Below are 57,671 nucleotides of genomic sequence, written 5' to 3'. Positions count from 1 at the left end.
CGCAACTTGGTATCACATCTTGCATCTACCCGATAACCCGCCCTGAAATAAATTTCGGGCTAATAGCTTAAGTCCATTAAAATGGACTGAAAGTATTGTTTAGTAAGCATTTAGTCTTCTTATAGAAGACATCTCCGCAAAAGATGTAGAGACGTAGCACTTGGTAGTCTCTTGGGGGTTCTGGGTAACGCATAATTAATTTCCACATCCGTTGTCTAAAGTAATAACTAAGAAAAACTAATTACTAATGAGGTAACAAGTATGTTTCAAGCTACTCGTCGCCGTCTCGCCATTTGGTACACTGCTGTAACAGCGGTACTGCTACTAGTGTTTGCTAGTGGGGTGTATTTATATGTCCGCAGCACGTTGATTGAGCGGATTGATGATACTTTGAATCATGTGGTGGAAGTAGTAGAGCGATGTCTAACCACAAGTCGTTGCGCGTCTACGCTTGTCATTTCATCGATAAATGCTAATTTAAGCGAGTTCCGGCTTAATGTGGAAGCTAGTTTTGCCAACAATGCGGATACGGTAGAAGATGACCACATAGATTTAGAGTGGTTTAGTCCTACTGGTGAATTAATTTGGTCAACTTTATCTGAACCGCTGAATATTCCTATTCATTTTAACCGCATGGGTGAGACTGTGCGGGTGGTTAGGGGGAGTGGGGGACGAGGGGGACAAGGGGGAGTGGGGGAGTGGGGGACGAGGGGGAGTGGGGGACAAGGGGGACAAGGAGGACAAGGAAAAATTTCTCCCTTGTCTCCCCCCTCTCCCTTGTCTCCCCATCCCCCCCTCTCCCCCACTCCTCCTCCGATGTTGCTACGGCAAGTTACGCAACGGGTGGAAGTCGGACGGCAGGTGTTAGGATATCTGCGTGTTAGTCATCCTTGGTTTGAAGTGACTAAACCGAGTCGTCAGCTGATTTTTGATTTGGCATGGGGTACTGGGTTGATGGTGCTTTCGGTGGGTGCTAGTGGTTGGTTTCTTTCTGGTAAGGCAATGGAACCAGTGGGTGAGTCTTATCAACGTCTGAAACAATTTACGGCTGATGCTTCTCACGAACTAAGAAGTCCGATCGCTTTAATTCAAACTAATGTCCAAGTTGCTCTCAATGATTTGGAAGTCCCAGATGCAAATCCTACTTCTTTACACTATCGGCAACAATTAAAAGTAGTAGAACGCTTAACCCAGCGTTTGGGGAAATTAGTCAACGATCTACTATTTCTGGCAAGGCAAGATAGTGGCATTAGCAAAGATATTTTTTCACCTTGTCCACTTGATGCTTTGCTGATGGAAGTGATTGAAGAACAATATCTGCTAGCTGCGGAAAAACACGTCACTTTAACTTTAAACTTGATTGACCCTCCAGCTACGGAAATTAACCTTGAATTGCTCGACAATTGGTTTACACTTGTTGGACAGTGGGATCAACTAATGCGGTTGTTCACAAATTTGATTGGCAATGCTTTAAGATATACGCCATCTGGTGGACAGGTAAATGTGGAATTGACGCGGATTGAGGCAATAAATCCGGTTTCTCGGCTACGTCATAGCACCGCTTTGCAAATTAAAGTGATTGATACGGGGATTGGTATTCCTAGCGAAGCTTTACCTTACTTGTTCGATCGCTTTTATCGAGTAGATCCAGCACGTACCCACAGCACAGAAAATAAAAACTGCGAAACTGTCACCGGTTCGGGTTTGGGACTAGCGATCGCTCAAGCTATTGTCCAAACCCATCAAGGTCAAATTCACGTTGAAAGCACTCTTGGCAAAGGCACCACCTTCACTGTCATTTTACCAATCATTCTTGAGTCTTAATTTTTCAACAAACAACTGTTTCCTCTGACAGATGTAAATATATATATTTAATTTGTAATTTATATTGCGTAACCATGAAATTTCAGTCATCAATTTGCTTTCTAGCGGCTTGAGATTCCTACTAGTAAAATTATTTTTAGTAGTTGTTTCAAGTCATAGTTTGCTATTGGTAAAAATCGCTGAAGCTAAAACGCATATATGCATTGATGGAGGGTTAGATGCCAATTTCTATAATCAGACATGAACTCTACGATTTACTCAAAAAAATTGCTGAAACTGGGCAGGGATTGCATGAAGTCGATTTTGGGCGAAACCAATTATCAGAAGCCGATTTATTAGCTCATTTAGATTACCTAAATCAAAATCAGTACATTAATGCTGAGTTTACAGACAATGGTCGCTTTCAGAAGGCTGAAATAACTGACAAAGGGCGTAATATGATAGACAACTTTGAGGACAAGTTGTCGAAAAACCCAGAGTCAAAATCATCAGCACCAATCGCTGATAAAGATTTGCCCTTTTTGGAAAAGGTGATGGTAAAAGGGGGTTTAGCAGATATCTTCGATGCTAGAGATATCACAGAAGTTGCATTCCGGGTGATGCGTGATTTGATGACTACTGAAGCTGCCGATCGGGTTGAAGGTGAGTTGCACAAACCAGCCGAAAAAAGTGATGATAAATCGCTACAAATGGAAATTGCAGATTTGTGGCACGATACAAATCCGATTGTCGGGTTTTTAAGTCGGGTACGTCCACCTTGGCAAGGTCCTGGCATTTTTAAGATTGATAGCGATCGCTTTTTATTTCGAGTCGCGAATGAAGGTGGAATGCCACCAAATGCTGACCGCGAAAAGGTAGTAATGGCAATATTTTCTGCCACTAAAGACGAATTATCAGAAGAACGAATTCAGGAAATTGCTAGCTGGTTGCCTGATGTAGTTCGCAAAATGTGGGAAGAAGCATAAATCAAAATAAAGTTAGGAGGTGAGATTTTTCAGCAATTCTTACCTCTTAATTTTTCGTTTAACTATAACTAATGATAGATTTACTTTTTCCTAAAGGCAGAAATAAAAATCGGAAAAATTTCCTGTTTTCCGCTAAGAGCTAGAGGTAAGGTTTATTATTCATTAGCTACAATTAGAATATTAATATATTTGATGATATCGAAGTCAAAATAATTGATAACGGAGAATAAAATGAACAAACATCAAAACAACTTCGGCAAGTCGGCTAAATTGCTAGGTACAATTTTTGGCGGACTGCTTATTAGTTTGCCAGCAATTCCATATGCGGCGATCGCACAACAATCTACTCCCAAAATTAACCCTTGTCCTCGGATTTTCTACGAAGAACCGCACAACAATCGAGTTATGGTTCCTCAAGGATGCCCACCTAATGCTTTTACTCAAAGAATGGGAGTGCAAGGGCAAACTCAAGAACGCAACAACACCTCTGTTAACCCGACATCGGAACAAACAATGATGGGTATAGGCGGTGAAACGCCAGATGAAACAAGCACTTCGCAGAATTACAATTATAATAGTCAGTCGTCGATGATGCGATCGCAACAAGGCATGAACAATTCATCTGGTGCTGTTAACAACTCCACCACACAACAAAGCCAAACTTCTGTAATCCAAACACCATCACCACAACCCGCTATAGCAATGGTAATGCCCATGAGTGGCAAAGTTGGTGTCCGTTTGGTAAATCAGACAGCCGCACCTATTAGCTACCAAGTAATTGGTGATACAGGAACGCGAACCCTGCAAGGTAAATCTGAGGTAATGCTGCAAGGTTTAAACACTCCTGTAACGGTTACTTTTTATCGTCAGGATAAGGGACTGTTGATGGTGACACCACAAGGATCTTCTCAAGAAGGTATGTTGCAACTTTCATTCAAAGAAACAACCGACGTGAATATGGATAAAAGTGCAATGAGAATTGACAAAAATGGGGCTGTGTTCTTGAATTAGAATACATTATCTGCCATTAAATCACGTCCTGAAATTAACACTAATAAAAACCTATCTACCGTCGTAGAGACGTAGCAGTGCTACGTCTCTACAGCATGTGTGATTTGCCATAATATCATTTACAAAATAAAATATTTGGGTGCGAGCGTTAACAAAAAGCTACTTGTAGGTGGTGCAATTATTCTAATTGGGTTTCCTTCGTTTAGCCGCGAGTTTACTCGTCGGGTTATTAAGCGCAGCCTCATAAAGAATTGGTATAACCTGTAAAAGCATAATTTTGTTTGGCTTGTAATGATATAGGAGTGCGATCTATGACTCTTCATCAAACAATGCATCTAAATCCTGATATACACTAACAACTCGTGCAATTTCAATTCCATCTGCAATGGGACGATAAAAAATCAAATAATTATCTACAGGAAAACTTCGCAGCAAGGGAGAAAGTTCATCACGTCTGCGTCCTATATTTGGGAAATTGGCTAAATTGCTACATTTTTGATTAATTTTCTTCAGCAAGCGCTCTGCTGCATCAAAGCTACTCTTGTCAGCGATATAATCAATTATGTTCTCAATATCCCGACTTGCAGCAGCAGTAAATCTACAAATATTACTCATTTACCTGCTTGCTGACGACGCTGTTGTAATTTCTGCTCTAATTGACGAAAAACTATCTCCCCATCAATTACTTCCCCACGTTCGAGTTGCTCTACTCCGATGGCAATTTCCCGTTTTAATTCCTCAAATCTACCTTTATAAATCCTTTCCCTTTCCTCCAGGAGTTTAATACCCGCAATAATCACGTCCTCAGTCGAAGCATATTTACCGCTGGCAATTTGACTTTGGATAAATTGCTCTAATTCAGGAGTCAAAGAAATACTCATATATAGGAATCCTACTTGATTGAGTCAAAAGAGGTGTTAGGGATATTGCGATCGCTGTCATAATTACCTAATTAATAATCTATAACATTGGAGATGGTATTTTTTCTAAAGAAACCAAACCATTGTCTTCAAAATCTATCTCAAGATGATATGCTTCCATCATTGCAGTTCCCAGTAAAGGCTTCTAACCAGAAGCTAAAATAGGGACTATCTTTTCTACATCATCCCAAACAACAGTTGCTAAATGTATAGCTAATAAAGCTTCACTACCATCAGCAAATCTTGCAGGTATGCTTGAATATAAAGGAAGATTCATCGCATTGACTGCTTGAACTGGTAAGGTAAGATAGTCGTTGAATCCAGTATCGATGACAAAATCCAGAGAAAAATCTGGTTGTTGTGGTAAACGAAAAATCACCGGAACTATTGCTTTGTGGTCAATCAATCTTCCGTAAATCATTCAACTGTACGCTCCATAGAAGCACCACCAAAGGTGACAGCAACATCATAACCAATTCGCATAGTAAATAATCTAGCGTTGGGATTCTTCTGCTTTAACCTTAATGCTGATTCAACACCACTTTTATCAATTCCATATTCGCCTGTTTCAGCATCAATCACAATCATCTTGCCAATACAGCACTTCCCGGTGTCATGAGGTACAAGAACCCCACCCCCAACCCCCTCCCCGCAAGCGATGAGGGGGCTATTATCTACCTCATAACAAAGGAATCTGCTGTATTATCACCATGCTCAACCTCTGAGCGAATCCCCTTAAAGTAAAATTGTTTGGCTCTTTGGGCAACTTCTTCTACACTCCAAAAAATAGCCTGCATAATTACGCCTGTTTTTAGTCTACTGTTTTTCTATATTCTCATTATAAGTAAGTGGGTCTTCAAAGGCTTTAACATGATATTGACAGCCTCTACAGCATCATAGGGAGACCAAACGGGGTACTCTGCACCAGATTTTAGACGGCAATTACTATTTCGGCGATCGCAAAATCTATTTCCGGAGTCGCCGAAATAGATATTGACAGAGCAATTACTATTTCGGCGATCGCAAAATCTATTTCCGGAGCCGCCGAAATAGATATTGACAGAGCAATTACTATTTCGGCGATCGCAAAATCTATTTCCGGAGTCGCTGAAATAGATAGTCAATGCGATCGCACTAAGTCAATAAATCAAGGTGCGTTACGCTACGAAAGCTGAGACCAAAGCCTATTGGGAGTACCTTCTTGTTGGTAACTCAACAGGGGCAGAAACAGTTATGGATTGCACCGCCTTTTCAATAGGGCTGACTTCTGTAATTGCTGCTACAGTAGGAACTGTGGTTCTACTAAGTGTACCTGGTGAAACAACCGTCAACAAACCATAGGCGGCAGGACCGTGAGAGCCATCAGAGTTTGTCAGGAGGATAGAACGATTACCTAATGGGGCATCAGAGGCAGCGGTGATGGTAAGGATAAAAATTTGTGCGCCTTGTATGTCCTGAAACCCAGTTTTTTCAACGGTAATTCCTGTTCCACCAGTAACCTCAATAGAAGTATTGCTCCCGCTATCAAATGCCTCAAGTCCCACATTCTGAACCGTAGTTCCTTGTTCGATCTGCATATTCAGACCAGAACGTTGTGCTACAGCCAACATCTCCGATTCTCTCAATATAAACGGTCGGGGTAACGGCTTGGTTGCATTACCAGCACAAAGAAATGATTCTGAAGCGGTCACTTGAGGTAAACCCCAACCCGCAAGAACAACGTTGAAGGTTTGGGTAATCTGTGATCCGAATTCAATATTTGCTGTCCCGATTCTAATATCGCCAACCGTAAAACCAAGCTCTTCAGGCACTTCGTACACTGCATGGATAATGTAATCCATCCGTTCACCACCTTGACGCTGACGACCCCGAATCACCTTCCAATAGTCTGATGGTCGAGCATTTGAGGGCGCATTTGAGGGCAGTCGATACGTACCAAAATTAGGCGTTTGAATGTAAAGACCAACTGGATTTTCGAGAGAAATCCGTAAGCCAGATTTAGGTTCTCCAGTTCCAAGTACTAATTCATTAACCGTTGCTCCAATTGTCGGATCGCTGTTACGGTTTGCGGCACCATAAAGACTGCAATTAATCAGCGCGTTTTGGTCTGTAATCGGATTACCATTTGTATCTTTACGAAGGACAGTTGCTTGTCCGGCGAGAAATATCTGGGCACTGAGCGTGTTGGGGTTGCTAATCAGGTGAACAGCCCCGTTAGTTGTGGTGCTATTCCAAGGATTGCGATCGTCATAAGCTGGTCGTCCTGTTGCCGGATCAACGACCAAATTGCCCTGGCTATCTCGCAGGTAAAGATCCTCAAGCTTGACCTGTGAACCAACTAATTGTTGATAAAGACGCAACACAACATTCGGATCAATATCCCACAATGTATACCAATACTCTCGATTCTCACAGGTAAACATTACTTTGGTGATCTTGCCTTCTGCATTACGGCTAACGCTCCATTCGCAATACTCATCTTGCCAACCCCGTGGACCACGCGGGGTATAGTTATCAGCAGCTGGCGGACCCTCATCAGCATATTTCCATTGAGTACGCTGTCCAACATTGGGATACTGAATTAAGATTCGATTAGGAAATGCTATCCATGGGATGGGTAAGCCTTCTATTCCAGCAGGAATATCAGTATTAAGCGGGTTGTAATACTGGGTCAGTGGTGGTTGATTCTCTGAACTCCACGGATCGTTTTGTAGGGTCTGTTCCGTAAAACGATTTATGTTGTCATTCCAGCGAGTACGGAGTGCTTTTTCCTTTTCTTCTTCGCCTGGATGAAAATCGTTTTGGTTGGCTGGTGGGTCAAATTGAGGTAGTTTAGGCATCTTTTTTTCCTTATATTTGGGGAAGTTTTTCTTTGAATATTTCTCTAGGGGGATATGTCTGTCTGGGGTATTAATAGACTAAATTCGTTCAAATTACGAATTTTGGGCGAGGATTGAAACTGCTCCCGACGCTTCACACTTAATCTCATCAGTCGATCTAACTTACCCTGATCAGTCATCGTCTGAAATTCATTTAAATAAGACTGAATTTGCATTTGGACAACGGTTTTCCACTGGTCGTCGGGAAGATCCCACGTTTTGAGAAACTGTTGTTCAGCGGTACATTGGTCGAAGTTATTTTCATCGCAGATCGGCTGACCACCAGCGGCGTTTCTGACTTTAGCAGCAAAGTCGGTCGGGACACTACTAAGTCCACTCGTAATCGTACCAGTGGAAATCTGATCAGCATATTTTTGTAGGCTAGATCGCTTTTCAGAGAAGACCGGATTTTCAAAGTCCACCATCAGTACAGCAGCGATAAATTTATCGGTCATAATATTTTTAGACCGCATCTCTGCCAGCATAAAAAGGTCTTCTGCCGCTGGAACTGGTATGAAGAACGAAAAGTGGGTTGAGCCTTTTTGTTCATAAAGCGGAGAACCATCCGGCTTAGTAAAGTCAGACTGAACTAATTTGAAGTTGTGTGTATTGAGGTAATTGTCATAATCTTGTCGCTTGAAAGCGATCGCTGGAATATTATATGTGAGACCCAATGCTTTTCTAAGTGCTGAATCCCACAGGAAAAAATCAGAAGGAATACCAGAAATATCCCTGTTCAGTGGGCTGGTATTGGCTCCATTGCTTTGAATCTGAGTTGAAGTCAGATTAACAGTCGTGTTGGTGATAATGTGGCGCAACATCTGGTTGACATCGCTAAGTTGAGTGATGTCTCCCTCAGTTTTCAAGCGATCTCTCAACCAATTTTCATAATACATGTGGAAGCCATCATTAACAGCCTTCTCCAAATTCTCAGCACCATTTCTATTCACAAAGAATGTTTCTTGGGCTACAGCTAATGGCACAACCAGTGGTGAAATTCTTGCCAATTGAGAGTGCCAATTGTTCCAGGGGAAGGCTAGTTCTTTCATAATCACCACACCGTTGTGGTGACAGTCAAAACATCCATGCCCCATACTTGGTTCTGTTTGTGCCATTGCAGAATCCCCCGCCCAACTCCAAACTTTAGTAGGGGCTGAGGCACTGCTGGTTTCTCCAACTTGTTGTCCAAATTGGTACTTGCTGGTTCCTCCTACTTGTTCTCGAAATTCGTAAAAGTTGTATTTTTTAGCCTTGCCGTTCCATGCGATCAGTTGCAGAAAGCTAGAGTTTCCACCGGGTGCTGCACTCAGGAAAATTTGATCCTCGGTTATGTTTGGTGTCCAGCTGATAACATAGCGAAGATTACGGGGTTCCTCACGAGAAGCAATCGTAGTTAGAATTTGGCTGCCTTCTCCAACTACGAAACTCCTTTGTTGTAGTTGTAGTCCACTACCTAAAATCGCAGTAGAAATGGCATCGACACTATCTGGAAAAGCTCCTTTGCGGAGAATCTCAGTCGCAAATGGATCGTTAAGATTTGTGGTAATATCGTCATCCGTCATGGGTTTGACACATTGATCTATCCCAGCAATGTGACGATAAATTTTGCCATCAACCACTGGCTCACAGCTTGGATCTGACATGCTAGAGGAGCGCATTCCTTCAGGACTACCCAAAAACCTGCGAGTTACTCTTAAATAACTCCGCAATCGGAAATCTCCTGTCGGAAATTGTGCGTGTTCAGCAGCAATCGCGTGATTCTGGAATATGTCAGATAGCAGGCATGAGCCGCCTAACAAAAAGATGAGTAAAACTAAAAGAGTACCAAATTTTGCTAAACCAAGCCTGGGCATTATTCTTGTTCCTATGAGTAAGAGTAACCTCTTTGCAACAGAATGATTCCAGTTGTAAGACGATTCCAGTAGTCAATTTCTGAATTTTGCGATCGCATATGCAAGCTTTTGTTGCCTAACTCAATGCTTCCCATCAAACCAGCATCAAACACGAAAACCCTTTCCCTGCCTCGTTTACCTCTTCCCTGGATTTTTCCAGTTGTCTCAACTCTGCTGTCCAATTAAGGGATGATTTTGGTGATCAGGAAGGATCGAATTTGTGGGCAATAACTAGGTCGGACATATCTCGATCGCAACCCATGATAAAAGACGATCATGGCTCAATCATTCCAGCCTGTCGCAAAAGCTGACGTTCCTCAACTCTCTCACGACGATTTAACTGCAATAACCCAATCGTCACCCGACCAATGGGGGTTAAAGGCACAAACTCAGCCCCACTCAGGCGAAAATGCTCATGCCATAGGTCTTGGCGAGGATGGTACAAGGGTACGATTTTTTCCGTTTCTGGATCGACAGAGGCAAGATCGCAGCCTTTGTGCTTGTTGCACATAGTACAGGATAGGGCTAAATTTTCCGATTCAGTCCGTCCACCATGCTTTTTGGCAATGATGTGGTCAATCTCGTAAGGCGCAAAAGTAGCCACATCAGGAATCAGGCAATATTCACAGCAACCTTTTGCCCGCTCATAAAAAGTTCGCCGAACGGCGTGGAAACTACTTGGCTTTAGACAGTAGAGGAAACGCCAACGGTAGTTTTAACTACCGTCAAGATTAACCCACTAGAACGTCTAATTAGTTGGACTTTGTTTTTACTGAACTGACCTAACCGCTTCCAGTTAGCATCAGAGACAGAAATCTGTTTTTCAGTGTCGCCGCTAACCCAGCCTCGATAAGTTTTATTGCCTTGGGTAGCTTCAACGTAATCGCCTTTTCTGAATCCGTGACGGGTTACAGTGCCTCCATATTTGCGACGCACCCCACCTTTCGCCGGAACCATTAGGTGAAGCTGTCTGCGCGACATTGGGGGGCGACGAATAACCGCAAAGGGCGCGGGAGTTATAGTAACCTCACCCTTCCAGCCTCTCGAATGGCGATCAATAATGCCATATTGAATAAATTCACTACACGCTAGGGCTACACCGTCTATCGCATGGGTCGCAGGTATCGCGTCACCTTTTGAGTGTTTTTGTTTTTCCAACCCTAGTTGAGTGCGGATCTGCGCTGTCTCCCAACCTTGTAGTTGTTTGACCTCGCCGAACGCGGTTAACTGTTCTAATTGCCATTTCTGACCAACCATAACCGGACTAAACCCTTTATCACCCCTCGCTTTGATAATTTCGTAGACGACAGTTTCAATTGGAAATATCACGGTTAGTTCGTCCAGAACTCGCCACTCTAACTCGCGGTTAGCTCTGATACTAGGAGGTATCTTGCAACCCCTACGATTGTCAAATCGCTTTTGCCGATGAGCGCGTTTATTGAATGCGACTTTCCGATTAATACGGCGACCTCTGCGAGTGCGGCGCATCATGGCGCGTTGCTCCATGCGGTCTTTGACTGTTTTGAAGGGCAGTTGGAGATGAGCTAACCACAAAGTAAATTTAGCTGACTGCACACCTATACCTGTATATAGTTTGCCGGGATCTACCCCAACCGCGACTGGTTGAGTCTCTTCTCCTGTTAATTTGATTAGTTGGATTTGAAATATTCCTAAGTCGTTGTGAACAATTCGCGCTTTTCCAGATTTCAGCCAACGTCGCGCCCTACTGGGCTTGGTTGGCATCAGGGGCAGACCCCACTTTGACAAAACTGGTACTCGTAACATGGAGATAATCCTTTCGAGTTTAGTTATTAGTCCCCTCGCCCACTTAATCTAGAATGGCTTGCCTTTACGCAACACCGCTGATAAGACGGTTTAGAGTTAATCCGATCTAGGGAAGCAATCGGAAGTCTGTATCAAGATTAAGCTCAATGGGCTAGTCAGACACGTAGAACCTATCTTCTACAAGCGCTGCCTAAGGACAGTCCGTCACCGAACTGCCTCGGCTACAAAACCGTGCGTGAGACTTTCACCTCACACGGCTCCTCAATGATTTGGCTATTGTCATTAGTACCTCTAACAGCTTTATCATCATTTGCTGTTTTTGTATCGTGGCAATGTCGATGAAGTAATTGGAGATTATCTTGTGTGTTTTTTCCACCCTTTGAGCGCGGTTTTTTGTGGTCTATCTCCAATAAATCTCCATTTTTAAAGAACAATTCGCAGTGAGCGCATTTCCCTTTTTGCTTTTTCAAGAGTTTTGATACCCTTGCTGCCACTTCTGGGTGCATTCCCATTCTAGTACTCCAATATATCCAATCTCCGTCGTAAGGGCTGCAATCTCCTCGCACTTTTATGTGTCTAACAATTGGTGTTTCTGAGTGCTTAACAAGACGCATCTTTTTGTTACCCTCTTTCCTGCTAGCAAAGACCCATCCTTCACCCTGGTCAATAAGCCAGTAGCGCTTGGCTATCCAATGGGAGTCTTTTTGTGGATGACGGAAACTTGACCAAGCTTTTAATTGTTGATAGATAAGTTTGTCCATTCCTGAGAGAATTTCCTTACTTACCACCGTGCTGTAGTAGTTAGCCCATCCCCGAATAATTGGGTTTAATCGGCTTATTAGTGCCTCTTGAGGTGCAGCCTTATGGGTTTTGATGACACTACGTAATGACCTAGCATAGAGTTTTATCTTTTTCTTGCTTGGTTTAATGAGGGTTTTAAAACCAAGTAGAGTTCCGTTGTTTTTCCCAGACTGGTATTTTCCAACTGGGTATTGTCTAACGTTGAACCCCAAAAAATCAAATCCCGGTTTTTGTCCTTCATGCTCATTGAGAGTATGAGCTAAACGGGTTTTGCTTGGTTTCAATTCCAATCCCATGCTTTTTAACCATTCGGCAATAATTTCTTGGCATCTTTCGACTACCGATAAATTTTCGTGTAAAATTAGGAAATCATCGGCGTATCGAATCAGGAAGGCATTTTTAGACACCTGCTTTATCCGATTTTCCATGCCATGTAGGGCGATGTTAGCTAATAATGGTGAAATCACACCGCCCTGTGGTGTCCCTTCGGATGTATCAGAAAATATGCCTTTATCTATCACTCCCGCTTTTAACCATGCACGAATTTGTCGGCGTATGGTGGGGAATGTATTCAGTTTGTCCAAGAGTGCCTCGTGGTTGATGCAATCGAAGCATTTCGAGATATCGGCATCCAGTACATACCTGGATTTTTGCGCGATTATTGTAAAAATTGCTTCTATGGCATCGTGGCATGAGCGCCCAGGTCTAAAACCGTAGGAGTTTGGCTCAAAACGAGCCTCCCATTCTGGTTCTATTGTTTGTTTAACAAGCGCTTGTAGCGCCCTGTCGTACATTGTGGGTATTCCTAAGGGGCGTTTTTCCTCACTTCCAGGTTTGGGTATCCAAACCCTTCTGGTCGGTTTGACCTTTCGGTTTAAACTCAGTTTGGATGCAAGTTCTAGTCGTTGTAATGGTGTTAGTGATTTAACCCCGTCTACTCCGGCTGTCTTCTTGCCCTGATTATCCTGAGTTACCTTTCGTACTGCTAAACACTTTGCAGACCAAGACCTCATCAATGTTTTCTGGAGTTTGCGAACTGCCTTGACATCTCCACGCTGAGTGGCTCGATAAATTCGTTTTTGCAACTTGAATACAACACGCTCTAGCTTCCGCCAGTTTGTATCCTTCCATTCCACCATCGGTTTTTGTCTTAGCAAGGGCTTTGACTGAAGCCGTGTATTAGACATATATATTGCTACTTACAACTTTATTTTCCAAATCATCGTGAGTCCGTCAGCATATCTCTGCCATTACAGCAGAGCGTTGGCTTCTGACTCAATCCTTTCCCCTTAATGCATACGGTTAGCACCTACTCAGTATCGACCGACTGAGAGCGTTAAGGGGGTTACTTCGTTCCTGACAACCATTGGTTGAACCTTTAGAGTGATGCTGTCCACCGGGTTTGTGGGAAGTGCTTATTGGTCGGAGACGGAACCGCCAATTCCCTATCCTTTGCCTTTTGGCTCCAGCCTCAACAGTGTTCAGGCATTGCCTTAAATCCTGTTTTCCCGGAAGGGTTAGCCTTTAAGCTGGTTCATGATCACGATGGTTCAAGCGCATCTTCAAGCCGAGGCTTTGCTCATGGGTTCTTGCTAGGCGGGTTTCCAAATTAGGCTTTCAGATACCGCCATGATTCCCCGTTACAATGGTCACTTAGGGTTGCTAACCTCAAGTGTGGGGGACTTGCTGTCACCGCTGCACCTGCGGGAAGGGACTTCTCAAAATATAATTTGAGTCACCCTTATGGTTGTCAAGTTGTCAAGGTTTAGTTGGGATTATTCCCTTCTTTTTCTTGCGGTCATCCCTGAATATTTCTATTCATTTCGACCAACGAATCACAGCCTGTCTCTTCAGAGCAGGGTTACTGACCAGGTAAGTCAAATGTAACTTGCATAGGTGCTGGCTTTTACTACAAGGATACACTCTCTGAATTTTAACTGACAGAATATTGCACAATCAAGGGATGATTTTGGTTATCACGGAACATCCTGTTTTACCCAATTGATGACCGTGTTGTGGCTAACCCCAGTTTCCCGCGCGATCGCTCGATATCCCATCCCATCGGCATACAGCTTGAGGCAACGCTCCCGAACCTCCGACGGATAGCGCTTGGAAGAATAGGAATTGATAAACTGGCGATCGCATTTTTTGCAGAGGTAATTTTGCTTCCCTTTTCTGTTACCATTTTTACATATGTGCGTAGACAGACAATAGAGACACTGCATCTCTCGATTGTGCAAAGCTTCGCCACTAGCCTCCGCTTGAGTTAACCAAGCTGCCGCCAACTTTTGTTGTATCTTTTTGTTTAAATTCGCCTTTGTTGGTTTCTTCTTTTTTATTGATGGGAGGGGAATTTCTAAGAACGCAGAATCATCCTCTTGTAAAAGATACTTGTTCATCTGCTGTTTGAGAATTGATCGTGCCTGTGAAATCCTTTTATAGACGTTATCTATGGAAATACCGAGTTTTTGGGCAATATCTAGGTAAGACATATCTTGCTCAAAACGCATAATAAAAGGCGATCGCAGTCGGGAAGGCAGTGCCTTAATAGCACAGCGGATGGTTATTTCTATCTCACTGTCGAGAATGGCTGATTCAGATGACTCAACTGGAAACGTTACAACTTCTACTTGCCCAGCTATTTCTTCAAAATTATCTATCCCTATTGTCCTTCTGCCATGCTCTCGGTGTATGTCCATACAAACATTATGAGTAAAGCGTGTCAGCCAAGCTTTAAGATTAGTGATTTTGTCAGCATGGTGGGGTAATTTATCCCAGGCTTTGAGAGTCGCTTGAGAGAGGGCATCTTGGGCATCTGTAACATTTCCATCCATCCAAGTTAAACAGCAATGATAAAGATAATCTTGGTATGGCATCCATATTTGCCAAAAAGCAGTGTAATCTCTTTGAGATAAGCTTTTTAACAGAAACTTTTGATCTGATGGTGATGCTTGCATGGCGGTTCTGTTGCAAGCAACGCTTTATGTGATTAGCACTTACTTGCCTCCTTTTTTTATATGGGTGCCAGCAAAATTAATTTATGCACTTCTAACTAGACTTTTGCATAAATTGACCCATAAATTAAGCTCCTGGGCTCTAATATGGAGAATATCAAATCTAAAAATAATATTTTTTCTAACTGTGTCTGCAAAAGATATTTTTCATGAATCAGTTAAAAAAGCTTTGCAAAAAGAACAATGGATAATTACCAACGATCCATTAAAGTTTAAATTTGGGGAAGTCAATTTCCAAATTGATTTAGGTGCAGAAAAAATAATTGCCGCAGAAAAAGGAAATGAAAAAATAGCAATTGAAATCAAAAGCTTTTTAAACCCCTCTGCCATTACAGATTTTTACTCCGCTTTGGGACAATTCCTTAGTTACCGTCTAGCATTAGCAGGATATGAACCGGAGCGAGTATTATACTTAGCAGTTCCATTGGATACGTACAAAACATTTTTTCAACTGGAGTTTACTAAAACTGCGATAAAACAATATCAGGTGCTATTAATTGTTTACAATCCAGTCGATGAGGTGATTGTACAGTGGATAAACTAGCAAAATATCAAGAGTATGTTAAAACACTGTTGACAAACTATGCCAGTGATGATGTCTCAGATAACGATGTCGAAGTCCAACTGATTTTAGACACAGAACGCAATCATTATCAATGGATGAATGTCGGTTGGCAAGGATTTAATCGTATTTATCGATGCGTGATACATTTTGATATTAAAGATGGCAAAATCTGGCTGCAACAGAATTTAACCGATCGCAATCCAGCAGAGGAATTAGTGATGATGGGAGTACCACCAGAGGATATTGTCTTGGGTTTACAAGCTCCATACAAGCGTCAGTATACAGATTATGGCGTAGCGTAATCCGATCCACCGTAGGCTTGTGAACACGCTCGTCCGCTTCTGCGGACGAGCGTTTGTTTAGCCGCGACTTTAGTCGTCGGGCAATAAGTGCTATCGATGTTTTGCTTGTTTTAGCATTTGCGTCAGTCTATCAAGCAATAGAACTTCCCGCTTGCTATCTTCTAGTGTCCGCGCTAGTATGATTGCTCTTTCATAAAAATTGCGAGCGGTGGGATAATTACCTAGTTGCTCGTACAATAAAGCATAAGACTCAAAAGATTTTAATTTCTCGCCTAAATTTTCTGATTCTGTAGCCAGTGTTAAACGCTGTTCTAGTAAGTCGAAAGCGCGTTCATATCTTCCTACAGAACGGTGAGCTGTAACCAAACCGTCAATTGCGCGTAATTCGTTGGTGCGATCGCGTGTAACTTTGGCAATTCGCAATGCTGACCCATATGTACCAATGGTATCTTGATAATTGCCGGCGGCTAGGTAAGCATCGCCTAAATTATTCAAGCTATTCGCTTCGGCGATCGCATCTGGTGTTCGACGGCGGAAAATCAAAGCTGTTTCCAAAAGCTTTATTGCTTTGTTATAATCTCCTAGCCTCACTGTCGCTAAACCCAAGTTACTTAAAGATAGTCCTTGTCCTTCAATATTTTTGACATCACTGGCTATTGTTGCTGCTTCTGTAAAGGTTTCAGCCGCTGCTGTGAATTCTCCTTTTTGCAGTAGTAATGTGCCAATGTTATTTAGCCCAAAAATCTGTCCTTGAAAATCTTGAGTATCACGAGCGATCGCTAACCTCCGACGCATTGGATCTTCAGCTTCTTTTAATCGACCCAGATTTACATAACCTTTACCAATTAAATCGTAAACTAAACCTTGCGCCTTTAAGTCGCCAATCAAATGATAAATATCCAGTGCTTGTAACCAAGACTCAATTGCTTTATCCGATTTTCCTTTTTGTTCTTGTTGTTCACCTTGACGCACCAACATATCAGCCTCGTCTCTTGATTCTCGCACTGCTGAATGGTTTAAAGGGCGGTGGAGTTGTTGGGTAATATCTACCGCACCTGCTGCCATTGGATTTAGCAAAGCTGCAAACAGTAAATACGAGACAGCATAAAATTGAACTTTTGGCAATAACTTTCCAGAAAATTTACTTACAAATAAATGCTTTTGCTTCATAAAAATAACCGTAATTTTACGGTTTAGAAGAAAATAATTCTTAGCGAGATTGGTGTTAGTTTCAAAACAGACATTATAAGAGTTAATACTTAAGTTATGATTGCGGTAAATCTTCACCTAAGTAGATAGCGCGGACATCCCCAGGCAATTTGTCCTCTAACATAAGATAGCCTTCCTGGAGAAAATTGGCTACATCTAATGGAGCGATCGCTTCACCTTCAGCTTGCAGATAAGCAGCAATGCGAGTTTCGCTCCAGTGAAAGGTTTGAGCCATTAAAACCATCAATCGCAAAACTGGAGGCATTTGTTCCAAAGCTTGTTCGATATAACACCAAAGTGGTGGTGAAGTTGCTTGCAGAGAATAATGAATTGCTTCTGTGGGTGGTAATTCGAGATCGTTGATACAGAAAGCCGTCATATTGATCAGCCAATTTTGCAAAGTTAAAGTTTCTTTACTAGATTCATCGTTGCTTAAATCAAGTCCACCGAGTTCGTAATATATGTGTCGCCAAGTGAGAGCAAACAGATAATCTGCTTGCACAGGCGATCGCGCTGAATGGCGGATTAACGTGTATACTATCGGGCTATAACGGCAAAACATCGCCGTAAAATATTTTCCAGCTTCCGGATGAGACTGAAATAAATCCAAAAGTTCCTGATCGCCGTAATGAAACAGCGATTTAACTAGAGGGTGATTAGCTTCGGGAAAATGTGGTATTTGCACAATCGAAATAAATGTATGTTGTTAGAATGGATGAATGTTATTAGAAATGAATATTTCCTGGTCTACACTTAAATTGTTCATCAAGTATCCTATGAGCTAATGGCGATCGGGTCTTGATTTTGGTCTGGTGCGTGAGTAACATCTAGACTACTTTGTTATTGATACACTATAAATACGGACTTTATTTTAGTCTGTACCCTTGAATAATAAAAGCGATTCCTCTATAAAATCCTAGATGCGTTCATGGTTATAGCAGTTAGTGTGACACCGTTGTTGATTCAACCTTTTACTTTAGGCTCTTTCTTGCCTTCGTTGCCGTTAGATAGCTTATTGTCTACCCAAGGCATTATGGTGATGCTGCTAGCAGCCTACGCCGGTGCTATGTGGATGTTCCTTACCAGTGCGCCAAAAGTACACACCGTTATGGTGTCAGATTTGGAGATTGCCCGCCAGTTGTATCAAGGGCTGCTAGATTTGCCAGCAGCAGAAGTACCTTTGCACTACTACTACAACTACGAGCAAAGTATAGGCGCAGCCGGAATTGATCCGCTTTACATGTCAGCTAGCCCGACGTTTTCCGGCAGCAAAATGATGAATAATGCTAGCGAAGGGCTTTGGTATCAATTAAAGAAAAACACCCAGCTACACGTCATTACTGGAGCTAGTTTAGGCGTTAAAAGTCAGCAACGCCACGTTTGCTTTGATCGTGATTGCCTGGATATGATTTTAATGCGTGTGGAAACGCGAGGCTTGAAATTCAAGATTCGCAATCGCAAGCCTTTGAATTTTTTGATTAAGGATTATGAAGGGCGCGTAATCGAGTTGGCTGAGGTAGCGAATTAGTTATTGGTCAAGAGTCAATAGTTGTAGAGACGCGATATATCGCGTCTGTTAAAAGTTATTGGTTAATTAAATTCTTGATTGGGTTTCGTCGTGGTAAACCCAATCAGATTTTTTTTGATATGCGCGGGCAAAAAACTTGCCTTATCAACGATGTACAAATCTCAGCTATATAAAACAGATTTCTATGGTTGGACTCAAGAGCAGGTAAGCTTGCTGACAACTCAACAGTGGGATCAATTAGACACGATCAACCTGATTGAAGAAATTGAAACTTTGGGCAGAAAAGAACGGCAAGAACTCAGAAATCGGCTGGGAATCTTGCTAGGACACCTAATAAAATGGCAGTTTCAAGCTGATAAACGTAGCAATAGTTGGTTGGGTACAATTCGAGAGCAACGTATTCAAATTAAGCTGCTTTTGTCAGATAGCCCTAGTTTGAAAGCTTACTTAGAGGAAGTTTTTCTCACTGCTTATGAATTAGGGTTAGCTTTGGCAATTCGAGAAACTCAATTAGGTGAGCAAGTTTTTCCAGAAATATGCCCTTACAATTGGGAGCAAGCGCTCAATTCTGAGTTTTTGCCGGAATCGAATCAAGTTGATGAGTAAGCGAGTAATTACCCCAATACTGTTTTATCACCGTAAACCGTGGCAAATAAAAGCAGCCCAGTAATGAGGTTCTGAAAATGGAAATTGCTGAGTAGAGTTTTCGATTTCTTTAATTCGTCTGTTTAATTTTGTATACATATTATATTCACGCTTCCATTGTTCATGTTTGATAGAACCTGAAGGGTATTTTTTTCTATTTCCTATCAGTTCTTTTTCCTTTGATTCTAGTTCCTGGAATATTTTATTTAGGTCTACTTTTGTGAATTCCCGTAGCTGAATTTGGGATTGCTGCAATGCTTCAGGACGGTTTTTACCTTCTTGTCGCTGTTGGTAGTAGAAAATGGAAAATAATGCTGTAGCTAAATCATTTACTGACCACAGGGTACTAACTACACTTCTAGCACCAGCACACAAAAAGCCTGTTGAAAGAGTAAGAATATCGTCAGTTAGGGAAGGAGTACCTAAATTAGTTTCGCAGCAAGACAGAAACACTTCTACAAGTTGAGGCAAACGCCAACTTGGTGTCATCAATTGCCCCAAGGTGATACTACCATCAGCTAATTTTAACTGTGATTCTAAAGGATTATCGAGGCGAGATTGGGCATGGTGGCAGGAATGAAGTACTTGAACTTGTTGTGCTAACTGTCGATAGTTATTAGAGGTGGCTTGACTGCTACCAATTAATCTGTTTTCTGGTGGAATGTTGTACATTTTGGCGAGTTGTTCGCCTTCAAATCTTGCACAGGGAAGGTTATCTTCGGCATCTTCCACAGTTCCATATTGCAGAGATATTTCATTAAATGTCCCTACAATATCGCGTTGTTGACAAAATTCTAAAATTTGGCAGCTTGGGGTGTAACGAATCAGAAATTTATCTCCTAAATATTCCTGATATTCTCCTGTAGGCAAAGCAGCGAAGGGAATCTGATGCAGTAACAGGTGAGGTACTAAGATTAATTCTTCTATTCCTTGAAGATGTTGAGATATGAGTTCAGGTATTTGTAGGCGTTCAGCTAGTTCACAGAGAATACTGTTAATTTGAGTTTCCCATTTTTGGGAATCATTCATATAAGGCAATAACCAATTTTGGTTAATCCAGCCTTGCAACGTATTTAAGCCTTGTCCTGTGCAGGTGTGGAGAGTAATTTGGTTTTTCTGCACGACAAAAATATGGGTGTCGCTGTTGGTAGTGTACAAACTGAGGATAGCTGTATTGGGTTGGTCAATTAGCTTTTGAATTTCTGACAAGCTGAGGGGGTTAACTTGAATTTCGCCAGCTAGTACGGGATCTTCGCGTCTGAGATTTTCCCAAACTTGTTGTTTTTGGGTTTCTAAAGATGCGATCGCTTCATTATAAGCTTGGAATGCAGCGCGTGTTTCACTGCGATTATTTTCAGATTTATGGCTTTGGCGTTCTTGGTCAATTTGTCGTTGCAGTTCTTCATACTGCTGCAATAATTCTTGAACTTTTGGGGGGATTTCTTCGCCTTGAGAGAGGTTGTAGCTTGCCATTAAGTCTACCAGGCGTTTGGAACGCGATCGCTCGGAGTATTCAAAAGCTTTTTCTATTTGTCCAGCATTGATGCAAGCTTGCACCATGCTTTCGTAAATGCCGATGGATTCTTCTAGGATTTCCTGACGACGTGATTCAGAAGTTGCCCAAGTACGGATTTGTTCAACAGCATCAATAGCGTTATTGTAGCCTTTTATAGCTTCATTCCATAATGTAATAGCAAAAGCTATGTTTCCCAATTTTCTTGAACATCTCAAACATTCTTGAGGAAGAGAAGTAGGGGTATAAATTTCTAAAGCTAATTGTAAACACTCAATAGCTTCATCTATTTTTCCTTGTAGAATATAAGTAGTACCCAAACTAGATTGGGTCATTGCCCAATCTGCTGGAAATGCTTCCCTTGTAAATATTTGCAAAGCTAAATTATAAGCCTGAATTGCTGCTCTCAAATCTTGTGTATGATTCTTTTGATTTGAGTCACTGTAGAGATTACCCAAGTTATATTGGAGTGTAGCCCAATCGGCTGGAAACGCTTCCCGTGTAAAGACTTGCAAGGCTGACTTGTAACTATTCATAGCCGCTTGCAAATTATTTGTCCGGTTTCCATGCACCCTTTGACGATAGGCAATAGCGAGACTTTTTTGAGTTTTAGCCCAAAATTCTGGTGAATTTTGCTGTGTATATACTTGTAAAGCTACTTCACAAGCCTTAATAGCTGCTTCTAGATTCTCGGCTCGGTCTCCTTTAATACGAGCAACATATGTACTACTTAAATTAAAGTGAGTTTTAGCCCATTCTTGGGGTAATTCTTCCAAGGTGCGAACTTGTAAAGCCAATTTATAAGCTTCGATAGCTGCTTCTAGATTCTCGGCTCGGTCTCGCTTAATGCGTTGATCGTAGGCACTACCCAAATTATCTTGAGTACTAGCCCATTTTTCAGGAAATGCCTCTCTAGTCCGGACTTTTAATGCCAATGTATAGGAATTGATCGCTACTTCCAAATTTTCTGCTCTATTACCCAGTATCCGCTCATTGTAAGCAGTACCAAGATTATTTATTATTGTTGCCCACTCTTCTGGAAATGATTCCTGTGTAAAGACTTTTAAGGCTAATTGGTAAGCCTCGATAGCAGCCTCTAAATTTTCCGCTCGGTTTCCTTTAATTCTATCGCAGTAAACATTAGCAAGGTTAGTTTGCAACACAGCCCATTGTTCTATATGCCACTGCTGTGAGGAAGCTTCTCTTGTGAAAATAGTTAGTGCCATCTTGTTGCCTGTGAGGGCAATCTCTAAATTGCTTGCTCTGCTGCCAAATGGAAAAGACTGGATTAGTATGCTGAACTCGGAGATCACTAATGCAATCTCTTTTGCCCTTGATGGTTCGACTTTAGACAGTTCATCTGTCGCCCAAATTTGTAGTACTTGAGTAAAATTATCATCTAGTTTTTCTAAGTTATTTAGGAGCAGCAAGTATAATTCTTGCGAGTTGCCCCAATTGACCGAGATTGTATTTAATATTTTAACTAAGAAGCTGAAATAGGCTTTTATTTGCTGTTTATCCATTCCTGAATTACTCACTCTAAATTTTCTAAATTTTGGCATAGCAAGCCAGTAGTACTACGCTGTAGGTCAAGCAAGCTAGTTAGTTGTGCTGAGGATTGGACTCATAGCATCTTTTCAGAGATTTTTCAGACCTTAAAGTAGATTACCTACCACTAACACACACTGCTTGAGAGCATTTTGCTCAATATCAAATTAATCGACTTAGCTTTTATTGTCATCCTAAATATGTGCCAACTTTTCTAGCAATTCCTCAGCTAAATCCAACAACTCAATTTCATCAACTTCATCACTACTTCCGCGATTACTTTCTCCACACGCCACATTAGCAGCCAAAACATTTTTCACAGCAAAAATCCTGTCTTCTTCTTCAGATAAACTCAAACATTTTTCCAACTCTACAGCAATTTCTTGGATTGTCCTTGTACCCAAACGCTCTCTCACTTTCACCGCTACCGAATCGTCACTTTCCAGCAGTTTTACCAAAGCTGTTTTCAGTCCATCATTCTCGCCAGAAAACTTCTCAACGGCAACACGCACATATTCCCGGACGCTCATGTTTGCCGCCAATGCTTTTTGGAAAACTACATCTGGTACATCTACCAGCAACACACCTTCGTTATCACTAGCTTGATATAAGTCGTCCCCTTGTTTGACGGCTACCAGCAAATTTGCACCCAAGGCGTGTAAATAGTGCAACACCGATTCCAATTCATGTTCTTTTAACGCCGACTCCAACTTGGACACCGCCGCTTGCTGCACTCCGAGTTTTTCCGCTAGCTGTGCCTGAGTTAATCCTGCTTTATTACGTATTTCCCGCATGGCATCAGTAAGATATAGGCGCAGGTATTCTAACTTTCCCGCCAGAATCACCTCAGAATCGTCGCTTACCTTTTGCTGTAACCAAGCTTGAAAATTAGGCTTTTTCATTATTGTTCCCTCTCCTGCAATTCACGCAATCTAACTCTTGCAGGCTCTTTGTCTCTATCTTTGATAGCGTTGTCGTATTTCTTCATAAAGGCGTGCAGCACCACAAACCGTTGAGGAGTAGCAGCCGTTAAGATAAACCGTGGATTATGTTCGCTCTTGGTCATGCGTAACTCATACAAATCATCTTCCAACTTCTCAAAGATCCCACTGGTAAGTGATGCGAGTCCTTTGTTGCACAGGTAGCCAAGATTAACTTGCAAACGCCTGGTTTCGGAAGCACTCAGTAATGGCTTTGGTGGATTTTCTGGTTGCTCCTCTTCAGGAATCATCCTGATGAAAAAAGCAAGCAAATCTTTGGGGATTTCCCCATTGACATCTTGATAAAGTTCCCAAGTCCAGGTCACTTCCTACCTCACAGTCTAGTATTCTTTATAAGGAATGTCAATTATATTATTCTTTGTAAGGAATATTGTATCGGATGCGTAGGTGAAATTAGCGCCACAAAAGATTTCATACTGAAATTGGTGCGTTACGGCTGACACCTAACGCACCCTACAATTAAGTTGGTGATTCAGATTCTGATTTTTCTGGCTTGAGTAAGGGGAAAGCGATCGCATCCCGAATACTGGCACAATCAGTTAACACCATTACCAATCTGTCAATCCCAATACCTAAACCACCCGTCGGCGGCATTCCGTATTCCAACGCGGTTATAAAGTCCTCATCTACACCTTGGGCTTCTAAGTCACCGGCGGCTTTGCGTGCAGCTTGTTGTTCTAAGCGATCGCGTTGTTCAATCGGATCGGTTAATTCTGAGAAGCTATTAGCTGTCTCTCTCCCGACGATAAATAACTCAAATCGCTCTACCAAACCAACTTTAGAACGATGCGGCTTGGCTAATGGCGAAATTTCTACCGGGTAATCTATCACAAACGTAGGCTGAATTAACTTTTCCTCAACCTTTTGCTCAAAAGCTTCATTTAAAAGTTTGCCAATTGTTGGGCAATCATCTATACCTTCAAGCCCAGCGTTTTTACTTGCGGTTTTCGCTTCTTCTATAGTTTGGAAAGCGTTAAAATCCAAACCTGTATATTCCTTAACTAAATCGTGCATTGTTACCCGACGCCAAGGAGGAGTCAAATTAATTGCCGTATCTTGATAAGTAATTTGCAGCGTACCCAGAACCTCTTGAGCAACGTTGGTAATAATTCCCTCCGTTAGCGCCATCATGTCGTTGTAGTCGGCGTAAGCTTGGTAAAGTTCAATAGTGGTAAATTCGGGATTGTGGCGGGTAGAAATGCCCTCATTACGGAAAATCCGCCCTAATTCAAACACCTTTTCAAATCCACCGACAATCAACCGCTTGAGATGCAATTCTGTGGCAATTCGCAGATACAATTCCATTTCCAGCGTGTTGTGGTAAGTGACGAAGGGACGCGCATCGGCACCGCCGGCTTCACTTAACAACACCGGCGTTTCAATTTCCAGAAAATCCCGCTGTTCTAAGTAACGACGAATACCAGCAGTAATTTGAGCACGACGGCGGAAAGTTTGCCGCACTTCCGGGTTCACAATCAAGTCAAGATACCGCTGACGGTAGCGTTTGGCAACATCCGTTAACCCATGCTGTTTATCGGGCAAAGGTAACAGAGATTTGGTCAAAATAGTGTATTGTTTGACGTAAACAGATAACTCGCCCTTTTCAGTCCGTTTGATCGTGCCTTTAACGCCGATGATATCGCCGATATCTGTGAGTTTATCGAGTTGTTTGAAAGCATTCTCAAGAATATCTGCCATGCCTTCTTCAATGCGTTTTTTCTCTAGATAAAGCTGAATTGTGCCAGTTTCATCTTGCAAAGTGACGAAGGCAAGTTTACCCATAAAACGACGTAGCTTGATGCGTCCGGCGATCGCTACTTCTAAATCGACTTCTTCACCATTGGCTAAATCCGCAAAATTTTCTTGCAATTCAGCCGCGTGATCGGTAGATTCCCAACGATAGGCGTAAGGATTCATACCTAGCTGCTTTAGCTGTTCTACTTTTTCTAGTCGCGTGGCACGAATATCTTCTTCCGACATGGTTAACGAACTTTCATAGGGCAAGATTAATTATAGATGCTGTTCCAAAGTCTTGACTCATCTACATTTTAAGCCATAAGACTTGCAGCATTTATGGTAGTGAACCCGTAGCGGATAATTCTGAAGAATATTTCGGGAATTTACATAAGTATTTTTGTAGCTTTATATAGTCATGCTTTCACAAGTAAAAGTTAACTCTTAACTAAAACTGTCTAGTGCTTTAGGTTTCAAGGGAAAGACAGTAATTAACCAGATGTATTAAACATAGCCCAGGTTGTTAAAAATTAGTTGAATTACTGGCTTTATGAAATTCAATATTCATAATTATTCTTAGGACAAAACTATTGGTCTTGCATATTGCTAGAAGAGAGAAACTATGAGGAAGCGTCTGATTGAACGAATCATTTTTCTATCAATCTCGTTATTTGTTGCATTTTTCATCACAGTTGCTTCTGTAATTGCTGAAGATATACCGTTTTATTGGGATTCTATCAACGTCAAGATTGACGTTCAGACAAACGGAGACATGTTAGTCACCGAAAGCCAAACATATGTGTTCGAGGGAGACTATACCAATGAACGGTATCGCTATATTCTTTTGGATAAAATCGATGAGATTAGGGAAGTGACGGTTCAAGAAAATGATCGGATAATTCCCAGTGAAACTGGGATTGAAAATAATCAATTTTGGATTCGTTGGCAACATGAATTGAAACCACCATCAAAGCATACTTTTGTCCTCAAGTATCGTGTGGTGGGTGGATTGCAGACGGATGAGCAGAACACTCAGGTTTATTGGAAAGCGATTTTTGCCGATCGCAAAGCAGCAATTCAAAACAGTAAGATTCAGGTACAACTACCAAAGGCACTATCTGGGAAAGTTACCTCTTTCACAAGTTTTGGTGCAACTGCGAAAGCGAATAAAGTGAATCCCACAACTTTCGATTTTGTTGCTACTCAGCCGATTTCATCTGAAGAAGAATTAAAAATCAAAATCACATTTCCTAGCGAAATTCTGAACCTGCCTAAACCTAAATGGCAGCAAACTTTAATCGGAGAAAATCTATGGAATTTTTTCTTAAATTTTATTGTTTTTATTCCCTTTGTTGGTATTCCCATTTGGAGAATTATTAATGCTATAAAAAACTCTCGTTGTCCTGAATGCAAAACATTCAAACTTAAGCGGACTTTTCAAACTTTAGTAGATGCAACCACAACGCGTAGCGGAAGAATACGAGTAATTTGCCAGTGTCAAAACTGCTCCTACCACAATGTGTATGAAGAAGTAATTCCCATTATCTCGTATGGTGTTCGTGTTGGTGGTGACGGTGGTGGCGGTGGTGACGGTGGTGGCGGTGGTGACGGTGGTGACGGTGGTGGCGGTGGTGGCGGTGGATAGCCAGGGGCAGCAAGTCGCTGCTACGTTGTTTTTCACGATTGAGAATGGAAATGCTCTTAAGTGCGTTGCTAATCAGTTTCAAACATCAACAAAACTGCGTAAAATCCCTAAGATTTTCCCAATATCTTGAATAAAATACTCATCTAAATCAACTTCAATTCTTTGTTCAATTAATCTCATAAATTTCCAAATGCTGCCTGTGGTAACAACGCCATAGATAATTTCAATTTTATTTTCTTTCCGTTCATTAAATAATTTAGCGGCAATCATTTCGGCGATACATTGCCCTAATCCAGATTGAATATTATCGTTTTTGGCTTCAACGATTGTAACTACAGGCGCTTGAATAAATAGCTGTTCTGGGGAGAGACTGATTAAAAAATCACAAAACCCACTTAAACCCTGTTCTGGTGCAACGTTAAATTCTTTCCCAGAAAATAGGCTAATCCGATTTACTAGTTGTTTTTTGAGTTCAAAAAGAATCGGAGCGATAATAAATTCCGAACGTGCTTTTTCTGTACCAATCGCAACTGCCAAAGGAATATATTCTTTAAGCATTTGCGCTAAAAGTGTGCTATAATCCACTTTTCGTACATCAGTAAAGATGCCAATTCTCTCGGAAATACTAAATCCAAACGTTTCCGATATCACATCAATAGTAAATTGGCTGTACGGCATGACAAAAATTAGTTATTTAATTGTGCAGAAAGCGTCCTGAAATAGCTTTCATTTTCAAATTACTAATTTTGACGATCGCTTTCAACATCTCTTGCTGATCTGCTTGCAAGTCAAGTGATTCTAAAGCTTGATTGAGGCTATTACCTGCGTGTAGATTTTTGGCAAGTTTGACACGTTGCGATGAGTCTAACATTGCCTGAATATCTCTATTTCTACGTTGACGCACAGCTTGAAGTTGCTGACGCTGTTGAGGAGTTAGATTAATTTGAAATGATGAATTGGGGACTTGGGAAACAATTGCACTCTTACTAAAATCAACTTTAGCAGGTGCTGCCGAAGCAATGAAGGGCAACAAGAAGACAGCAGCAAGAATACTAATTAATGCGGTGTGCAACTTTCTCTCAAACCTAACCCCCAACCCCTTCCCTACGTTCGCGTTGGCGTTCGCGGAGCGTGTCGCAGACAAGCCTCTCGTACAGCGCTTCGCGCATGAAAACCGCGCAGCGTCTCCGACAGGAGAAGAGAAGCGTCTCGTACAGCGCTTCGCGCATGAAAACCGCGCAGCGTCTCCGACAGGAGAAGAGAGGGAAGGGGAGCAAGACTTAAAGCCTCTCTCCGCTTCGGGGAGAGGTTTGGAGAGGGGTTTTAAGAATAAGTTGCACATCGCGTTAATTAACACAAAGACCCTTTTTATACAATTAATAGCCATACTGAACAATACGTAAATTCTCACACCTACAAGGAAATGATAAACTGTAAGGCTAGGGACTGGGGACTATGGACTAGTCCCCAGTCCCCAGTCCCCAGTCCCCAGTCCCCAGTCCCCAGTCCCCAGTCCCTAGTCCCCAGTCCCTTTTTTCATTTTGTTAATTTCTCGTTGCAATTCTTCAATTTTCTGGCGTAAATTTTCTGCTTCTTGATTTTGGGGTGTTTGTACTCCAACATTGACGGTGCCTTCAGCAGGCGATCGCATATAATTTCCTTTTTTGATTTGCTGATATTCTTCTGATACTGCCCACTCACGTAGATAATGTAAGCGCTCAACGGGGAAAGGATGACTGAGCATTTCGCCTTGTGCGCCGTTATACATTAAGAATTTATACACCTGATTAAGGACATCTTCATCAGCCTGATAATTTTCTGACTGACGGATAAACTCTTGTAAACTGCATTCGTGGGCATATTTGCTGCTACCGCCAGCTATTTTCATCATCGAAGACATGACCGTATTTAAATCATCCGTCACCAAAAGCGCGGCGCGATCGGCGGATAACTCGGCTTTGCGTCGCCATTCAAAAAAGGCATACATCAAAGCTGGTGTAACAAAATTACTAGCACCAAAAGTCCACCTACCTAAGGCATTAGCGGCACTCATCGCCCACATCGCCATTTGAATTAAAATAGTATGACCACATTTAATATGCCCCAGTTCATGGGCTAGCACTGCCCGAATCTCGGCTTCGTTTAGTAAGTCTAAAATCCCTGTGTTTATGACTATGTAAGGATGCTCTTGCCCCAAAGCATAACTATTTGCTTCGGGATTTTGTGAGACAAACAGTGCAGGTTCAGAGATTATATCTAAATCTCGCACGGATTCCCGAAACATCTGGTAAATAGTGGAATATTGACGCGGACCGACTTGGATGGTGTTGCCCATTAAATAGACTAACTGAGGGCGTTCATAGACAAATTCCACAAATTTACGAGCAATCAAATCAAATCCGGGTAAATTTCTTAAAGCTTCCTCGGCTTGGCGATCTAGTGGATGCCTGAAGGCTTCGCTGGAAATTCCTTTGTATGTAGGCATAATGAACGGGAAATTGGTAATTGGTTGGTGGATAGTAGATAGTGGGTAGTGGATAGTGGATAGTGGGTAAAAAGCGCCCGTACTAAGAGCGTGGTTAAGATCCAACTAGTAACCACGCTCCTACTAACTACTAAACTAATAACTACTAATTAATAACAACTAACTAATAACAAGATGATAAAAGTGGGGCTTTGTAGGTAAAAATTACTTTGTATGGGGATAAAAGCGTGTGATTGAGGCAGAAGTTCATTTGTCACTACATAACTTTTTGCGATCGCAGGCGGGTTTCCCTTCCTGGCCCCATCATTTGACGATGGCAAGGTTGGTAGCACGCACCTTGCGTACCGGACGTAGCGCATTAATGCAAGTCGGGGCGGTTTGTGGTTATCAAGGGCGATATCGCACTAGTTTTGTAGCTTCCGCATTAATGTGGCATGGTCCTGTAATTATTGTTGCCCCGGAAGGTGTACAACAACGCCTTGCAAAAGTGGAAATTCCCCGACTACAGCAGTGGTTGCAAATCGGCAAACCGATTAGAACTGGCGACGCTTTCCCCAAAGATGGGTTCCAAGGACTGTTTCTCACTTCCCCTGAGGCTTGGTTAAAAGCGCAACTAGCTTTTACAGATGACTTTCCCGTAGGTATTCCCACAATTATTGATGGTGTGGACGATCTTGAAGATTGGGTTCGTCATCAACTCAAAAGAGAAATTCAACCCCATGACTGGGATCAGCTGATGTTAGCCTGCCCATATCAAGTTGATCTGATTCGCGAGGTAAGGGTACAGCTGACACGGGAACTGTTCCAGCATCCGACTAATCCTTATGAATGTTATCTGATTTCTCAGCCGGAAGCAGAAATTCTTAGCCGTCTTTATTCAGCTTTAGATCCAGCTACGCTTCCAGATGTGTGGAAACACTTCTGGCAGCAATTTCAAAACATTGATGAACGTCTTTCTTCCTCGACTCCCCCTGCCCTCCTCTGGGGGACTATTGCCCGTCGCCAAGGTTTATTTTCTTTACATTACGCCCCAATTGAATTAGGGAAAATTCTCATGCCGATATGGAGTCGGCAACCTGTGGTGTTGATTGGTAGCGCTTTAGAACCGGAAACTGAGGCTCCTATTTTTAAAGCGCGTTTGGGGTTGGATAATTTAACTTGCTTGAAGTTCTCTTCTGATAGCCAAACAGAAGCGATTCAATTATATTTGCCGCATAAATTACCTTTACCGAATACGCCGGAATTTCAATCAGCTTTTATTCACAAAGTCCGGACGCTGCTTTGTTTAAGTGCGACTGCACCAGGGTTGATAGTCATACTGGTGGGGGATGTACCATTAAAGGCTCAAGCCGGGGCAATTTTGGCATCTGAGTTTGGTTCGCGGGTGCAGGTTGAAAAAACTTGTTTGGATGAAAATGGTATTTTGGTCAGTGGTTGGGAATTTTGGCGAGAACATCAAGGTGTGTTGCCTTCACCGAGGCTTTTAATTATTGCGACTTTGCCTTTGCCATCTTTAGAAAATCCGTTGGTGGCTGGTAGGGTTGATTATTATAAGCGATCGCATCAAGATTGGTTTCGCTTATATTTATTGCCGACTGCTTTAAATGAATTACAACGGGCGATCGCTCCAGTGCGAGAAAGTCAAGGTATTGTTGCTTTACTTGACACTCGTGTGGTAAATCGTAGTTACGGGACTCAAGTTTTAGCTGCCCTTAGTCCTCTAGCACGTATTAACTATCTTGATCCCAGTCTATTTTCTACTGAAGTAGAGGAAAATTCTACATAATCTTCTTGGCTATTTACCTTTTTTGACGTCGGTTTGAAATTAAAGAAAAAGGCATCCGACTAAAAGCACGAAGCTTGAAGGAAAGTTAATTTTGGTCAAGCACAGGCGATCGCCATATTCGCCAAAAGTTATCATCGGCATTGGGAACTAAAAATTTTGAAAATTTTCTAACTTTGAATTACTGATTATGGGTGAAGCAAAACGTCGTGTGCGATTCGTTGTTTAGTGAATCACGGTAATCAGTCCGTACATAACTAAACCAGTCCGACAGCAGATTACTGTCATTAAGGGCTGAACTCTCGGTCAGATGCAAGTGCAAGTCTTGCCATTCAGACTCAGAATTGACTCCTTATCTGCCCACACCGAACAAGCTCGGTTCTTGTAGAGTGAAGCTGGGAACAGGGCGCAATCAGACGACCGTTGCGGGTTGACACTGGCGCTAATAGGGAGTTCCTACGATGAAACCGAGCCTAAAAAAACGACTTATTTGCAGGCAGGGCGCAACGCAAAATCCCTGACCCCACTGGAGTTCATTCCCGCCGAATTAACGTCGATTAACGGCAAGAGTCCAGGGAATCCAGTAGTCGAATTGGCTACATCTAACGGAACAACGCCACATGCTACAACGGGGGGAACCCCCCTTCGGGTTCGCCACTTCGACGGGACGGTACAGGCAACCGCCGAGTGGAATCACCGCAACGCAGTGGCTCATCAATCTCTCCGAGGGAACGAAGAAAAACGAATTGTGGGTCTTGAGACAGTCGAATCTCAGGTAGACCAGACGAGCGGAGGAATCCCCACAGTTCGGGTAGGACAGTCCGTAATTGGACTGAGGTGTTCAGAAAATACAAACTAGAGAAGAGAAAATGATTAGACACAGTTACAAAACTAGTGAATCTTGGAAAGCATTACCGTGGAAGAAATTCCGCCGAAACCTTTTCCGCCTTCAAAAGCGCGTATTTAAAGCTGTTCAAGTTGGAGACAAGCGGAAAGCGCGGTCACTCCAAAAGCTCATTCTAAAATCCACCTCGGCTCGATTTCTTGCAATAAGACAAGTATCTCAGCTAAATGCTGGTAAAAAGACGGCTGGTATTGATGGGAAAAAATCCCTCTCATTTGAAGAACGCTTCAACCTTGAAGAATTACTAAGAGTGAACAGCGGAAACTGGAAACATCAAAGACTAAGAGAAATCCCCATCCCCAAAAAGGACGGGACTATCAGAATGCTTAAGATACCCACCATCGCGGATAGAGCTTGGCAATGCCTCGCAAAATATGCACTCGAACCAGCACACGAAGCCACTTTCCACGCCAGGAGTTATGGGTTCAGAACTGGGCGCTCCGCCCATGATGCACAAAAATACATTTTCTTAAACCTTAGCTCCAGTTCCAATGGAATAGAAAAACGAGTAATCGAACTCGACATTGAAAAGTGCTTCGATAGGATTAATCACTCAGCAATAATGGACGAACTTATTGCCCCTAAAGGCTTAAAACTCGGAATATTCCGATGTCTCAAGGCAGGAGTCAACCCAGAATTCCCCGAACAGGGAACACCTCAAGGCGGAGTGGTCAGCCCACTATTAGCAAACATCGCACTCAACGGCATTGAAAGTATACACAGATACCACGAGAATCAAGGGCAGAGAATCACTAATAAAACCTCAGCCAGTGATATCACCGAGCCATCAGTCCGATACGCGGATGACATGGTTATTATACTCCGACCCGAAGATGATGCGACAGAGATACTTGAAAGAATCAGCGAGTTCCTCCGCAAACGCGGAATGAATGTAAGCCAAAAGAAAACCAAAATTACCGCTGCGACAGATGGGTTTGATTTCCTCGGCTGGCACTTCAAAGTCCAGAAAAACGGAAAGTTCAGAAGTATCCCTTCAGTGGACAACTTCAAAGCGCTCCGTAAGAAAGTAAAACACATCGTCAACAACTCGAATTATGGTGCTACCACAAAGGCTGATAAATTAGCCTCGGTGGTTAGAGGTTGGAGAAATTACCATAAGTTCTGCAAGATGGATGGCTCCAGGAATTCCCTGTACCACATCGAAACAAGAGCTTACAAGGTATTTAACAAGGAAACCAAACAAAACCGCTACTCTAGCAAGAAATTACTAGACAAGGCATTTCCAGCAGTTCCCTACTCCGAAAATAAACACGTCTCAGTCAAGGGAACTAAATCCCCCTATTACGGAGATACAACCTACTGGAGCGAACGTAATAGCAAGCTCTACAACGGTGAAACCTCTAAAGCTCTTAAGAAGCAAAACCATAAATGTGCATCCTGCGGCTTAAAGTTCATTGATGAGGAACGGGTTCACCTGCACCACATCAACGGAAATCACGCCAACTGGAAGAAAAATAATCTAGAAGCAATTCACGAGAGTTGTCACGATTACAAACACATGAGCAAAAGCGCAAGCTGAGAACATCGGGAGCCGTGTACACGGAAACGGGTACGCACGGATCTAACTGAGAGGTGCGGGAGATAATACTCCCCATCGACTCAACCAAAACTGCTATGGGAGAAAAATACGGTCAAGAAACTCGCATCTTGCCGTGGGTTCCCATTACCAAAACTCAATCCGAACAATTTGTCCAATGGACTACTAAAGGTGCCTGGATTGGCATTATCCTTACGGTTATCGGCTGGATAACAATCCGTTTTATTGGTCCTGCTTTCGGTTGGTGGCAAGTCGTCTAAAGAAGAGTGCGCGGATAATTTTTACATAAAAGACAGCTCAAGCAACGAAGCTGTCTTTTTTTGTTTTGTTCTGTAAGTCTAATAAAAATAATTTTTTTTGTATCTAATACTACCGTTTACTTAACCCAGTAACAAAACTTTTTGTATCTTATGCAACTGTTTCTCAAAATCTCGTGTAAAGGCTGAAAAACCTGCCTAAATGGCAACATGGCTTTTTTGACTTAACTTATTCTCAGTGATAAGACCAGAGGTTTTGGGTTTCAGATAAGACTTATCTTTAACTTCCCGATAGGTCTTACTTTGTGAAGGTTTTACCTTGATTACGGACGGTAAAAATTGAAAATTATCGATTCAGCCCTACCTGAAACCGATAATTTACCAGATTATCTCCCAAGCTAAATGTATACTATGGCATCACTTTCTCGTTGTCTGAAAAAGTACAAGCTAACCAGCTTATAAAAACTTAACCAGAAGACGTAAACAGGTGTGATACCTTATGCCAATCAAAAATCTGGCTGTAAATTCGCCAAAAAGATACCATATGTATCTTTTGCGTAGTTGACTTGTTTGAAATTTGCGCTACTCTTAAAGCGGATTGTCTTAGGTAAGCATCTACTTTGACAGAAGAGTATGAGGGTAAGATAAAGATTCTCTATTCTGTCGGATATTTTGCATCTGCAAACTGAATATTTTGATACGTAACGCCAACGGGTTATGCACTACCCTAAGCAAGGTAGGCATTCAAAAACTCAACATTTCTTTGGGAATTGTAATGAATAGTCTACAATACCAGTTGATGAGAAAATCTAAAGAAAATATAAAATTGAATCAAATGATAGTGGTGTTTGGAGGAAAAACGTGTTTCTAAGACTAGCGCAACAACATCGGCAATTCGTTCAAGACTTGGTAATGAACCTGCAAGCCTTGGCAATTGTACTTGAGCGACGTGGATATCCTGCGTCTTGCTATACCTGCGGCGACCAGATGAATAGTGGTTCGTTTATGGTTAGCTTGGGCGACAATCATCTGATTCGCTTTTTGGTGTCTGATTACGGGATCACTTGGACTGAGATGCGGGACGATCGCGAATTAATGAAGTTGGAAGGTGCAGAAGCAATCAACCAACTACAGGAACTTGCCAATATTGTCAAGCAACCTGCGCCAACTTCTACAGGTAGCAAAACTCTAGCCAAGAAGTGTTAAAAATGTCTGTGTCTAATGGGGTATTTAGAAAATTGACCTTTGTGTAGATGTCAATTTGGGAATTGCTAAGAAGTAATTGGCAATTGGTGAACAGTCGGATGGGCGGTTCTGCTACGCTCCTATGCGACAATGGGGGAATCCGCTCCTATTGCTCAAGTCGGGAAATCCGCCCACATTGGCTCGGCAACATTCTATTTCAAGGAACTGCGATCGCTTTATATCAAGTCCGCAACTCATGAAATTTTTTTCCCCTTCCCCTATGAGCAAGTAAAATTTTTCGGTTGACTATTATAACCCATTACCAATCAAAATGAAGGGTGCCCAATAGTAAGGATGATTGAAGCTACCGGCAACGGGAGGAGATATATTGTTACTACGGTTTTGCTGTTTTATCGTAGGCGATTTTCCCGTAATTAAAGCAATTTGTGCTTGCCTTAAAGCTTCAGATTTTGGCAACTTACTCGAAGCAAGCAAAGTATAAAAAGCACTCATCAAAGTTTCTGTACCGCCATCATCCACAGCCCATAATGAAGCGATCGCTGCCCTAGCGCCGGTTTTTTGCATTTGATAGCCAAAGCCCAAAATCTCTTCACCGTTGCCTAATTTGCCTCCCAAGCCAGTTTCGCAGGCACTTAATACTACCAATTCCACACGGGATAATGACCAGGTGGCGATATCTCGCAAGTTGATGCGATCGCCATTTCCAAATAAAATAAAAGAGTTTTCTGGTCTACCGGTCACAAACGCGGCATGGGTAGCAAAATGGACAATCGTATAGTCATCCAATTGTGGCACAGTGGCAGCGAGGCTGAAGGCATCATCTAAAATCTTCTTGGTTCCGGGAACGATGTTTGCCAAGGTTTCCACTTCCTCCGCTGCAAAGGGCAAACCGGAAAAAGAAAACTTTCGATTACCAACTCTAATATCATAATTACCTTTGGTAAAGGCAGCAGCTAAAATCCGCAATTTCGATTCGGGTTTGGTATTGAAATTAGTTAAGCTGGCAGCAGTGATGTGATTGATGCTGTAGCGCTGTACTAGCCATTGCGTGCCATCATATAAACCAGCAAGAGGAACGTAGCGCAACTGTTCATCTGGTGCATAAACTATAGTTTGTGTACCAGCTTGCTTCAACTCCTTTTCTATCGGTTTAATTAGCCAGTCATACAACTGACTTCCAGGTTTTTTGGCATTTTGACTCGGAGATTGTAAAGCTTGACGGAAAGCTAATATTGTTTCATTTAGTTTTTGACGTTTGACAGCCACGGTACGATAAATTGGTGGTGAATCAGGAGTTACGAGTACCAATTCCAAGCTATCTTGTAAAACTAGTGGATAGATGAGGACGCTTTTTTTGGGTAATCGTGCCAAATTATCCCGAATTTCGTTAAGACTCTCCAAATCTAAATTTTGGCGTCTGCTTGTGCGGTTAATATGTTCTATCTGGGATCTTACCGCCGGACTATTAATAAAATCGTTAAATCGATCCAACAGTTGTTGTTGATTTGTTACAAGTTGGGCGATACGTTGTTTATGTTGAGACGATCGCCTTTCCGGAGAAATCTGACGTAATTTTGTCAGTTCTTGACCCAGAACAACAGCATTATCGAGAGTTTGATCTAACTTTTGTTTCGTTGGTTCTTCCTGTGGGGATATTTCAATACCTTTGGCAGTGCGTCGATTTCCAGCTATATTCCGGAGATATTGCTGTAGTTCTTCGACTTTGAGTAAATCCATAGTTCGCTGCGCTTGGGAAATGTGTCCCTGCGCTTTTAGTAATCTTTCAGCTAAAGTACGATATGTTTGAGCAACAGTTATGCTGTAAGCATCCGGATCTACTGCTAGCGCTGCTGGTTCCAAACGTGCAAGCTCCCGGTTGATGAGACAATGTTTATAGAAAAAAACTGCTAAATCAGGTCTATTTTGAACATCGAAAAGATAACCGATGTTGCTGTAGGTTTTGCCAAGTTGGACGCGATCCTCTAATTCTCTGTAAATGAATAAAGCTTGCTGATAAGATTTAAGTGCTGGTGAATACTGACCTTGCTTTTGGTACACTCTGCCAATATTGTTTAGTGTCACCGCTTCCCACCAGCGTTGTCCAGTCTCTGTGGTCAGTAATAGTGCTTTTTCCAATGTCTGCAATGCTTGTTCAGAGCGATTTGCACCTAATAGTTTAATTGCCTCTGAGTTGAGTCGCTGAACTTCTAATTGGCTAGTTTTCTGGGGTAATGCTTGAGCCGTTTCTCGGTAATTATACTGATGTATTAAATTTAAATTTACTGGTTTCCTTGCTGATAATGCTGTCCCCAAACCTGGGAAAAGAAGTAAACTAGCAATAGCAAAACTGAAATAATAAAAATGAGAGCGCATAGGAAAACCCTCACCAAATAAGGTGAGTGTTAATTTTCAACTATTAAATTGTACAGAACAACTAATTTTTATACTATTAAAATTGTAAAAAATCTCTAGCTTTTGTTAAAAAAAATTAAAATGTCGGAAGAAAAATCAAATCAACCACAATTATCGCCAACAAGTGCCCTTGACACTCCAACTCTGAGGGCATTTGAGAATTGGTATGAATATATTATCAGAGTGCAACCCCACCACACGGATTATTCAGGTGTTGTGTGGCACGGTTCTTATATTGCTTGGTTGGAAGAAGCGCGGATAGAATGCTTGCGATCTATAGGCATTGAATTTGCTGATTTAGTTGCTTTAGGATGTGATTTACCAGTTGTAGATTTGTCGTTGCGCTATCATCGGGCAATTCGCTTAGGTATGACAGCAGTCGTCAGAACGCGCATGAGTGAGGTGACTGGTGTCCGTATTAATTGGGATTATGCGATTGAATCACCAGATAGGCAAGAGTTATACGTTACTGCCAAGGTGACATTAGTTGCAGTGGACAAAGAAAGAGGTAAAATTATGCGTCAGTTGCCTACAACTGTTCAAGATGCATTAGCGAGGCTTTCGGGATCGATGAATAATTGATTGGTTGTTGCACACACCCTTCTAGGGTGTGGGTGTCTGTGGGTGTCTATGACGGTGGACGGTATTTTTAACCGTTATTTACCACCGTGTATTTGCGATAGACTTTGAGGCAAATGAATTATTTGATTCCAAATATCTTGAGGAGTAATGCCATAACTTATTTGTAATAAAACAACGATCGCTGCAATAGTTATTGCACTGCTGACGGTGGTTTTTACTATCTTCACTAATATTGTAAATACTATCCACGCTACAATTAAAGCAACTAACATATTATTAATTCCTTAAATATCACCCTTAAAAAAAGTCTTGTGTTGAGAAAGATAAACTTTTACATTTAGTAACAATTATTGCAGCGATCGCTCTTTGACCCAAGAAGCCCCGACGACTGAAGTCGCGGCTACATAAACAAAGTCCGCCTGCGCGGACTAATCTGAAAATAGGGTTTCAAATTTAATCTGGCGACAGCAATAATCGAGCTTTTTATCCTTGGGCATTTTTGATATAATTGTCCTGCGCTTAACATACTGGAAAGCGACACAAAAAACGGTATGCAACGTAACTTTTTATAAAGTAATTAATAACATGTCGTAGAGACGTTCCGCCGGAACGTCTTTACATTTTATTCGCTATTAATCTGGTTATCGTAGAGAAATAGTACGCGATCGCTTTTCTAAATTTTCAGTTGCGGTTAAAACGCTGGAAAAAACGGTATGTAACGTAACTTTTTATAAAGTAATTAATAACATGTCGTAGAGACGTTCCGGCGGAACGTCTTTACATTTTATTAGCTTATCGCAGAGAAATGATACGCGATCGCTTTTCTAAATTTTCAGTTGCCATTAAAACTTCTTGTCTAGCCCATTTATCAGCTGCCACAATATCATCTAAAGAAGGATTGGCAGAGTTATCAGCAGAAAAGCGATCGCATACCGATTCAATACAGCGAGGAATATCTAAAAAGTGAATTTTCTCATCTAAAAATAACGCTACAGCTTGTTCATTTGCAGCATTTAATACCGCAGGCATTGAACCGGCAGCTTTACCAGCCGCATAAGCTAATTTCATGCAAGGATATTTTTGGTGATCTGGTTCTCTGAAAGTTAAATTTCCGGCTTTTACCAAATCTAGTTGTTGCCAATCAGTGTGGATGCGATCGGGAAAAGATAAAGCATATAATAAAGGTAAGCGCATATCAGCCCAGCCTAATTGAGCTAAAACTGAAGTATCTTGCAACTCAATCAGGGAATGAATAATACTTTGAGGATGAATGACAATATCAATATGTTCATAATCCATCCCAAAAAGGAAGTGTGCTTCAATCACTTCCAATCCCTTATTCATCAAAGTGGCAGAATCTACAGTAATTTTCCGACCCATCGACCAATTTGGATGCTTGAGAGCGTCGGCAACAGTGACATATGCTAACTTTGCTACATCCCAATCACGGAAAGCACCACCAGAAGCAGTGAGCAAAATCCGCCGCAAACCGCCTTTGGGAACACCTTGCAAGCATTGAAATATAGCAGAATGCTCGGAATCTGCTGGTAATAATTTTACCTGATGTTTCTCAATTAACGGTAGAACTACAGGAGCGCCGGCGATTAAAGTTTCTTTGTTTGCCAAAGCGATATCTTTACCAGCTTCGATCGCAGCGATGGTGGGTAGCAAACCAGCACAACCAACGATACCGGTGACAACAGTTTGGGCTTCACCATAGCGAGCAACTTCGATGACTCCAGCCTCACCAGCGAGTAAAATTGGTTGAGGATCGAGGTCAGCGATCGCTTCTTTGAGTGCGGGTAATTTATCTTCTTCGCAAATCGCTGCTATACTTGGTCGAAACTGCCGAATCTGAGCCGCTAACAGTTCTACATTGCGTCCAGATGCCAATCCGACAATCCGAAACTGTTCTGGGTACTGGGAGACAATATCTAAAGTCTGAGTACCGATAGAGCCAGTTGAACCAAGCAGAGTAATTGCTTTCATAATTGTTTAATATTCAAAGACAACTTTACTATAAATTGCTGGGGACAACTGAAGCGCAGTAACTAGATAATATTTTTCTAATAGCGATCGCTTTGCCCAAAAACTTTGGGTAGGCTAAAAAGTCAAATCGTGAATAATAAGTAACGCCTTATGGACAAAGACTTTTACCTACAGTATGCATCCGTTGAAGATAAACATTGGTGGTTTGTTGGTCGGCGTCTGATTATCGAGCAAGGGATTCGTAAACTAAGTTTACCAAAAAATGCCCAAATTCTCGAAGTCGGTTGTGGTACCGGTGGCAATTTGAGAATGCTAACCCGTCACGGTCAAGTTTCAGCGATGGAGTTAGATGAAACCGCTTGCAAAATTGCCAATGAGCGGCAAGTAATTCCAGTAAAATTGGGTGGCTTACCTGATAAAATTCCTTTTAGCAATGAGTATGACATAATTCTCATACTTGATGTTTTGGAACATCTTGATGATGACTTGGCAGCACTGACCGCATTGCATACAAAATTAAAGCCTGGAGGTTCTTTGTTAATTACGGTTCCAGCTTACCAGTTTTTGTGGAGCCAGCACGATGAAATTAACCATCATAAACGTCGTTATGTATTGAAAAATTTGCAACAAGTTGTGAGAAAGGCTGGGTATACTGTGCATTACAGTAGCTATTTTAACTTTTTTTTGTTTCCTCTCGTTGCTGGCGTGCGTTACTTGCGTTCATGTTTAAAACTTGAAAGTAATTCGATTGATAACAGCGATTTGCATTTGCCTCCAAAACATATCAATAAGTTTTTGAGTCTCTTGTTTGCAAGCGAACGTCACTTAATGAATCGATTGAGTCTTCCTTTTGGCGTATCTATTTTGCTTTTAGCACACAAAAGTAAATCAAAGTCATGAAGGTTCTGATTTGCAGTTAATTGAGTTCAATAAAAGTAAGTAAATTATGAATTTTTTTAAATAAATTTATAATACTTATTTAAAAAGCGGTGTATTTCAGTGTTAAAAACACAAACAGGACAGTGAATAAACCAATCTACTCGATAGTTATACCAATTTATAACGAAGAAGAAAACATCACCGAGATGTATCGACGTCTGAATAATTTAATCGAGCAATTAGACGGTGAGGCTGAGTTAATTTTAATTGACGATGGAAGTCGCGATCGCTCTTTAAATATGATCCGCGAACTTCACCATTGCGATCGTCGTGTGCGTTACCTCAGTTTTGCGCGGAATTTTGGTCATCAAATTGCCGTAACTGCTGGTTTGAACATCGTTCAAGGCAAAATTGCGATCGTTATGGATGCCGATTTGCAAGACCCCCCAGAGCTAATTTTAGCCATGATAGAAAAATGGCAACAAGGCTATCAAGTAGTTTATGCCCAGCGTCTTTCTCGTAAACAAGAAAGTTGGCTAAAACGCTTGACAGCTTACGTCTTCTATCGCATACTCAGGGTTTTAGCTGATGTAGATATACCACCCGATACAGGTGATTTTTGCTTGATGGATCGGCAAGTGGTAGATATTCTCAATGCAATGCCCGAACGCAATCGCTACATTCGCGGTTTAAGAGCGTGGGTAGGTTTTCGCCAAACATCTATACATTTTGAACGAGATCCTCGCTTTGCTGGCAAAGAAAAGTATACCTTCGGTAAGTCTTGGGCATTAGCAGTGAATGGGATAGTTTCTCTGTCAAAAGTTCCCTTGAGACTAGCTACTTATTTAGGAATGCTCTCAGCTGGTATAGCCTTATTAATGATAGTCTTAGTGCTGTACTGGCGCTTATTCGATCCAGCTTCTCCATTAATTGGCTTCACATTAATTACAATTGGTCTATTTTTCTTGGGTTCTGTCCAATTGTTTTGTATTGGCATTTTAGGCGAATACATAGGTCGTATTTATGAAGAAGTCAAAGGTCGTCCTGTTTATACTGTCAAGGAAATGGGCGATGTAAATCATACATCAACAACGCCCTTGTCTAAGCCATCTCATCATTCATCAATTTAATTTGTAGCAACATATATAAAAACATTAAGTTTGTATTTATCATAACAATAATTTCAAGGAAAGTTTTGTGACTTTACAAGAATTTGCTTTACTATTGATGTCTGTTCTTGCCAGTGTAACAGGACAGTTTTTTTTAAAATTAGGCGCACTGAAGTTAGACAGAGTTAATTTAGGTAATGCTGTTAATTTAGTTTTGGGCATTATTACAATACCGGAACTTTTAACCGGACTAGCTTTCTACGGTATAGGTGCTGTTGCTTACATTCTTTTGTTAACTAGAGTCAATTTAAGTGTTGCTGCTCCTTCTGCATCACTGGTTTATGTTTTCTCAGTTTTGCTTGGTTACTTCATCTTTAAAGAATCAATTCCCTCGATCCGCTTAATAGGTCTAAGCTTAATTGTTGGTGGAGTTATATTAGTTGTCTGGCAAAAATAAATCAAATTATAAACGTGAAAAATAAATGACAAATTTCTTTAATGAAAATATCACCAAGCTAACAGCATATACCAGGAAAAACAAATATCAAATAAAAAAGATTTTGTTTGTCATAGCAATGTGGCTATCGAGCCGATTTGTCATAGCCGTTACTATGTTGTTGATTGCTCCTTTACTTCCTGCTCCAGCAAATGGCATTGCAGCGACATTTAGTTGGGATGTTTTCACAGCATGGGATAGTGTTTGGTATCAGCAAATTGCAACTAATGGATATCAACCTTCCGATAATGGAGCATTATATTCAACGGCATTTTTTCCGTTATTTCCCTTAATTATCCGAATATTTATGAATCTTGGCTTGCCTTTTGCAGTCGCAGGCACATTAATAAATAATTTGGCATTTTTAGCTGCTTTAATAATTCTGTATTTTTGGGTAAACGAAAGTTATGGTAAAAGTGCAGCACGGTGGACAACTGCTGTTTTAGCATGGTGTCCTTATTCGCTTTACGGAACTGTAGTTTACACCGAAGGACTGTTTTTATTGTGCAGCATATCTGCTTTGCGAGCTTTCGATAAAAGACAATATATCTCGACAGTTTTTTGGGGTGGATTAGCTACAGCAACACGAGTAACTGGAATAACACTCATACCTGCCTTTTTGTTTGTCTCCTGGAAAGAAGGCAGAGGTTTAAAAGCCTACATTGCTAGTTTAGGTGTAGGTAGCGGTTTTGTTTTTTATAATCTGTATTGTCAAATTAAATTTGGTGACGCTTTAGCATTCCTTCACGCACAAAAAGGATGGCGTTCTTCGGTGGGGTTTGACTGGCAAGGTTGGCGGAAAATGTTGATGCAAATCGTCGTTGGTTCAACTAGTGGAAATGGCTATATTCAAAATCTATTGCATCCTTTGTTATTTACAATTATTGTTTGTAGCAGTTATTTACTATGGCGTTTTCGCAGCAAGTTAGGTGCGACTAAGGTGCGCTATGCATTTTATTTTCTATGGATTTTACTCTGGTTATTAACACGCAACTCTTTACCTAACGATCCATTTAAAAGTGAGCCATTAATTAAAATATTACTTATTTTCGGTGGTGTCTATTTACTTTGGTTTTCTCGAAATAAAATTCCTCTGGTTGCTGTTATATATGGTTTTTTATCCTATGGCTTAATACTTAATACCGGACTTACTGCTTCTGTTGAACGCTACGCTTATGGTATTGTGTCGCTGTCGTTTGCATTTGGACTATTGCTTGCTCGTTATCCGCGTTGGGGATATGCAATTATGGGATTTTTCGCCATTGTTTTAGCTACCTTTAGTATCCGATTTTCTCAAGAACTTTGGTTAGCTTAAATTGTAGTAAGCACTTTAGTGCTTAAAATAAGCACTGAAGTGCTTACTACGAGAAAAAATTATTCAAAGTTGGTAAGGGTGATATGGAAAAAAAACTAATTGTGTTTGGTACTGTCGGTTGGATGATTGGCATCAGCACGGTGATTTTATTTGCGTGCAGCAGCTTACGACATATTTTGTTTCAATCAACCGCTTTTGATTTAGGAATTTTTGATCAAGCAGTTTACTTAATTAGCCAAGGACAACAGCCTGTTTCTAGTTTCATGGGATATCACATTTTGGGCGATCATGCCGCTTTTATTTTCTATCCCTTGGCTTTATTGTACAAAATTTACCCTAGTGTTTATTGGTTATTTGCGGTGCAAGCAGCAGCTTTAGCGTTAGGTGCATTGCCTACGTGGTATTTAGCGCGTCAAGCTAATTTGACACCGCAGCAATCTATAGCAATGGCAGCTGTGTACTTGTTATATCCAGTGGTGTTTAATATCAATCTGTTTGATTTTCATCCAGAAGCGATCGCTCTCCCTATTTTATTAGCAGCGGTATGGTTTGCGCGGCAAGGTAAAACTGGATGGTTTTGTATCAGCATTATCTTGATTTTAAGTTGTAAAGCAGTTTTATCCCTGACGGTAGCTGCAATGGGTGTATGGTTGATTTTGTTTGAAAAACGACGCTTTTACGGCATCATTGCTCTTAGCGTTGGTGTTGCCTGGTTTTTGATTAGTTCTCAAATGATTATTCCCTTTTTTAGTGGTAGGGAAGCAGCAGCAGTTGGACGTTTTAGCTATTTAGGTAATTCCGTTACAGAAATTGCTCAAAATCTAGTATTAAAGCCAGGATTGGTATTAGGAAAAGTTTTTTCATTAGATAATTTCGGATATTTGATTTTGCTACTAGCACCTGTAATTTGGGGGCTTTCTTTTTCCGGGATAGCACCTTTAATTGGTGCAATTCCTTGTGTAGCAATTAATCTAATCGCTGACTACCAACCTCAAAAAGATTTGGTGCATCAATACTCTTTACCAGCACTTCCATTTTTGTTGTTAGCTGTCATTTCTAGCCTTGCAGCAGGTAAGGGATGGTTGCAAAATAAACGAGCAATTATTTTGTGGTCTTTAGTGACTTTCTTGGCTTTAGCAAAATTTACCCATTTTGGCGGAAAATATTTAGAATCTCTGGATACTTGGCAAGCTACACAAGAAGCGATCGCTCAAGTTCAAACTAAAGGCAGTGTTTACACAACAGCGGCAATTTCCCCCCACTTGGCACATCGGCAATTAATTCAATTGACTGATGCAAATGCACCACAAACTGATTTAGCAATCTTTGATTATATATTACTAGATGTCCGTCATCCTGGCTGGGCAAGTAATCCACAATTTGCTGCGAACTTATTAAATCAACTTAAAAGTAAATCAGAATTTAAGTTGAAATATCAGCGCGATGATGTTTATTTGTTTACTAAATAATGTATCCATCGTAGTGAGCGATTTATCGCTCAAATCCAAGATTTTAAGGGCTGAAGTCCTTACTACTTAACAAAGAGTTTATTTACACCAGATTTGAGGTAAATGAAGTACATATATAAAACCCCTCTCCTTGTAGAGACGTAGCACTGCTACGTCTCTACGTGTATTCGATGAAAGCGGAATCTGCTGTATTATCTAGTTAGTAATTTGGTGTAAAATATTTTGATAATCAATAATAAATTATTTTTTCCAGTTATCATGTGGCTATCGAGCCGGATATTTATCTGCATAATTATGTTATTGATTGTGCCTTTACTTCCAGTTCCACCAGGATTAGTTGCTGCTAAATTTGGCTGGGATGTTTTCTTTTCTTGGGATAGTAACTTTTACGAAGCGATCGCCACTTTTGGATACAATTACTCAATTCCCGGAAAGCAACTCCCATCGGTTGCTTTTTTTCCTTTGTTTCCTTTAGTTACTCACGTATTGATGAGTGTTGGCTTACCTTTTAAAGTAGCAGCCACATTGATAAATAATCTCGCCTTTTTAGGAGCGCTGATAGTATTATACGCTTGGATAAATGAGCGTCATGACAAACAAAAAGCGCGTTGGGTAACAGCCGTACTAGCTTGGTGTCCGCTGTCTTTATTCGGCACTGTGATTTACTCTGAAGGACTGTATCTTTTGTTTAGTACAGCTACTTTAAAAGCTTTTGATAAACAACAATATGGTTGGACAGCGCTTTGTGGTGCGATCGCTACCGCAGCACGTCCTACGGGGATCGCGCTGATACCTGCGCTTTTGCTTGTAAGTTTGTGGGAACGCAGAGGTGTAAAAGCTTACATTGCTAGTTTAGCCGCTGGTGGTGGTTTGTTTCTATGGAGCTTGTATTGCCAAATTACAATGGGGGACGCTTTAGCATTTCTCCACGCTCAAAAAGCATGGCGTCCGTCATTGGGTTTTGATTGGCTGCGTTGGTTAAAGATGATAATGCAAATTGTCGTCGGTACAACTAATTGGAAGTATGGTTACATTAAAGACCCTTGGCATCCACTGCTATTTGCAATTATTATCAGTAGTGCTTCTTTATTGTGGTATTTACGCAAAAAATTGAATGCTACTAAGGTAAATTATGGCTTTGCCTGCTTAGGGTTAGTCTTGTGGCTGTTAGCCGGCGATCCTTTGACTAACGTTGTGATGATATTTGGTGGTATATATTTGTTATGGCGTTTACGTCGGGAACTTAGTTTAATTACTGTTGTCTATGGTTTTTGTGGCATCGGTATGTTACTCGCATCGGGAGGTACAATTTCTTTAAATCGTTTGTCTTATGGTATTGTATCCCTGGCGATCGCTTTTGGGGTGCTGCTTGCTCGTCATCCTTTTTGGGGACGCGCAGTTATGGGCTTCTTTGCCATTCTACTTGCTAGCTTCGCTGTCCGATTTGCTCAAGATCAGTGGGTAGCGTAGAAAGTGTTTTTGGTCTGCTTTGTATGCTCATCTGAAGTGCTATAGTCCCTAAAACACAAATTGAGAATTATGTGATGTTACTAATAATTAATCTCGATTTATTGGTATATAAAGCTACTCTGATTTTTGACTATTTTCGGTGTTGCTCGTATTCAATATTACTTTTTGATTGCAAATTAAATGCTTCAATGAGACTATAATACACAGCATTTTAACTTACTTCAATAAAAAATTTTTTATTGTTTCAGTATTTATACCATATTCAAGGACATATAATTATAGTATCACTAGTGTAGCGTAGCGGAAATAAAACTACCATTCAAAAAACCCAACAACCTTGTATTTGCGGTAATAGTGCATCTTGCTTTATATAAATTATATTAAGTTAATTTATATTCAAGTAATTAACAAACGGCAAAAGTTACATTAAGTAAATTGAAAATATAAGTATATTTTAAAAAGGAAGGAATAACATTTAGCAGTACAATATTTTTTGTCAACTATGAATGATAAATGATAAAGGATGAAAATAATAAATCGGCACTATTGTCCAATAAAGTTTGTTTGCGTTGGTCTCCAACAAAAGAAGGATAAATTATTTCTGAAGTACTAACTTCATTTTTTATCTGCCACTTAAAATTCATATTCAAGAATAACAAATATGTTTAGGCAACTGATTTGTTATTCATATAGCTATTATTAGCTACTACTGGCTCAAGCCAGATAATCTAAGCTGAAATTAAACTTGTGCAATGAATTTGCTCAATTTTCTTATATTTCTGTTAATCAGTTGTTAATTCTTCTGTCCTTACCAGAAACTAACTTGGTATCTAATAATTACAAAAAATGTGCTATAACGTACCGTCAGAACCCAGACTGATGGTTCACCCTTGAAGGAGCTATGACGTGGAAAGCAATAAGTCGTTTTTTTGGTCGCAAGGAATCATAATTGCTCTGCTTGCCTTAGGTAGCAGTTTAAGCCTTGGTTTAATGATGCCTATTAATCCAAAAGCCTCGAAAGCAAACAGTGAAACAAGTATAAAATCCGACAGTAAGATTACTCCTATAGAAACAACTCAGCGCATTGAGCAATTAAAATCGGCAATGCTTAGAACTTGGCAGCAAGAAGCCAAAGCAAAGGGTCTTGCTTACAGTGTGCCACAACGTTTTCAAGGGGCAACCATCGCAGAAGCAAAACTCAGTCAAGGTCAGAAAGTAATCGCTCTTACCTTTGATGATGGTCCTTGGATTGGAAGTACAGCTAAAGTACTGGATATCCTCAAAAAAAATAACATCAAAGGCACATTTTTTATTGTTGGGCAGATGCTTAAGGAGCATCCAGATTTGGGTGTGCGAATTGTGACTGAAGGTCATGCCATTGCTAACCATACTTGGACTCACAGATATCATTTCATGAATCCACAAGTAGCGGCTTATGAAGTTGACAGCACGTCTAAACTGATTTATCAAACTACTGGTGTGAAAACAACTTTATTCCGACCACCTGGGGGAATCATGAACAACGGGGTAGCTGCTTACGCCAGAAACCAAAAATATACAATCGTCATGTGGTCTGCTGACTCTGTAGACTACAGCCGTCCTCCCGTTTCCAGATTGATTCATAATGTCACCAAGGCATCAAAACCAGGTGGTATTGTATTGATGCATGATGGAGGTGGTAATCGTTCTCATTCTGTGCAAGCTCTACCACAAATTATTGACTACTTTAAAAAGCAGAAATATAGCTTTGTCACTATACCGGAACTCTTAGAAATGCAAAATAAAGACCAGAAGCTAATGACAGCTAAAAAGTAATATTTATTAGTTATTAGTCATTATAGTAATCCTAAATAAGACAGGACTTACGCACGGACTACGTATTTCCGTCCCTATCGACGCTTCGGTTGCACCTATCTAAGTCTTGTTTTCTGGTAACGAGTGCGTAAGTCCTATAAAAGTGTGGAAAGTTAGATCCCCGACTTCTTTAAGAAGTCGGGAATCTAAGTTTTAAGCTCTACTCAGAGGTGTCTCTACAAACAACTAAACTGAACTGAGTTGTTTTTCGGCAACAAACTGAGGATTTGCCTCTGGACTATCAGCTTCAGAAGGGGGAACCAACTGCCAAAACTTGGGTAAGAATTCTTGCCAGTTTTGCAAAATCATCTTCGCTTTTGGTGAATTAGTGCGATCGCCATGTGCTTTAATTAATTCTTGCAGTTGCTTTTCACCAGCTTCGGTAATTACCCGCTGAAGTTTGACGATTTCCCGATTAACTAATTCTGGGAATCCACCCTCTTCATCTAAGAAATACCCAAGTCCACCAGTCATCCCCGCAGCAACGTTGCGTCCAACTTTACCCAAGACGACAATTACACCACCAGTCATGTATTCGCAACAGTGATCCCCTGCACCTTCAATCACTGCTGTACCTTTAGAATTACGTACCGCAAAGCGTTCTCCACCCTTACCGTTGGCAAACAACATTCCACCAGTAGCACCATAAAGGCAGGTATTGCCAATTATCACATTTTGTGCTGGGTCATAAGTAGCAGCAGCCGGGGGTTTAATAATGATTTCACCACCGTGCATTCCTTTACCTACGTAATCGTTTGCCTCTCCTTCTAAGGTTAAATTCATCCCTGGGAGATTGAATGCACCAAAACTTTGTCCGACACTACCTTTGAAGTTCAGGTTTATTTGCCCTGCAAAGTTATTGTCGCCGTATTGAGATGCGATCGCTCCGGCTAATCTGGCACCGACTGTTCTATCTGTATTGACTATTTTCCAAGTCTTTGTCACAGTAGATTGCGTGTTAATTGCAGCTTGAATATCTGCATCCGCTAACAATTCGTCATCCAAAACCATACCGTTGCTGTGAACTAGTTCATGCTGCAACCAGCTACGGTTTTCTTTAGTGTCGGGCAACTTCAGCAAGCAATCGAGATTTAGCGATCGCGTTTTCGTCAGCTTAACGTTTTCCCGCTCCGTCAATAAATCGGCACGTCCAACGATTTCTGAAAGCGTTCGATAGCCAAGTCGCGCTAACAAACTCCGCACTTCTTCCGCTACAAAGTAGAAGAAGTTAACAACGTGTTCTGGCATACCAGTAAACCGCTTCCGCAGTTCTTCTTTTTGCGAAGCGACACCCACAGGACACTTATTGGTGTGACAAATTCGCGCCATTATACAGCCTTCAGCAATCATAGCGATGGAGCCGAAACCGAATTCTTCGCCACCCATCAACGCACCGATTACCACGTCCCAGCCGCTCTTGAAGCCACCATCAACACGTAAAATGACGCGATCGCGCAAACTATTTTCCATCAACACCCGATGCACTTCACTTAAACCGAGTTCCCACGGAGAACCAGCGTGTTTAATCGAACTTAAGGGTGATGCGCCCGTGCCGCCATCATGACCGGAAATCTGGATGATATCGGCGTTTGCCTTTGCCACACCAGCCGCAATTGTACCGATACCAATTTCCGCAACCAGCTTTACTGATACCTGTGCTTTCGGATTAATTTGGTGCAAATCAAAAATCAACTGCGCCAAATCCTCAATCGAATAAATATCGTGATGCGGAGGTGGGGAAATTAGCGTTACTCCCGGCTTAGAACGGCGTAACATGGCAATGTAAGGACTAACCTTTGTCCCTGGAAGTTGTCCACCTTCCCCAGGTTTTGCACCTTGAGCGATTTTGATTTCAATTTGTTTAGCGCTCATCAAATACCCAGGTGTCACCCCAAAGCGTCCGGATGCGACTTGCTTAATGGAACTGCAAGCAGTATCACCATTCCGCAAACCTTTTAAGTGCGGTAGGGTTGGCGAGTTACCATCTTCCACATCATCGAGAACTTTAAAGCGTACTGGATCTTCGCCACCTTCCCCAGAATTAGATTTTCCGCCAATTCGGTTCATAGCGATCGCTAAAGTTTCATGAGCTTCTCGCGACAAAGCACCCAAAGACATACCGCCGGTGCAGAAGCGCTTGACAATCTCAGTTACCGATTCTACTTCTTCAATGGGGATTGATTGGCGATCGCTTTCCAAATCTAGCAAGTCACGCAACGCTGTAATCGGTCTTTCTTGCAAATATTTCTTATATACCTCGTAATGGTCATAAGCAGTTTTGCCCGATGCACCGTTTTCTTTCACTTTTGCCAAGCCTACGGCATTATGCAGCGCTTTTGCCAATTCCGGACTGTTCATGTGATACTCGCCACCAGGACGGTAATTCACAAAACCCAAATTTTCTAGCTTCTTGGTTGTCAGTTCCGGGAAAGCCTTACAGTGGAACGAAAGCACCTCAGTTGCGAGTTCGCTGATACTCAAACCACCCACGCGGGAAGTCGTACCATAAAATCCCAACTCTAACAAATCTCGACCGATGCCGATCGCCTCAAAAATTTGCGCTGCTTGATAACTCGCTAGCAGAGAAATTCCCATCTTCGAGAGGATTTTCAACAAACCTGCTTCTACCGCTTTGCGATAGTTACCAAAGGCTTCCTCTAAAGTGAGGGTTGTAATTGTACCACGTTCCATAGACTTTTGCGTCTTCGGTTCTAACCACCAATCGCGCACAGTTTCCAAAGCCAGATAAGGACAAACCGCACCAGCACCGTAGCCAATTAGACAAGCAAAGTGATGTGTACTCCAGCACTGAGCTGTATTCACAACCAAGGATGCTTTCATTCGCAACCCTTCGCGAATTAAGTGATGGTGTACCGCACCCACCGCCAACAGAGGGGGAATATAGGTGTATTCTGTACCGATGCCGTGACTTACCTTGTCACTTAAAATTAAAATCTTCGCACCAGCTCGCACAGATTCTACAGCTTGTGCTTGTAAAGACTTCACTGCTTCAGATAGCCCATTAGGACCTGAGGCAATTTCAAACAGCGTTGACAACTCAGCCGTAGCAAATCCTGACAGCTTGATAGCTTCTAACTCTGCTGGATTCAAAAGAGGCGATTCTAGCTTCAGCCTTTTAGCATATTCTGGCTTGGGATCTAACAAGTTACCCCGTTCACCCAATTCCACTTTCAAAGACATCACCAAGCTTTCGCGCAACGGGTCAATTGCCGGGTTTGTCACTTGAGCAAAGCGCTGTTTGAAATAGTCATACAGCAAATGGGGTTTTTCAGACAGCACCGCTAGAGGTATATCATCCCCCATACAGAAAGTCGCTTCTTTCCCATCCATTGCCATTGGCTGAATTACCATTTCCACATCTTCTGTGGTGTAGCCAAAAGCGATTTGATGTTGCAATCGGGACGGCGTAACTCCGCCCTGACTATCTATATTATTGGTTGTAGAATGTCCGTTACCGTTGACATTTGCATGATGTCCGTTGCCATTAACAGACGATTCACTGACCAATGACTTAATATCTTGACGATACTTTTGCAACCATTCTCCATATGGCTGCTGTTTGGCAATGCGCTGTTTAATTTCCCAATTTTTCAACACTTCATGGCTTTCTAAATCCACGGCAATCATTTGCCCAGGTCCGAGTCTGCCTTTCTCCACAATATCAGCTTCTGGTAAGTCCACTACCCCAGCTTCGGAAGCGACAACGATATAATCATCTTTGGTGATGCAGTAACGAGCTGGTCTTAAGCCATTGCGATCGAGTGTTGCACCGACTTTCCGACCATCGCCGAATACTAAAAGTGCTGGACCATCCCAGGCTTCTTGCAGACCGCTGTAGTATTCGTAAAAATCGACAATTTCCGGGAAATTACTTAAATCAGGTTGATTCTGGTAAGCCTCTGGAACCATAATCATCAAGGCTTCCAGTGGGGTGCGTCCAGACTGCACCAATAACTCAACTACGTTATCTAAAGTTGCTGAGTCACTGTTATCGATGTGAACAAAAGGCTTGAGTTCTTCTAGGCGATTCTCCCATACTGGATGATTCAAGCTTGCATCTCGTGCCATCATCCAATTCATGTTACCAAATAGCGTGTTAATTTCACCGTTGTGACCCAAAAGCCGCATTGGTTGCGCTAAGGGCCATTTTGGCATAGTGTTCGTACTAAAGCGGCGGTGATATACTGCCCATGCACTCTTAAAAGCCGGATTTTTTAAATCCAGATAAAAGTCTCCCAATACAGCAGAACGCACCATGCCTTTATAGACAATTGTCCGACTCGACAACGAGCAGATGTATAAATCTTCCCAAATGTGTTTTACAGCTTTGAAAATCAGACGACGAGTAATGTATAATTGCCGTTCCAATTCATCGCCGCTTTTATCAGAAGCTAGCAAAACTTGTTCAATTTGGGGTTGATTTTCTCTTGCTTGTATCCCCAATATATTAGATTGCACCGGCACTACTCGCCAGCCCAGTACAGTCAAATTTTCTGACTTAGCTACTTCCTCAATTATTGCCTTACATGAAAGCGCTGTTTCTGGATCTTGTGGGAGAAATATCATCCCGACAGCAATATTTTTGGTAGAAGTCAGTTCCACACCTTTTGTGGCAAAGTCAGCTTGGAACAACTCCCAAGGAATCGCTGTCAATATTCCCGCACCATCACCGGAATCTTGGTCTGCACTACAACCACCCCGGTGTTCTAAGCAAGTTAAAGCAGCTAAGGCTTTAGTAACAAGTTCATAGCTAGCGTGATTTAGACGATGGGCAATAAAGCCCACACCACAAGCATCTCGCTCTTCTACTAACCATCGAGGACCCTGGTAGGTACACCTTGAAGACGTATCCGAAAATGTCATTTGTTGGTCTTGATTCATGGGTTGATTATTCATATTTTATTGCTGATAACTTGAATTACGGATTTTGCCACTACTTGTGAGAAAAAATTTCTAACTTTTAAAAATGGAAAAATAGAGATTACCTAAAATTAGGAAAAAAAAATCTAACTTCAGGTTTCTTTTTTCGTTCACCCGTGTTAAACTAATCGCGTTATTTTTTTTGTTTATTTTATGGAGAATCAACAGTCTTTTATTTATATCGTGAAGCTATGTATTTTCTCAATTAGCTGTTTTTAAATCAAAGCTACTTTTTCGACTGACCTGGAACAAAACTGGTTTTTAAAGCTTCACTGTTTTTAAAGCTGAAATTCTTTCTATTTAACAACATTTAGCACCGTATTACACTATATGCCCATTTGACAATTCCTAAATCTGTGTTGTTATTGAGATTTTTGCGTTTCTACCCATTGCCACTTGTGTTACTACCACCACTACCTCCCTTAAGTTGCAACCATCAGTAAGGATGCAACACTTAATTCAACTTTAATCACCAAGACTACACTTGTCGTGTGGTTAGCTTAAAGTGTTAGTCACCACACTAAAATACAGTGGTTTTGGTAGGTAAACTACTCGTTGAACTTTATAAAATACAACACTCCAAGATATAGAGTATCACGTTGTAGTTCAAACTGTATGTCAGGATTTTTTGATATTAAGAAACATTAGTTAACTTCTGTTGTCCGTAATAGTTTTTCAAATTACCTAGTAAGTTATGGTGAAAATGCTCAATTTTTGCCGAGAAGAAGACCGTAAAGCTATTGCTAATAAGGGCAATAGAAAATTTTTTGCAACTTTCGTCTCGCCAATAATTTCAACAGTACTGTGCTTATCTGCTACCTTTCCCACTCTTGCCCAGCAGTCTCCAATAGAAACAAAATTAGCACCAGTTTTGACTCAACAGTCACCTCGACCTCCTTTACCAGGAGTAATCTCTTATGGTAATCAAATTTTACTCAATGGTCGTACCTTATCAGGTACTTGGTTACAAAAACGTTCTAAATCAGGCTCATTTAGCACTTCAATAAGTGATGGGGCACTTAGGCAATTAGTTGGGGTAGATTTTTTAAATAGCAACAATCCCAGCAGACAGCCAGTGCAGTGGTTTTCCCTCCTGACAAAGCCAGTGGTTTTAACCAGCGTGTTAGCAGGAGGATATCGGTATTTAGATATCACTACTTTTGCAAAAACTTCTCAATGGCAGATGCAAGTTAATGGCAATACATTGGTGATTTCCACCCCAGGCGCGAAAGTAACAGATATTAGTCAAAGTCGGCAATCTTCAACTGTTGGCGTTGCCCCTCTTCAACAGCCTCGCATCGTTGTAAATTTAGATCGCCCTACTGCTTGGCAAATTAGACAAGAGTTACCAATTAAAAAAGCGCTGCCACCTGACCCTGATACAGTCACACCCAAAACCTCTGCACTGCCAAATAGAGAGTGGATAATAACCTTAGATGGCATCGCCGATCCGATTTTGTTGCAACGCTATACTCCTGGTGCACCAGCACCAGCAGAAATACAGCTGCCAAATTTTCTTAAACAATTACCACCAGTCATAATACCAGCCCCTACTCCGGAAACGCCCCCAGAACCACTTATTCAACAAGTGGAAGTGGTCAACAACCAAACGATCATTCATTTGAGCGTCCCCTTTGGTCTAGCGCCCCGGATAACTACTATACCAAGCCCCGATCGCCTGATAATTGATATTCGCCCCGATGCATTGGTAGAAAAAGATATTACTTGGGCACAGGGGTTACGCTGGCGTCAGCAGATTGTCAATTTAGGCACAGAACGGTTTCCCGTTGTTTGGTTACAAGTTAATCCCCGCACCGTGGGAATAAAGCTGAAACCGATGGTGACGAACGCCAATACTCTTACAGGGAGCGCCCCTTTAATTCAAACAGCGCAACAATACTTAGCCGTCGCCGCAATTAATGGTGGTTATTTTAACCGCAATAATCGCTTACCCTTAGGTGCGATTCGTCGGGATAATCAATGGTTATCTAGTCCAATTCTCAACCGAGGAGCGATCGCCTGGAATGACTCCGGACAATTTTACTTTGGTCGTCTCACCTTGGCAGAAACCTTAACCACCTCCAATAACCAGCAGCTACCGATTCAATTTGTCAACAGTGGCTACGTTCAAAGTGGTATCGCCCGCTACACCCCCGCTTGGGGAAGCTACACCTACCTTACCGACAACGAAATCATTCTCGTCGTCCAAAATAACCAAGTTACCAATCAATTCTTAGGCGGCAAAGCTGGTGACACTAGCATAAGCGTCAATATTCCCCAAAATGGCTATCTGCTAGTCTTGCGCGGTAACGCCGTCAGTAATGCGAATTTATTGCCCATTGGCACCACCTTACGCATTTCCAGCGCTACCACTCCCGTTGATTTTAGCCGATACCCCAACATTGTCGGCGCAGGACCATTACTAGTACAAAATAATCAAATTGTCCTCGATGCTAAAGCCGAGAAATTCAGCGATGCCTTTATTGCCGAAAAAGCTATTCGCAGCGCCATCTGCACAACCGCAACAGGCACAGTAATGATTGCTGCCGTCCATAACCGCCCAGGTGGTGCCGGTCCCACCTTGACAGAACACGCCCAATTGATGCAGCGTATGGGATGTGTGAATGCCCTCAATTTAGACGGCGGTAGTTCCACCAGCCTGTACTTAGGAGGACAACTACTCGACCGTTCCCCCAACACAGCCGCCCGCGTCCACAACGGAATCGGTATTTTTCTCCAACCCCGATGAGGGAGGTGGGGAGACAAGGAGAGTGGGAGACAAGGAGAGGGGGAGACAAGGAGAGGGGGAGACAAGGAAGAAAATTCATCCCCCTTGTCCCCCTTGTCCCCTTGTCTCCTTGTCCCCTTATCTCCTTGTCCCCTTGTCTCCTTGTCCCCTTATCTCCTTGTCCCCTTGTCCCCTTGTCCCCTTGTCCTTTCTTAAAGGTTAGTCAAAGCTTTCCTCTTTCTTAATGAAGACTTCATGTAGATACAGGAATTTCAGTAGTCACCGATTACACACTAAAGAGTGGTTTTGCTATCTTTGGCAAAGGTGAACTGAATTGCTTATTTTCACGGTTGCTACATTGCGCCATGTTTTTTCATCAATAGTAAAGAGTACACGCAATTTGTCCTGTCTCCTAATGAGGTAACTATGGCTCAATTATCTGAAACAACACAAATCAACACACTGCCCACACCTCCAACTGGAACTTCTAGAGGCGTTGCTGCAACCGAGTTGCGCCCTTGGGGTTCTTTCACGGTTTTGGAAGAAGGGCGCGGATACAAAATCAAGCGCATCGAAGTTAAGCCGGGACACCGCCTTAGCTTGCAAATGCACCATCACCGGAGCGAACACTGGATTGTCGTTTGTGGTACAGCTAAGGTAGTTTGTGGCGAGCTAGAAGTGGTACTAACCAATAATCAGTCCACCTATGTACCTCAATGTACAACTCATCGTCTAGAAAATCCTGGCGTCATTCCTTTGGTATTGATTGAAGTCCAAAATGGCGAATATTTAGGCGAAGATGATATTGTGCGCTACCAAGACGACTACGCCCGTAGTAATGATGAAAACTCAAAGACCGCTATCAAAAGCAGATAATTCCTCTTTGAGGATAAATTAGATTATAGTTTACAACCCCATCTGTAATATGAAGATGGGGTTTTCAATTTAATAAATTTTATGATTGAACTGAGTCAAGCAGCCGCCAGCGAAATTAGGCGATTAAGATCAAAGCAGCTGCGCTCAAATATTTTCGTTCGCTTGGCTGTGAAAGCCGGTGGTTGTTCGGGGTGGTTTTATGATATGTCTTTTGATGAAGCGGTAAAAGATGACGATCGCCTAATTGATTCTCACGGCATCCAAATACTGATAGACCCTGCCAGCTTAGATTACATCAACGATTTAATACTCGATTATTCAGAGGATCTCATGGGCGGTGGTTTTCGCTTTCATAATCAAAGAGCGATCGCTACCTGTGGTTGTGGCAATTCTTTTTCTACCGATTAGTTGGGCAATGGGCAATGGGCAATGGGCAATGGGCAATAGGCATTGGGCAATGGGCAATGGGCATTGGGCAATGGGCAATGGGCATTGGGCAATGGGCAATGGGCAATGGGCAATGGGCAATGGGCAATGGGCAATGGGCAATGGGAATTAAAGATCTCGATTTTTGATA

The 57,671-nt window shown here is 41.7% G+C and carries 51 protein-coding genes and 1 pseudogene; 26 read left to right on the top strand and 26 right to left on the bottom strand.

All coding sequences use genetic code 11. The features are described from left to right. Window positions 1-261 precede the first annotated feature (261 nt). The 3 genes from TOL9009_RS0117655 (at window position 262) to TOL9009_RS0117645 (ending at window position 3,800) form a co-directional block, all read left to right on the top strand. The gene (locus TOL9009_RS0117655; RefSeq protein WP_029633960.1) at window positions 262-1,824 is read left to right on the top strand and encodes a sensor histidine kinase; all 1,563 of its coding nucleotides are present in this window, start codon (window positions 262-264) and stop codon (window positions 1,822-1,824) included. A gap of 437 nt (window positions 1,825-2,261) precedes the next feature. Next, the gene (locus TOL9009_RS0117650; RefSeq protein WP_051503108.1) at window positions 2,262-2,789 is read left to right on the top strand and encodes a DUF2267 domain-containing protein; all 528 of its coding nucleotides are present in this window, start codon (window positions 2,262-2,264) and stop codon (window positions 2,787-2,789) included. A 231-nt stretch (window positions 2,790-3,020) separates the two neighbouring features. After that, a complete protein-coding gene (locus TOL9009_RS0117645; RefSeq protein ID WP_029633958.1) occupies window positions 3,021-3,800 on the top strand; it encodes a hypothetical protein in 780 nt (259 codons plus the stop codon). 309 nt (window positions 3,801-4,109) lie between these two features. Here TOL9009_RS0117645 and TOL9009_RS0117640 read toward each other — a convergent pair whose 3' ends face one another. From TOL9009_RS0117640 to TOL9009_RS50560, 13 genes and pseudogenes are all read right to left on the bottom strand, one after another. Next, window positions 4,110-4,415, bottom strand: coding sequence for a type II toxin-antitoxin system RelE/ParE family toxin (locus TOL9009_RS0117640; RefSeq protein WP_029633957.1), 306 nt, complete (start codon window positions 4,413-4,415; stop codon window positions 4,110-4,112). Next, on the bottom strand, window positions 4,412-4,681 hold the full coding sequence (locus TOL9009_RS0117635) for a type II toxin-antitoxin system ParD family antitoxin (RefSeq protein WP_029633956.1): 270 nt from the start codon (window positions 4,679-4,681) through the stop codon (window positions 4,412-4,414). The genes TOL9009_RS0117640 and TOL9009_RS0117635 overlap by 4 nt, the downstream gene beginning before the upstream one ends. A 184-nt stretch (window positions 4,682-4,865) precedes the next feature. After that, window positions 4,866-5,141 (bottom strand): clan AA aspartic protease, encoded by a 276-nt coding sequence (locus TOL9009_RS39575; RefSeq protein ID WP_242055569.1) that lies wholly within the window; start codon window positions 5,139-5,141, stop codon window positions 4,866-4,868. Beyond that, window positions 5,138-5,317, bottom strand: a pseudogene (locus TOL9009_RS39570) (hypothetical protein); the annotation flags it as partial. The pseudogene TOL9009_RS39570 and the gene TOL9009_RS39575, both read right to left, overlap by 4 nt. 77 nt (window positions 5,318-5,394) lie before the next feature. Further along, window positions 5,395-5,517, bottom strand: coding sequence for a hypothetical protein (locus TOL9009_RS49440; RefSeq protein WP_260675993.1), 123 nt, complete (start codon window positions 5,515-5,517; stop codon window positions 5,395-5,397). A 30-nt stretch (window positions 5,518-5,547) separates the two neighbouring features. Next, window positions 5,548-5,844 carry a hypothetical protein gene (locus TOL9009_RS45775; protein ID WP_144238267.1) on the bottom strand — a complete coding sequence of 99 codons (297 nt, stop codon included), beginning with the start codon at window positions 5,842-5,844 and terminating at the stop codon, window positions 5,548-5,550. Window positions 5,845-5,904: 60 nt separating this feature from the next. Beyond that, window positions 5,905-7,560: a hypothetical protein gene (locus TOL9009_RS0117620; RefSeq protein WP_029633955.1), complete on the bottom strand. Its 1,656-nt coding sequence runs from the start codon at window positions 7,558-7,560 to the stop codon at window positions 5,905-5,907. A 44-nt stretch (window positions 7,561-7,604) separates the two neighbouring features. Then, entirely contained in the window at window positions 7,605-9,452 is a 1,848-nt protein-coding gene (locus tag TOL9009_RS0117615) for a hypothetical protein (protein WP_029633954.1), read from the bottom strand. Between the two features lie 11 nt (window positions 9,453-9,463). Then, window positions 9,464-9,604, bottom strand: a complete 141-nt coding sequence (locus tag TOL9009_RS47435; protein WP_186227589.1) for a hypothetical protein — start codon at window positions 9,602-9,604, stop codon at window positions 9,464-9,466. 161 nt (window positions 9,605-9,765) lie between these two features. Then, a complete protein-coding gene (locus TOL9009_RS39565) occupies window positions 9,766-10,107 on the bottom strand; it encodes an HNH endonuclease (RefSeq protein WP_084763241.1) in 342 nt (113 codons plus the stop codon). Window positions 10,108-10,175: 68 nt separating this feature from the next. Next, complete coding sequence (locus TOL9009_RS0117600) at window positions 10,176-11,276, bottom strand: RRXRR domain-containing protein (RefSeq protein ID WP_029633953.1); 1,101 nt, start codon at window positions 11,274-11,276, stop codon at window positions 10,176-10,178. A gap of 221 nt (window positions 11,277-11,497) precedes the next feature. Further along, window positions 11,498-13,264, bottom strand: coding sequence for a group II intron reverse transcriptase/maturase (ltrA, locus tag TOL9009_RS0117595; RefSeq protein WP_029633952.1), 1,767 nt, complete (start codon window positions 13,262-13,264; stop codon window positions 11,498-11,500). 789 nt (window positions 13,265-14,053) lie between these two features. Then, complete coding sequence (locus tag TOL9009_RS50560; protein WP_051502939.1) at window positions 14,054-15,034, bottom strand: sigma-70 family RNA polymerase sigma factor; 981 nt, start codon at window positions 15,032-15,034, stop codon at window positions 14,054-14,056. 184 nt (window positions 15,035-15,218) lie between these two features. Here TOL9009_RS50560 and TOL9009_RS0117585 point away from each other — a divergent pair, with 184 nt between their 5' ends. Then, window positions 15,219-15,635: a XisH family protein gene (locus TOL9009_RS0117585; RefSeq protein ID WP_029633951.1), complete on the top strand. Its 417-nt coding sequence runs from the start codon at window positions 15,219-15,221 to the stop codon at window positions 15,633-15,635. Then, complete coding sequence (locus TOL9009_RS0117580; RefSeq protein WP_029633950.1) at window positions 15,623-15,958, top strand: XisI protein; 336 nt, start codon at window positions 15,623-15,625, stop codon at window positions 15,956-15,958. The genes TOL9009_RS0117585 and TOL9009_RS0117580 overlap by 13 nt, the downstream gene beginning before the upstream one ends. Before the next feature lie 90 nt (window positions 15,959-16,048). Here the strand turns inward: TOL9009_RS0117580 and TOL9009_RS0117575 are convergent, their stop codons facing one another. Together TOL9009_RS0117575 and TOL9009_RS0117570 are read right to left on the bottom strand one after the other, a co-directional pair. Continuing rightward, the gene (locus TOL9009_RS0117575; RefSeq protein WP_051503107.1) at window positions 16,049-17,128 is read right to left on the bottom strand and encodes a tetratricopeptide repeat protein; all 1,080 of its coding nucleotides are present in this window, start codon (window positions 17,126-17,128) and stop codon (window positions 16,049-16,051) included. A 94-nt stretch (window positions 17,129-17,222) separates the two neighbouring features. Next, window positions 17,223-17,852, bottom strand: coding sequence for a hypothetical protein (locus TOL9009_RS0117570; protein WP_029633948.1), 630 nt, complete (start codon window positions 17,850-17,852; stop codon window positions 17,223-17,225). A 243-nt stretch (window positions 17,853-18,095) separates the two neighbouring features. Between TOL9009_RS0117570 and TOL9009_RS0117565 the strand changes: the two genes are divergently transcribed. Further along, window positions 18,096-18,695 carry a hypothetical protein gene (locus tag TOL9009_RS0117565; protein ID WP_029633947.1) on the top strand — a complete coding sequence of 200 codons (600 nt, stop codon included), beginning with the start codon at window positions 18,096-18,098 and terminating at the stop codon, window positions 18,693-18,695. Between the two features lie 150 nt (window positions 18,696-18,845). Next, window positions 18,846-19,301, top strand: coding sequence for a DUF29 domain-containing protein (locus tag TOL9009_RS0117560; protein ID WP_029633946.1), 456 nt, complete (start codon window positions 18,846-18,848; stop codon window positions 19,299-19,301). Between the two features lie 27 nt (window positions 19,302-19,328). Here TOL9009_RS0117560 and TOL9009_RS0117555 read toward each other — a convergent pair whose 3' ends face one another. The 4 genes from TOL9009_RS0117555 to lysS form a co-directional block, all read right to left on the bottom strand. Then, window positions 19,329-22,376 carry a CHAT domain-containing protein gene (locus tag TOL9009_RS0117555; protein WP_038296410.1) on the bottom strand — a complete coding sequence of 1,016 codons (3,048 nt, stop codon included), beginning with the start codon at window positions 22,374-22,376 and terminating at the stop codon, window positions 19,329-19,331. A gap of 219 nt (window positions 22,377-22,595) precedes the next feature. After that, on the bottom strand, window positions 22,596-23,303 hold the full coding sequence (locus tag TOL9009_RS0117550; RefSeq protein WP_029633944.1) for a helix-turn-helix domain-containing protein: 708 nt from the start codon (window positions 23,301-23,303) through the stop codon (window positions 22,596-22,598). After that, window positions 23,303-23,707 (bottom strand): type II toxin-antitoxin system RelE/ParE family toxin, encoded by a 405-nt coding sequence (locus tag TOL9009_RS0117545; RefSeq protein ID WP_029633943.1) that lies wholly within the window; start codon window positions 23,705-23,707, stop codon window positions 23,303-23,305. The genes TOL9009_RS0117550 and TOL9009_RS0117545 overlap by 1 nt, the downstream gene beginning before the upstream one ends. A gap of 154 nt (window positions 23,708-23,861) precedes the next feature. Continuing rightward, on the bottom strand, window positions 23,862-25,382 hold the full coding sequence (gene lysS, locus TOL9009_RS0117540) for a lysine--tRNA ligase (RefSeq protein ID WP_029633942.1): 1,521 nt from the start codon (window positions 25,380-25,382) through the stop codon (window positions 23,862-23,864). A 376-nt stretch (window positions 25,383-25,758) separates the two neighbouring features. Between lysS and TOL9009_RS0117535 the strand changes: the two genes are divergently transcribed. Then, a complete protein-coding gene (locus TOL9009_RS0117535) occupies window positions 25,759-26,781 on the top strand; it encodes a DUF2207 domain-containing protein (RefSeq protein WP_029633941.1) in 1,023 nt (340 codons plus the stop codon). 78 nt (window positions 26,782-26,859) lie between these two features. Here the strand turns inward: TOL9009_RS0117535 and TOL9009_RS0117530 are convergent, their stop codons facing one another. The 3 genes from TOL9009_RS0117530 to TOL9009_RS0117515 form a co-directional block, all read right to left on the bottom strand. After that, on the bottom strand, window positions 26,860-27,459 hold the full coding sequence (locus TOL9009_RS0117530) for a hypothetical protein (RefSeq protein WP_029633940.1): 600 nt from the start codon (window positions 27,457-27,459) through the stop codon (window positions 26,860-26,862). A 16-nt stretch (window positions 27,460-27,475) separates the two neighbouring features. Continuing rightward, window positions 27,476-27,853, bottom strand: coding sequence for a hypothetical protein (locus TOL9009_RS0117525; protein ID WP_051502938.1), 378 nt, complete (start codon window positions 27,851-27,853; stop codon window positions 27,476-27,478). A gap of 444 nt (window positions 27,854-28,297) precedes the next feature. Next, entirely contained in the window at window positions 28,298-29,266 is a 969-nt protein-coding gene (locus TOL9009_RS0117515; RefSeq protein WP_029633937.1) for a M48 family metallopeptidase, read from the bottom strand. Window positions 29,267-29,495: 229 nt separating this feature from the next. Between TOL9009_RS0117515 and TOL9009_RS0117510 the strand changes: the two genes are divergently transcribed. The 6 genes from TOL9009_RS0117510 (at window position 29,496) to TOL9009_RS45770 (ending at window position 35,213) form a co-directional block, all read left to right on the top strand. Then, window positions 29,496-31,052, top strand: a complete 1,557-nt coding sequence (locus TOL9009_RS0117510; protein WP_029633936.1) for a helicase C-terminal domain-containing protein — start codon at window positions 29,496-29,498, stop codon at window positions 31,050-31,052. A 487-nt stretch (window positions 31,053-31,539) separates the two neighbouring features. Next, the gene (locus TOL9009_RS0117505) at window positions 31,540-31,908 is read left to right on the top strand and encodes a hypothetical protein (RefSeq protein ID WP_144238264.1); all 369 of its coding nucleotides are present in this window, start codon (window positions 31,540-31,542) and stop codon (window positions 31,906-31,908) included. 10 nt (window positions 31,909-31,918) lie between these two features. Next, window positions 31,919-33,493, top strand: a complete 1,575-nt coding sequence (locus TOL9009_RS0117500) for a group II intron reverse transcriptase/maturase (RefSeq protein WP_029633934.1) — start codon at window positions 31,919-31,921, stop codon at window positions 33,491-33,493. Window positions 33,494-33,588: 95 nt separating this feature from the next. Beyond that, entirely contained in the window at window positions 33,589-33,771 is a 183-nt protein-coding gene (locus TOL9009_RS0117495; RefSeq protein ID WP_038296408.1) for a DUF2839 domain-containing protein, read from the top strand. An 858-nt stretch (window positions 33,772-34,629) separates the two neighbouring features. Continuing rightward, complete coding sequence (locus TOL9009_RS0117490) at window positions 34,630-34,974, top strand: DUF1815 family protein (protein ID WP_029633932.1); 345 nt, start codon at window positions 34,630-34,632, stop codon at window positions 34,972-34,974. A 47-nt stretch (window positions 34,975-35,021) separates the two neighbouring features. After that, window positions 35,022-35,213 (top strand): hypothetical protein, encoded by a 192-nt coding sequence (locus TOL9009_RS45770; RefSeq protein ID WP_144238263.1) that lies wholly within the window; start codon window positions 35,022-35,024, stop codon window positions 35,211-35,213. Between the two features lie 49 nt (window positions 35,214-35,262). Here TOL9009_RS45770 and TOL9009_RS0117485 read toward each other — a convergent pair whose 3' ends face one another. Then, entirely contained in the window at window positions 35,263-37,347 is a 2,085-nt protein-coding gene (locus TOL9009_RS0117485; RefSeq protein ID WP_029633931.1) for a CHAT domain-containing protein, read from the bottom strand. Window positions 37,348-37,467: 120 nt separating this feature from the next. Between TOL9009_RS0117485 and TOL9009_RS0117480 the strand changes: the two genes are divergently transcribed. Next, on the top strand, window positions 37,468-37,968 hold the full coding sequence (locus tag TOL9009_RS0117480; protein WP_029633930.1) for an acyl-CoA thioesterase: 501 nt from the start codon (window positions 37,468-37,470) through the stop codon (window positions 37,966-37,968). Between the two features lie 74 nt (window positions 37,969-38,042). On the opposite strand, the gene TOL9009_RS0117475 is transcribed toward TOL9009_RS0117480, so the two are convergent. Together TOL9009_RS0117475 and dxr are read right to left on the bottom strand one after the other, a co-directional pair. After that, entirely contained in the window at window positions 38,043-38,240 is a 198-nt protein-coding gene (locus TOL9009_RS0117475) for a hypothetical protein (protein ID WP_029633929.1), read from the bottom strand. Between the two features lie 520 nt (window positions 38,241-38,760). Further along, window positions 38,761-39,957, bottom strand: coding sequence for a 1-deoxy-D-xylulose-5-phosphate reductoisomerase (gene dxr / locus TOL9009_RS0117470; RefSeq protein WP_029633928.1), 1,197 nt, complete (start codon window positions 39,955-39,957; stop codon window positions 38,761-38,763). 150 nt (window positions 39,958-40,107) lie between these two features. On the opposite strand from dxr, the gene TOL9009_RS0117465 reads away from it, so the two are divergent. The 7 genes from TOL9009_RS0117465 (at window position 40,108) to TOL9009_RS0117430 (ending at window position 48,510) form a co-directional block, all read left to right on the top strand. Then, entirely contained in the window at window positions 40,108-40,857 is a 750-nt protein-coding gene (locus TOL9009_RS0117465; RefSeq protein ID WP_029633927.1) for a class I SAM-dependent methyltransferase, read from the top strand. Between the two features lie 122 nt (window positions 40,858-40,979). Beyond that, window positions 40,980-41,966: a glycosyltransferase family 2 protein gene (locus tag TOL9009_RS39555; protein WP_051502936.1), complete on the top strand. Its 987-nt coding sequence runs from the start codon at window positions 40,980-40,982 to the stop codon at window positions 41,964-41,966. 67 nt (window positions 41,967-42,033) lie between these two features. After that, window positions 42,034-42,402 carry a DMT family transporter gene (locus TOL9009_RS0117455; RefSeq protein WP_029633926.1) on the top strand — a complete coding sequence of 123 codons (369 nt, stop codon included), beginning with the start codon at window positions 42,034-42,036 and terminating at the stop codon, window positions 42,400-42,402. A gap of 25 nt (window positions 42,403-42,427) precedes the next feature. Beyond that, a complete protein-coding gene (locus TOL9009_RS0117450) occupies window positions 42,428-43,756 on the top strand; it encodes a mannosyltransferase family protein (protein WP_398344793.1) in 1,329 nt (442 codons plus the stop codon). An 83-nt stretch (window positions 43,757-43,839) separates the two neighbouring features. Then, on the top strand, window positions 43,840-45,225 hold the full coding sequence (locus TOL9009_RS0117445) for a DUF2079 domain-containing protein (protein WP_029633924.1): 1,386 nt from the start codon (window positions 43,840-43,842) through the stop codon (window positions 45,223-45,225). A 294-nt stretch (window positions 45,226-45,519) separates the two neighbouring features. After that, window positions 45,520-46,695 (top strand): mannosyltransferase family protein, encoded by a 1,176-nt coding sequence (locus tag TOL9009_RS0117440; protein WP_038296407.1) that lies wholly within the window; start codon window positions 45,520-45,522, stop codon window positions 46,693-46,695. A 906-nt stretch (window positions 46,696-47,601) separates the two neighbouring features. After that, the gene (locus TOL9009_RS0117430) at window positions 47,602-48,510 is read left to right on the top strand and encodes a polysaccharide deacetylase family protein (protein WP_029633922.1); all 909 of its coding nucleotides are present in this window, start codon (window positions 47,602-47,604) and stop codon (window positions 48,508-48,510) included. A gap of 225 nt (window positions 48,511-48,735) precedes the next feature. Here TOL9009_RS0117430 and gltB read toward each other — a convergent pair whose 3' ends face one another. Continuing rightward, window positions 48,736-53,466: a glutamate synthase large subunit gene (gene gltB, locus TOL9009_RS0117425; protein WP_029633921.1), complete on the bottom strand. Its 4,731-nt coding sequence runs from the start codon at window positions 53,464-53,466 to the stop codon at window positions 48,736-48,738. A 718-nt stretch (window positions 53,467-54,184) separates the two neighbouring features. On the opposite strand from gltB, the gene TOL9009_RS0117420 reads away from it, so the two are divergent. The 4 genes from TOL9009_RS0117420 (at window position 54,185) to TOL9009_RS47430 (ending at window position 57,669) form a co-directional block, all read left to right on the top strand. Continuing rightward, entirely contained in the window at window positions 54,185-56,239 is a 2,055-nt protein-coding gene (locus tag TOL9009_RS0117420) for a phosphodiester glycosidase family protein (RefSeq protein WP_029633920.1), read from the top strand. Window positions 56,240-56,644: 405 nt separating this feature from the next. Next, window positions 56,645-57,094: a phosphomannose isomerase type II C-terminal cupin domain gene (locus tag TOL9009_RS0117415; protein ID WP_029633919.1), complete on the top strand. Its 450-nt coding sequence runs from the start codon at window positions 56,645-56,647 to the stop codon at window positions 57,092-57,094. An 81-nt stretch (window positions 57,095-57,175) separates the two neighbouring features. Next, window positions 57,176-57,502 carry a HesB/IscA family protein gene (locus TOL9009_RS0117410; protein WP_029633918.1) on the top strand — a complete coding sequence of 109 codons (327 nt, stop codon included), beginning with the start codon at window positions 57,176-57,178 and terminating at the stop codon, window positions 57,500-57,502. A gap of 14 nt (window positions 57,503-57,516) precedes the next feature. Then, complete coding sequence (locus tag TOL9009_RS47430) at window positions 57,517-57,669, top strand: hypothetical protein (RefSeq protein ID WP_186227588.1); 153 nt, start codon at window positions 57,517-57,519, stop codon at window positions 57,667-57,669. The last annotated feature ends 2 nt before the right edge of the window (window positions 57,670-57,671 follow it).

The sequence above is a fragment of the [Scytonema hofmanni] UTEX 2349 genome (assembly GCF_000582685.1).
Taxonomy (GTDB): Bacteria; Cyanobacteriota; Cyanobacteriia; order Cyanobacteriales; family Nostocaceae; genus Hassallia; species Hassallia hofmanni.
This window is presented reverse-complemented; position numbering and strand designations above follow the sequence as displayed.

Coding starts and splice junctions, on each gene's coding strand:
- TOL9009_RS0117465 (WP_029633927.1), top strand. CDS start 40,108: ATGGACAAAGACTTTTACCTACAGTATGCATCCGTTGAAGATAAACAT.
- lysS (WP_029633942.1), bottom strand. CDS start 25,382: ATGTCGGAAGAAGATATTCGTGCCACGCGACTAGAAAAAGTAGAACAG.
- TOL9009_RS45770 (WP_144238263.1), top strand. CDS start 35,022: ATGTCAATTTGGGAATTGCTAAGAAGTAATTGGCAATTGGTGAACAGT.
- TOL9009_RS0117655 (WP_029633960.1), top strand. CDS start 262: ATGTTTCAAGCTACTCGTCGCCGTCTCGCCATTTGGTACACTGCTGTA.
- TOL9009_RS0117600 (WP_029633953.1), bottom strand. CDS start 11,276: ATGTTACGAGTACCAGTTTTGTCAAAGTGGGGTCTGCCCCTGATGCCA.
- TOL9009_RS0117480 (WP_029633930.1), top strand. CDS start 37,468: ATGTCGGAAGAAAAATCAAATCAACCACAATTATCGCCAACAAGTGCC.
- TOL9009_RS0117415 (WP_029633919.1), top strand. CDS start 56,645: ATGGCTCAATTATCTGAAACAACACAAATCAACACACTGCCCACACCT.
- dxr (WP_029633928.1), bottom strand. CDS start 39,957: ATGAAAGCAATTACTCTGCTTGGTTCAACTGGCTCTATCGGTACTCAG.
- TOL9009_RS0117560 (WP_029633946.1), top strand. CDS start 18,846: ATGTACAAATCTCAGCTATATAAAACAGATTTCTATGGTTGGACTCAA.
- TOL9009_RS0117530 (WP_029633940.1), bottom strand. CDS start 27,459: ATGCCGTACAGCCAATTTACTATTGATGTGATATCGGAAACGTTTGGA.
- TOL9009_RS0117645 (WP_029633958.1), top strand. CDS start 3,021: ATGAACAAACATCAAAACAACTTCGGCAAGTCGGCTAAATTGCTAGGT.
- TOL9009_RS0117515 (WP_029633937.1), bottom strand. CDS start 29,266: ATGCCTACATACAAAGGAATTTCCAGCGAAGCCTTCAGGCATCCACTA.
- TOL9009_RS0117500 (WP_029633934.1), top strand. CDS start 31,919: ATGATTAGACACAGTTACAAAACTAGTGAATCTTGGAAAGCATTACCG.
- TOL9009_RS0117410 (WP_029633918.1), top strand. CDS start 57,176: ATGATTGAACTGAGTCAAGCAGCCGCCAGCGAAATTAGGCGATTAAGA.
- TOL9009_RS0117650 (WP_051503108.1), top strand. CDS start 2,262: ATGATAGACAACTTTGAGGACAAGTTGTCGAAAAACCCAGAGTCAAAA.
- TOL9009_RS50560 (WP_051502939.1), bottom strand. CDS start 15,034: ATGCAAGCATCACCATCAGATCAAAAGTTTCTGTTAAAAAGCTTATCT.
- TOL9009_RS0117640 (WP_029633957.1), bottom strand. CDS start 4,415: ATGAGTAATATTTGTAGATTTACTGCTGCTGCAAGTCGGGATATTGAG.
- TOL9009_RS39575 (WP_242055569.1), bottom strand. CDS start 5,141: ATGATTTACGGAAGATTGATTGACCACAAAGCAATAGTTCCGGTGATT.
- TOL9009_RS0117475 (WP_029633929.1), bottom strand. CDS start 38,240: ATGTTAGTTGCTTTAATTGTAGCGTGGATAGTATTTACAATATTAGTG.
- TOL9009_RS0117440 (WP_038296407.1), top strand. CDS start 45,520: ATGTTATTGATTGTGCCTTTACTTCCAGTTCCACCAGGATTAGTTGCT.
- TOL9009_RS0117575 (WP_051503107.1), bottom strand. CDS start 17,128: ATGAAGCAAAAGCATTTATTTGTAAGTAAATTTTCTGGAAAGTTATTG.
- TOL9009_RS0117485 (WP_029633931.1), bottom strand. CDS start 37,347: ATGCGCTCTCATTTTTATTATTTCAGTTTTGCTATTGCTAGTTTACTT.
- TOL9009_RS0117555 (WP_038296410.1), bottom strand. CDS start 22,376: ATGGATAAACAGCAAATAAAAGCCTATTTCAGCTTCTTAGTTAAAATA.
- ltrA (WP_029633952.1), bottom strand. CDS start 13,264: ATGTCTAATACACGGCTTCAGTCAAAGCCCTTGCTAAGACAAAAACCG.
- TOL9009_RS0117445 (WP_029633924.1), top strand. CDS start 43,840: ATGGAAAAAAAACTAATTGTGTTTGGTACTGTCGGTTGGATGATTGGC.
- TOL9009_RS0117535 (WP_029633941.1), top strand. CDS start 25,759: ATGAGGAAGCGTCTGATTGAACGAATCATTTTTCTATCAATCTCGTTA.
- TOL9009_RS0117550 (WP_029633944.1), bottom strand. CDS start 23,303: ATGAAAAAGCCTAATTTTCAAGCTTGGTTACAGCAAAAGGTAAGCGAC.
- TOL9009_RS0117620 (WP_029633955.1), bottom strand. CDS start 7,560: ATGCCTAAACTACCTCAATTTGACCCACCAGCCAACCAAAACGATTTT.
- TOL9009_RS0117635 (WP_029633956.1), bottom strand. CDS start 4,681: ATGAGTATTTCTTTGACTCCTGAATTAGAGCAATTTATCCAAAGTCAA.
- TOL9009_RS0117565 (WP_029633947.1), top strand. CDS start 18,096: ATGGTTATAGCAGTTAGTGTGACACCGTTGTTGATTCAACCTTTTACT.
- TOL9009_RS0117450 (WP_398344793.1), top strand. CDS start 42,428: ATGACAAATTTCTTTAATGAAAATATCACCAAGCTAACAGCATATACC.
- TOL9009_RS0117495 (WP_038296408.1), top strand. CDS start 33,589: ATGGGAGAAAAATACGGTCAAGAAACTCGCATCTTGCCGTGGGTTCCC.
- TOL9009_RS0117420 (WP_029633920.1), top strand. CDS start 54,185: ATGGTGAAAATGCTCAATTTTTGCCGAGAAGAAGACCGTAAAGCTATT.
- TOL9009_RS0117615 (WP_029633954.1), bottom strand. CDS start 9,452: ATGCCCAGGCTTGGTTTAGCAAAATTTGGTACTCTTTTAGTTTTACTC.
- TOL9009_RS49440 (WP_260675993.1), bottom strand. CDS start 5,517: ATGCAGGCTATTTTTTGGAGTGTAGAAGAAGTTGCCCAAAGAGCCAAA.
- gltB (WP_029633921.1), bottom strand. CDS start 53,466: ATGAATAATCAACCCATGAATCAAGACCAACAAATGACATTTTCGGAT.
- TOL9009_RS47430 (WP_186227588.1), top strand. CDS start 57,517: ATGGGCAATGGGCAATGGGCAATAGGCATTGGGCAATGGGCAATGGGC.